The organism is Pseudoalteromonas sp. AS71, assembly GCF_038900275.1.
Taxonomy (GTDB): Bacteria; Pseudomonadota; Gammaproteobacteria; order Enterobacterales; family Alteromonadaceae; genus Pseudoalteromonas.
The window spans coordinates 57,672-115,342 of record NZ_JBBMQZ010000011.1 but is presented as its reverse complement, the minus strand read 5'-3'; the positions used below and the strand labels follow the sequence as shown (position 1 = coordinate 115,342).

The 57,671-nt window shown below is 40.5% G+C and carries 42 protein-coding genes (1 of these 42 only partly in view); 20 read left to right on the top strand and 22 right to left on the bottom strand.

Annotation, left to right across the window (positions count from 1 at the left end; all coding sequences use genetic code 11):
• Positions 1 to 107: 107 nt before the first annotated feature.
• Positions 108 to 857: a GntR family transcriptional regulator gene (locus tag WNY98_RS10325; protein ID WP_024600661.1), complete on the bottom strand. Its 750-nt coding sequence runs from the start codon at positions 855 to 857 to the stop codon at positions 108 to 110.
• A gap of 180 nt (positions 858 to 1,037) precedes the next feature.
• On the opposite strand from WNY98_RS10325, the gene WNY98_RS10320 reads away from it, so the two are divergent.
• From WNY98_RS10320 to WNY98_RS10285, 8 genes are all read left to right on the top strand, one after another.
• A complete protein-coding gene (locus tag WNY98_RS10320; protein ID WP_024595864.1) occupies positions 1,038 to 1,805 on the top strand; it encodes a sulfite exporter TauE/SafE family protein in 768 nt (255 codons plus the stop codon).
• Between the two features lie 107 nt (positions 1,806 to 1,912).
• Entirely contained in the window at positions 1,913 to 3,973 is a 2,061-nt protein-coding gene (locus WNY98_RS10315; protein ID WP_165723771.1) for an alpha-xylosidase, read from the top strand.
• Positions 3,974 to 4,084: 111 nt separating this feature from the next.
• Positions 4,085 to 5,824 carry a solute:sodium symporter family transporter gene (locus WNY98_RS10310; RefSeq protein WP_342877840.1) on the top strand — a complete coding sequence of 580 codons (1,740 nt, stop codon included), beginning with the start codon at positions 4,085 to 4,087 and terminating at the stop codon, positions 5,822 to 5,824.
• A gap of 208 nt (positions 5,825 to 6,032) precedes the next feature.
• On the top strand, positions 6,033 to 8,468 hold the full coding sequence (locus WNY98_RS10305; protein WP_182712503.1) for a TonB-dependent receptor: 2,436 nt from the start codon (positions 6,033 to 6,035) through the stop codon (positions 8,466 to 8,468).
• A 208-nt stretch (positions 8,469 to 8,676) separates the two neighbouring features.
• Entirely contained in the window at positions 8,677 to 10,266 is a 1,590-nt protein-coding gene (locus tag WNY98_RS10300; RefSeq protein WP_024595529.1) for an alkaline phosphatase, read from the top strand.
• Between the two features lie 11 nt (positions 10,267 to 10,277).
• Complete coding sequence (locus WNY98_RS10295) at positions 10,278 to 12,068, top strand: alkaline phosphatase (protein ID WP_342877839.1); 1,791 nt, start codon at positions 10,278 to 10,280, stop codon at positions 12,066 to 12,068.
• 139 nt (positions 12,069 to 12,207) lie between these two features.
• Positions 12,208 to 12,921: a hypothetical protein gene (locus tag WNY98_RS10290; protein WP_342877838.1), complete on the top strand. Its 714-nt coding sequence runs from the start codon at positions 12,208 to 12,210 to the stop codon at positions 12,919 to 12,921.
• Between the two features lie 756 nt (positions 12,922 to 13,677).
• Positions 13,678 to 13,956 (top strand): hypothetical protein, encoded by a 279-nt coding sequence (locus WNY98_RS10285; RefSeq protein WP_259398699.1) that lies wholly within the window; start codon positions 13,678 to 13,680, stop codon positions 13,954 to 13,956.
• Positions 13,957 to 14,082: 126 nt separating this feature from the next.
• Here the strand turns inward: WNY98_RS10285 and WNY98_RS10280 are convergent, their stop codons facing one another.
• From WNY98_RS10280 to WNY98_RS10235, 10 genes are all read right to left on the bottom strand, one after another.
• Complete coding sequence (locus tag WNY98_RS10280) at positions 14,083 to 15,972, bottom strand: monovalent cation:proton antiporter-2 (CPA2) family protein (RefSeq protein WP_335676663.1); 1,890 nt, start codon at positions 15,970 to 15,972, stop codon at positions 14,083 to 14,085.
• A 162-nt stretch (positions 15,973 to 16,134) separates the two neighbouring features.
• On the bottom strand, positions 16,135 to 18,531 hold the full coding sequence (locus tag WNY98_RS10275; protein ID WP_342877837.1) for a PKD domain-containing protein: 2,397 nt from the start codon (positions 18,529 to 18,531) through the stop codon (positions 16,135 to 16,137).
• A 220-nt stretch (positions 18,532 to 18,751) separates the two neighbouring features.
• Positions 18,752 to 19,645 carry a hypothetical protein gene (locus WNY98_RS10270; RefSeq protein ID WP_342877836.1) on the bottom strand — a complete coding sequence of 298 codons (894 nt, stop codon included), beginning with the start codon at positions 19,643 to 19,645 and terminating at the stop codon, positions 18,752 to 18,754.
• A 199-nt stretch (positions 19,646 to 19,844) separates the two neighbouring features.
• The gene (locus WNY98_RS10265) at positions 19,845 to 22,376 is read right to left on the bottom strand and encodes a TonB-dependent receptor (protein ID WP_342877857.1); all 2,532 of its coding nucleotides are present in this window, start codon (positions 22,374 to 22,376) and stop codon (positions 19,845 to 19,847) included.
• A gap of 277 nt (positions 22,377 to 22,653) precedes the next feature.
• Positions 22,654 to 23,499, bottom strand: coding sequence for a DUF4198 domain-containing protein (locus WNY98_RS10260; protein ID WP_170072720.1), 846 nt, complete (start codon positions 23,497 to 23,499; stop codon positions 22,654 to 22,656).
• Positions 23,500 to 23,533: 34 nt separating this feature from the next.
• Entirely contained in the window at positions 23,534 to 24,043 is a 510-nt protein-coding gene (locus WNY98_RS10255; protein ID WP_290193142.1) for a DUF2271 domain-containing protein, read from the bottom strand.
• Positions 24,043 to 24,675 carry a PepSY-associated TM helix domain-containing protein gene (locus WNY98_RS10250; RefSeq protein WP_076925535.1) on the bottom strand — a complete coding sequence of 211 codons (633 nt, stop codon included), beginning with the start codon at positions 24,673 to 24,675 and terminating at the stop codon, positions 24,043 to 24,045. The genes WNY98_RS10255 and WNY98_RS10250 overlap by 1 nt, the downstream gene beginning before the upstream one ends.
• A gap of 122 nt (positions 24,676 to 24,797) precedes the next feature.
• Positions 24,798 to 25,193, bottom strand: coding sequence for a YbaN family protein (locus WNY98_RS10245; RefSeq protein ID WP_342877835.1), 396 nt, complete (start codon positions 25,191 to 25,193; stop codon positions 24,798 to 24,800).
• Between the two features lie 128 nt (positions 25,194 to 25,321).
• Positions 25,322 to 26,647 (bottom strand): carbohydrate porin, encoded by a 1,326-nt coding sequence (locus WNY98_RS10240; RefSeq protein WP_342876006.1) that lies wholly within the window; start codon positions 26,645 to 26,647, stop codon positions 25,322 to 25,324.
• A 99-nt stretch (positions 26,648 to 26,746) separates the two neighbouring features.
• Complete coding sequence (locus WNY98_RS10235) at positions 26,747 to 27,229, bottom strand: MarR family transcriptional regulator (RefSeq protein ID WP_024598783.1); 483 nt, start codon at positions 27,227 to 27,229, stop codon at positions 26,747 to 26,749.
• Between the two features lie 427 nt (positions 27,230 to 27,656).
• Here WNY98_RS10235 and WNY98_RS10230 point away from each other — a divergent pair, with 427 nt between their 5' ends.
• From WNY98_RS10230 to WNY98_RS10215, 4 genes are all read left to right on the top strand, one after another.
• On the top strand, positions 27,657 to 28,505 hold the full coding sequence (locus WNY98_RS10230) for a D-hexose-6-phosphate mutarotase (RefSeq protein WP_076925537.1): 849 nt from the start codon (positions 27,657 to 27,659) through the stop codon (positions 28,503 to 28,505).
• A 29-nt stretch (positions 28,506 to 28,534) separates the two neighbouring features.
• A complete protein-coding gene (locus tag WNY98_RS10225) occupies positions 28,535 to 29,068 on the top strand; it encodes a PH domain-containing protein (RefSeq protein WP_342877834.1) in 534 nt (177 codons plus the stop codon).
• Entirely contained in the window at positions 29,061 to 30,608 is a 1,548-nt protein-coding gene (locus WNY98_RS10220; RefSeq protein ID WP_076925538.1) for a PH domain-containing protein, read from the top strand. Before WNY98_RS10225 ends, WNY98_RS10220 begins: the two co-directional genes overlap by 8 nt.
• A 122-nt stretch (positions 30,609 to 30,730) precedes the next feature.
• Positions 30,731 to 33,547, top strand: a complete 2,817-nt coding sequence (locus tag WNY98_RS10215) for a hypothetical protein (protein ID WP_342877833.1) — start codon at positions 30,731 to 30,733, stop codon at positions 33,545 to 33,547.
• A gap of 16 nt (positions 33,548 to 33,563) precedes the next feature.
• On the opposite strand, the gene WNY98_RS10210 is transcribed toward WNY98_RS10215, so the two are convergent.
• Together WNY98_RS10210 and WNY98_RS10205 are read right to left on the bottom strand one after the other, a co-directional pair.
• Positions 33,564 to 34,724, bottom strand: coding sequence for a tetratricopeptide repeat protein (locus tag WNY98_RS10210; protein ID WP_342877832.1), 1,161 nt, complete (start codon positions 34,722 to 34,724; stop codon positions 33,564 to 33,566).
• A gap of 49 nt (positions 34,725 to 34,773) precedes the next feature.
• On the bottom strand, positions 34,774 to 35,907 hold the full coding sequence (locus WNY98_RS10205) for a PepSY-associated TM helix domain-containing protein (RefSeq protein ID WP_039486942.1): 1,134 nt from the start codon (positions 35,905 to 35,907) through the stop codon (positions 34,774 to 34,776).
• Positions 35,908 to 36,197: 290 nt separating this feature from the next.
• Between WNY98_RS10205 and WNY98_RS10200 the strand changes: the two genes are divergently transcribed.
• The gene (locus WNY98_RS10200; protein ID WP_342877831.1) at positions 36,198 to 36,812 is read left to right on the top strand and encodes a PQ-loop repeat-containing protein; all 615 of its coding nucleotides are present in this window, start codon (positions 36,198 to 36,200) and stop codon (positions 36,810 to 36,812) included.
• A gap of 72 nt (positions 36,813 to 36,884) precedes the next feature.
• Complete coding sequence (locus WNY98_RS10195; protein ID WP_342877830.1) at positions 36,885 to 37,673, top strand: PhzF family phenazine biosynthesis protein; 789 nt, start codon at positions 36,885 to 36,887, stop codon at positions 37,671 to 37,673.
• A gap of 69 nt (positions 37,674 to 37,742) precedes the next feature.
• Here WNY98_RS10195 and WNY98_RS10190 read toward each other — a convergent pair whose 3' ends face one another.
• Positions 37,743 to 40,250, bottom strand: coding sequence for a zinc-dependent metalloprotease (locus WNY98_RS10190; protein ID WP_342877829.1), 2,508 nt, complete (start codon positions 40,248 to 40,250; stop codon positions 37,743 to 37,745).
• A 288-nt stretch (positions 40,251 to 40,538) separates the two neighbouring features.
• Between WNY98_RS10190 and WNY98_RS10185 the strand changes: the two genes are divergently transcribed.
• Both WNY98_RS10185 and WNY98_RS10180 read left to right on the top strand, forming a co-directional pair.
• Positions 40,539 to 41,717: an efflux RND transporter periplasmic adaptor subunit gene (locus WNY98_RS10185; protein WP_342877828.1), complete on the top strand. Its 1,179-nt coding sequence runs from the start codon at positions 40,539 to 40,541 to the stop codon at positions 41,715 to 41,717.
• Positions 41,718 to 41,729: 12 nt separating this feature from the next.
• Entirely contained in the window at positions 41,730 to 44,852 is a 3,123-nt protein-coding gene (locus WNY98_RS10180) for an efflux RND transporter permease subunit (RefSeq protein WP_342876016.1), read from the top strand.
• A gap of 90 nt (positions 44,853 to 44,942) precedes the next feature.
• Here WNY98_RS10180 and WNY98_RS10175 read toward each other — a convergent pair whose 3' ends face one another.
• On the bottom strand, positions 44,943 to 45,395 hold the full coding sequence (locus WNY98_RS10175; protein ID WP_024598794.1) for a cytochrome c: 453 nt from the start codon (positions 45,393 to 45,395) through the stop codon (positions 44,943 to 44,945).
• 90 nt (positions 45,396 to 45,485) lie between these two features.
• Complete coding sequence (locus WNY98_RS10170) at positions 45,486 to 45,956, bottom strand: DUF2721 domain-containing protein (RefSeq protein ID WP_121953461.1); 471 nt, start codon at positions 45,954 to 45,956, stop codon at positions 45,486 to 45,488.
• Between the two features lie 235 nt (positions 45,957 to 46,191).
• On the opposite strand from WNY98_RS10170, the gene WNY98_RS10165 reads away from it, so the two are divergent.
• Together WNY98_RS10165 and WNY98_RS10160 are read left to right on the top strand one after the other, a co-directional pair.
• Complete coding sequence (locus WNY98_RS10165; protein WP_342877827.1) at positions 46,192 to 49,665, top strand: S8 family serine peptidase; 3,474 nt, start codon at positions 46,192 to 46,194, stop codon at positions 49,663 to 49,665.
• Between the two features lie 155 nt (positions 49,666 to 49,820).
• On the top strand, positions 49,821 to 51,995 hold the full coding sequence (locus WNY98_RS10160) for a S9 family peptidase (protein ID WP_342877826.1): 2,175 nt from the start codon (positions 49,821 to 49,823) through the stop codon (positions 51,993 to 51,995).
• 43 nt (positions 51,996 to 52,038) lie between these two features.
• On the opposite strand, the gene WNY98_RS10155 is transcribed toward WNY98_RS10160, so the two are convergent.
• The 4 genes from WNY98_RS10155 to WNY98_RS10140 all read right to left on the bottom strand — a co-directional run bounded on the left by WNY98_RS10155 (position 52,039) and on the right by WNY98_RS10140 (position 55,771).
• Positions 52,039 to 53,526: a HAMP domain-containing sensor histidine kinase gene (locus WNY98_RS10155; protein ID WP_342877825.1), complete on the bottom strand. Its 1,488-nt coding sequence runs from the start codon at positions 53,524 to 53,526 to the stop codon at positions 52,039 to 52,041.
• Between the two features lie 10 nt (positions 53,527 to 53,536).
• Positions 53,537 to 54,262 (bottom strand): response regulator transcription factor, encoded by a 726-nt coding sequence (locus tag WNY98_RS10150; protein ID WP_007580488.1) that lies wholly within the window; start codon positions 54,260 to 54,262, stop codon positions 53,537 to 53,539.
• Between the two features lie 62 nt (positions 54,263 to 54,324).
• A complete protein-coding gene (locus tag WNY98_RS10145) occupies positions 54,325 to 55,059 on the bottom strand; it encodes a spondin domain-containing protein (RefSeq protein ID WP_024598799.1) in 735 nt (244 codons plus the stop codon).
• A 10-nt stretch (positions 55,060 to 55,069) separates the two neighbouring features.
• The gene (locus WNY98_RS10140; RefSeq protein ID WP_342877824.1) at positions 55,070 to 55,771 is read right to left on the bottom strand and encodes a spondin domain-containing protein; all 702 of its coding nucleotides are present in this window, start codon (positions 55,769 to 55,771) and stop codon (positions 55,070 to 55,072) included.
• 185 nt (positions 55,772 to 55,956) lie between these two features.
• Between WNY98_RS10140 and WNY98_RS10135 the strand changes: the two genes are divergently transcribed.
• Both WNY98_RS10135 and WNY98_RS10130 read left to right on the top strand, forming a co-directional pair.
• Positions 55,957 to 56,322, top strand: coding sequence for a DUF4870 domain-containing protein (locus tag WNY98_RS10135; protein WP_024598801.1), 366 nt, complete (start codon positions 55,957 to 55,959; stop codon positions 56,320 to 56,322).
• Between the two features lie 135 nt (positions 56,323 to 56,457).
• A complete protein-coding gene (locus WNY98_RS10130) occupies positions 56,458 to 56,892 on the top strand; it encodes a YqaA family protein (protein ID WP_010554546.1) in 435 nt (144 codons plus the stop codon).
• Between the two features lie 16 nt (positions 56,893 to 56,908).
• Here the strand turns inward: WNY98_RS10130 and folX are convergent, their stop codons facing one another.
• Complete coding sequence (folX, locus tag WNY98_RS10125; protein ID WP_002962340.1) at positions 56,909 to 57,265, bottom strand: dihydroneopterin triphosphate 2'-epimerase; 357 nt, start codon at positions 57,263 to 57,265, stop codon at positions 56,909 to 56,911.
• Positions 57,266 to 57,269: 4 nt separating this feature from the next.
• Positions 57,270 to 57,671, bottom strand: partial view of a GTP cyclohydrolase I FolE gene (folE, locus tag WNY98_RS10120; RefSeq protein WP_024598803.1) — the 3' portion only. Its footprint extends 153 nt past the window's final position; only the last 402 of its 555 coding nucleotides appear in the window; its start codon lies off the right edge, out of view; the stop codon is at positions 57,270 to 57,272.

Genomic DNA, 57,671 nt, shown 5'->3' with positions numbered 1-57,671 from the left:
GTGGGTTAAAAAACCTACAGGCAGCAAAAAGGCAGCGTTTGCTGCCTTTAAAAAATATTTAATTATTATGCGCTAAAGTGAGTTTTTAGCACTAAACACGCTTTTAATTAATCAAGTTCAATTTGATAGTGGTAATGATCGCTACGGCATTTGCTTTGGCGGTATTCAATTAGCTTACCTTCGATTGATTCGGTAATTCGTGATACCAACAGCAGTGGGTCGCCAGCTTTAATAGCAAGCATTTTGGCATCATCAGCTGTAGCAAGTACAGCTTTAATACTGTCTTGGGTTTTGTGTACAGTTTGGTTAAATTTGGTTTGATAGTAATGGTACAATGTATGCGGAATATCACTACTTTGATGTATATCAGGAAAGTAGCTTTGCGGTAGGTATATAGTTTCGCTCATGCAAAATTCGTTATCAAGAATACGTCTACGAACAAGCTTGGTAACTTTGTCTTTTTTATTGAGTTGTAACGCTTCTGTTACTTCAATTGGCGCAGCACAAAGCTCAACCGATAGCAGTTCAGCCTTTGGTAAATCAGCGCCTTTACCGTCGGCTTGTAACGGAAAAAACCTAAATAAGGCATCTTGCGCAGTATGCTCTGATACAAACGTACCAACGCCTTGGCGACGAGTCACTATTTTATTGTCGGTTAATAAATTAAGTGCTTTACGAACCGTACCTTGGCTTACGTTAAATTCTTCAGCAAGGCGAAACTCGCTTGGTAGTGCTTCGCCAGGTACCCAGCGTCTTTCAACAATGAGCTGTTTAATATAATCAGCCACTTGTAAGTAAAGCGGTTGAAAAGCCAAGCTTGGGCCACTTAATTTGTGATCAAACATAGAATTACTCATTATTATTTACCATTAAATTTAATCCACCTGTAGTTATATCATAGGTGAAACCTTTTACGCATATTTGCGCTAGCTCAATTAAACGTGAACTACTGCTGTAATGTTTTATAGGCGCAAAATATACATTATGCCTAAAAACAAATCGTTACACTACAATAGCTCACCCTTAGGAAATTAAAAGTGCTCAGTATTTCTTTTGAACTCATTTTGCTTATGGCGTTGTGCCTAAGCCTTGCCACTGTAATGCAAACTCTTAGCGGGTTTGGCTTTGGGTTGCTGGTGGTTGCAAGCTTTACGTTGCTTGATGTATTGCCACTTACGGCAACTACATTTTTAGTGAGTTTGCTAGGGTTAGTTAATTCAACAACCGTGGTCGTTAAAAACCGCAGTTCGGTAAAAGTACCCGAGCTAAAACTTATGTTGTATACCGGTATACCGTTAATGCTGATAGGTTTTGTGCTGCTTGAGTTTATGTCGTCGCATTTAACGCACTATTTAAACTTTATTTTAGGTGTAAGTATTCTGCTGTGCTGCGCTTTAATGCTGATTGGCCGCGATCGTGCTAATAAACAAAGCCGCCCTCGTTCGTTTTTAATAGCTGGAGGGGTGAGTGGATTACTTGGTGGGTTGTTTTCAACCTCAGGGCCGCCGCTTGTGTTTCAGTGTTATAAGCAAAGTTGGTCTATTGAAGCTATTCGCAGTACGTTATTAGCGGTATTTACTATTGGCGGGCTAGTACGTGTAGGTATCGCCTTATTTGGTACTTTGCCGGGGCTCGACATTATGTTTTTAATTGCAGCGGCTATTCCCTTAGTGTTGTTAGTTACGCATTTTGCTCGCAAATTAACGCCTTACGTTGACGCTAAATGGATACGCATTATAGCTATTACGTTACTAGGACTGAGCGGCGTATCGCTGGTGGCTACATCGGCACCTGGCATTTTTTAAAAATTGCGATGTAAATAATTCATCTTGAGTTTATTTACGTTGACATGGGGATTACAATTATTTAACTTGTGTCTTATACAAGACTAATAATTGGTTAAGGAACTCCCATGAATGCATTTGAATTACGTGAGCCAGACTGGAACGCAATAGAACCAGCACGCTTAACCGCACAGCCAAAGTTACAAGGTAATGTGTTGGTTTTGCCCACTCAGTTTGGTGATATTAGCGTAACGATAAGCCAGTTTGGTTTACGTTTAAATGCAGGCACCACGCATGACGAGCAGTTTAAAATATTAACCACAACCCCATCAGAATACCCCCTCACACTTAGCAAAAACAATAATGATTACAGTGTAAGTGGTGGCGAATACCGGCTAGAGTTTTACTGCGACCCTTTTCATTTCAAACTTTATAAAAACGATGAGCTAGTGCAGCAATCAGCAACCGATGGCCACTTTGTACGCCAGCATCGTTTACCGCCACTGGCTAAAACTGATAACGGCTGGATATTAAGCTTAGAGCTTAACTACGATGAGGCCGTGTATGGTCTTGGCGAAAAATGGGGAAAGCTTGATAAACGCGGCCAACTTATTCGTTCATACAACCACGATGCGTTAGGTGTTAACGCCGAAAAGTCTTATAAAAATACACCGTATGCATGGAGCCCAGAAGGCTGGAACTTATTTGTACATACACCTGCACCGGTAACTCATGGCGTAGGTTACGCACTGTGGTCGCAACGCGCATATGTATGTTTAGTTGAAGATGACGCGCTAGATGTATTTTTATATCAAGAACAAACACCTGCTCAAAGCATTAACCGTTACTGTGAACTAACAGGTTTTGCACCGGTGCCACCACAGTGGAGCTTTGGTGTTATTTTATCAAAAGCGTATTACAAAGATGCTGACGAATTACTGAGTGTTGCCCGCGAAGTGCGTGCTAAAAATATGCCGTGCGACGTAATTACTCTTGATGGCCGCGCATGGCAAGACACCGACACCCGCTTTGCATTTGAATGGGACCCAACACGTTACGCCGACCCAAAACCAGTGCTTGATGAACTAAAAGCCATGGATTTTAAAATTTGCGTATGGGAATACCCGATGATCTCGGTAAATAACCCATTATTTGCTAAAGCGGCCGAAAATGGCTGGCTTATAAAAGATAAACGCACCGGTAAAGCGTATCAATACGAGTGGGATTTAAGCCCATTTGGCGAAGTACTTACACCACTACCAGAGTCGGGTATTTTAGATTTTACGCACCCCGACGCTTATGAATATTGGCTTGAATCGCATAAGCCATTGTTTGAGCTGGGCGTAGATATGATAAAAGCAGACTTTGGCGAACAGCTAGAAGACGAAAATATGGTATCGCACAGTGGCGACAGCGGCATAAGATTACACAACGTTTACAGCATGTTGTATAACCGCTGCGTTTTTGAGGCCGCCGAAAAATACTGTAAAACAGGGCCATTTTTGTTTAGCCGCTCAGCGTGGACTGGCAGCCAACGTTTTCCTGCACAATGGGGCGGCGACCCACAGGCCGATTGGCAGGGTTTAGCGGCAAGCATTCGTGGCAGTTTAGCGTGGGGCATGTCGGGCGGGCCATTTTTTGCAACCGACATTGGTGGTTTTTACAAAGACACCCGCGACGCAGAACTTTACGTGCGCTGGGCACAAGCCTCGGTATTTAGCGCACATATGCGCTTACATGGTATTGGTCCTCGCGAACCTTGGTCTTACACAGAGCAAGCAAGTGATGCGGTATTTGCAGCACTTAAATTGCGCTACCAACTTATTCCTTATTTAGAGCAAAGTGCCATACAAGCACAGCAAACTGGCTTACCAATTCAGCGTGCAATGGTTTTAGCATTTCCTGATGATGTGCTAGCGCATAGTTTTGATCAGCAATTTATGTGCGGTGAAAAATTGTTAGTAGTGCCGTGTGTCGTGCCAAACGGTAAAGTGAAGTTTTATTTACCACAAGGCAACTGGATTCGCTTTCCTGATAAACAATCTTACGAAGGTGGTAAGTACTACGAACACACACTTGCACTTGAAGAAATGGCAGTATTTGTACGCGAAGGCGACAGCCTAATGCTTGGCCCAGAGGTTCAACACACAGAACAAGACATGAGCCAATTAACAGCATGGCCTAAATAAAACTCGGCTTAATAAAAAACACACACAACACACACAACACACATACAACACACAATAATAAAGATATTAGCTTACTTTTTACCGAGTAAAGTAAGCTAAAGGGGGCGCAAGATGGAAGGTATGAACATTACCATGACACTGCTATCGTGCTTGGCGTTTATGGCGCTGGTGGGATATATCTCGTACCAAAAAACCAAAGGGGAAGTTAACACCCAAGATGGCTACTTTTTAGCGGGTCGTGGGTTAACAGGTACATTTATAGCAGGGTCAATGATCCTCACTAACTTATCGGCCGAGCAACTAATTGGCCTTAATGGCTCAGCCTATGGTTACAACCTAAGCTCAATGGCGTGGGAAGTAACCGCAGGGATCTCAACCATTATTATGGCGTTGATCTTTTTGCCTCGTTATCTAGCGGGCGCGTTTTCTACCTTACCTGAATTTTTACGGGATCGTTTTGACGATACCGTACGACGCATGACGGTGATCTTATTTATGGTAGGGTATTGTTTTATAACGATCCCTTCTGTTTTGTACTCAGGATCAATAGCCGTACTTAGACTTTTTGATGTACCCACCTTATTAAATATGAGCTACCAATCAAGCCTAATTGTGACCATTATTACAGTGGGCTCAGTTGGGGCTATTTATGCTGTATTTGGTGGTTTAAAGGCGGTTGCGGTATCAGATACTATTAATGGTGTTGGGTTACTTATCATTGGTATTTTAGTACCAACACTGGGCTTAATTGCATTGGGTGATGGTAGTTTTTCAGAAGGGTTAAGCACCCTAGTAAACACCGACACAGAAAAGCTCAATGCTATTGGTAGTAGCGGTGATCCCGTGCCATTTGGCACTATTTTTACAGGGATGATCTTAGCTAATTTGTTTTATTGGGGCACTAATCAGTACGTGATCCAGCGTACGCTGGGCGCTAAAAACTTAGTAGAAGGGCAAAAAGGCGTGTTGTTTTCAGGGTACTTTAAAGTGTTAGTACCGTTTATGATGATGATCCCAGGCGTTATTGCTTACCATCTTTATAAACACGAAAGCCTGCCAACTATCGATTTAGCTTACCCACATTTGGTAAAAGAAGTGCTTCCACAGTATTTATCTGGGTTCTTTTTGGCCGTATTGCTAGGTGCTGTATTTAGCTCATTTAATTCACTGCTCAATAGCGCGGCAACCTTATTTTGCTTAGACGTTTATAAGCCAATGAAAAAAAATAAGGTAACAGACAGCCAACTTATAAAAGTAGCCAAAATTACTAGTATTGTTATTGCCATATTGTCGTTTATAACTGCGCCATTATTGATGTTCGCACCTGAAGGTTTATGGCACATAATTCGTGTGTTTACAGGCTTTTACAACATTCCGGTCATCACAATTGTATTGGTAGGTTTGTTTACTCGAAAAGTACCTGCACTGGGCGCTAAAGTCGCGATTATATTCCATATTATTGCCTACACCTTGCTTAAATTTGTATGGGATGTAGACATTAACTTTATTCATATTTACGCCATTTTGTTCTTAATTGAATTGGTGATAATGCTGGGTATTGGTTACTACAAACCACTTAAAACACCATGGCAATTTACACGCAAAGCTGAGGTAGACCTTAACCCTTGGAAATACGCATTACCTTGCGCAATTGTATTAGTAAGCTTGATTGTTAGCTTATATATATTATTTTCGCCACTCGGATTGGTTGGTGGAACCAGTGTGTACTTTGTACCAAGTTTAGCTGCTGTATGGTCTACAGCCTTAGTGCTTAGCTGGTGGAGTGTACGTCGTTGGCAGGTTAGTTACGAAAATAGCTTAGCGCGTATTGGTGCTAAAAACGCCGCATAACCTGCGGCTATATTCTGTATACCAAACTTAAATCACATTTAATTCACATAATGTTTGCATTAGTAAGATAGTTTGTTTAAATTTAAAGCTCTTATATAAGATATAAGAGCTTTAAGGAAAGTATCACACACTGACACCGCTTTATTAGCAACACACACAATTGCTAGCGCGGTACCACACAGCACACACGCACAATATGGAGAATGACATGAGAGCTAAAAAGTCCGTCTTAAGCTTGGCAGTCACGTTAGCAATGACAACCGGTTTAGCGCTTAGCGCGCAGGTACATGCGCAGCAAGAGCAAACCGAACAAGAACAACAAAAAACAGAAACAGCTAAAAACGATACGTTTGAAAAAATAGTCGTTACTTCACAAAAAAGAACGCAAAGTTTAAACGAAGTACCTGTTGCGGTATCGGTACTTAATAGCGATCAAATTAATTCAGCTTTTGCTAATAACATGGAAGGCTTACAGTCACTTGTCCCTTCAGTTAGCTTTAGAAAAGGCACCACAACCCGTAACTCAGCGCTAACAGTGCGCGGTATTGGTACTATTTCATTTAGTATTGCTGCCGAGCCAAGTGTAGCAACTGTTGTTGATGGCGTGGTGCTTGGCCGCTCGGGTCAAGCATTTGCCGATTTATACGACGTAGACCGCATTGAAGTATTACGCGGGCCACAAGGTACATTGTTTGGTAAAAACGCCTCAGCAGGTGTGGTAAACATAACAACAAAAGATCCCTCGTACGACACAACAGGCAGCGTAGAAACCTCGTTTTATCAAGATAACGAATACCGTTTTAAAGGCGTTATAAGCGGCGGTTTAACCGACGACCTAGCGGCAAGCCTAACGGTATTTAAAGGTAAATTTGACGGTTACATTGATAACGTTTACAACAACGAAAAAGTAAACGGTTACGACCGTGAAGGTGCACGTGCTGTATTTAAATACGAGCCAGAGGATGACTTAAGCGTAAAATTTATTGCAGAATTTTATAACGCTGACGATGATTGTTGTGCCGACTTAGAAGCACTACCAAGTGGCCGTAATCCAGATTCAAAATCAGTACCAAACAGTAACGGTATTGTTGATGGCGTAGCCGATATTGATTTAGACCAACGCAGCGTTGATCATGATTACGAGTCGCGGACAATTGACGAACATAGCGCGTTTTCGGTACAGGTTGATAAAACAATTGGCGACTATACATATACTTCAATTACTGCACAGCGTTCGTGGGATAACACAGAGTACCGTGAAGGCGACTTTACCTCTATTGCTGGCGACAGCAGCGAGCCGGTATTTGACGCGCCGTTTCAATTACACGATTTAGGTGCACAGCAATGGGATCAGTTTTCGCAAGAATTTAGAGTTACATCAAACCTAGCTGGGCCATTTAACTATGTTGCTGGCTTATTTTATTGGAACATGGATTCACAACGTAACTTTACTCGCGATGCTAGTTGTCAAAATAATGGTGGCCAGCTTGATAGCGCAATGGCTTTTTACGCGCAAAATAACTTATCGGGCGCTGAGCTTGATACAGCGCTTGCTGATTTAGAAGGTTACACACAAGGCCTAGGTGTTAGCTGTAACGCAAACGATATTGTATCGGCCACTGCTTTTATGAGCACAGAATTTAATAACTGGGCCGCTTTTGCCGATGGTACTTACGATTTATCTGAAGATTTACGCGTATTATTTGGTATTCGTTACACCGACGATGAAGTGTCGTACACGCATCGCCGTGTAAGTAATGATGTGTATGGCCGCACCGGTGTAGGCGTGCGCCCAGCAACACTAAATACAGATGATGAAGGCAAAGCCGAAGAAACCAACGTATCGGGTCGTTTAGGTATGCAATACGATTTAGGCGATGGTCAAATGGTATACGGTACTTACTCGCAAGGTTACAAAGGCCCTGGTTTTAATATTTATTATAACTTTAACCCAGACACCGATAGTCGCGAAATAGCACCTGAAGAGTCTGACGCTTATGAAATAGGCTACAAATACGCAAGCCGCGAATTTGTATTTAACATGGCGCTTTTCAGAACCGAAATTGAAGGCTTTCAAGCTAACAACTTTGACTGTTCAGACGGCACTTGTATTACGCGCTTAACCAATGCGGGAGATGTAAGTACGCAAGGTGTTGAAGTTGACTTTATGTGGGCTGCAACAGAGTCGCTAACGCTTACCGGTGGTGTTGCTTACATCAAAGCTGAAATTGACGAGTTTAATTGTCCGGCAGAGGTAGCCGCAGGTTCATGTACTGACCGCTCAGGTTTAGATGTACCATTTTCGCCAGATTTAAAATACTCACTAACGGCTGACTACTTTATTGAAACCGACCATGGCTTTAACGTACATATAAATGGCTCTTACATTTACACCGACGAACAATACTCAGACCTACCAGACAACGTAGGCGAATTTAACCCAGCCGCTTTGTTACCAGATTACGGTATTTTAAATGCAAGTGTGGGTTTATCGTTTAAAGATGACGCGTTTAGAGTGTCGCTTATTGCTAAAAACTTAACCGACGAAAGCTACGTAACTACCTACAGTGGCGATAACTTCCGTTACCAAATCCCACGTGATGCAGAGCGCTACTTTGGGGTATCGTTTAAAGCACGTTTTTAATATTTAAATAATTCTCTTAATAATTTCCCTACAAGCGCAACGTTTTGCACGTTGCGTTTTTTTGTGACTTATCTTTGTAATAGTTTAGTCATTTTACTTTCATCAAAATTACCTTTATCAGTCACATCTGTTTTCTATAGTGCAGCGGTTGATCTTTTTTGTGTTTACACATTTCAAAAAAATAACCACTAAACAATGGGAATTACGGATGAAAATTAAAAAAGTCGCTGCGGCAATCGCGCTAACGTTTACGTTTAGCGCAGTGAGCCATGCTGATGTACTACCGCAAAGCCAAACAGACAGCAGCTGGTATAGCGCTGCGCAAACTAAACTAACAACAAAAACAGCACAAGCGCAGGCTACACAAGCCACTAAAGCTAAAAACGTTATTTTATTTGTGGGCGATGGTATGGGTATATCTACTCTTACTGCCGCACGCATTTTGCAAGGGCAGCGTAATAACCAATCTGGCGAAGAAGGTTATTTAAGCTTTGAAGAGTTCCCATACTCTGCACAAGTTAAAACGTATAACGTAGATGCTCAAACGCCCGATTCAGCAGGCACGATGACGGCTATTATTTCGGGTGTAAAAACCGATGTGGGCGTTATTGGTGTAGATGAAGATATTGAACGCGGCGTGTGTTCAACAGTAGCAGGTAATGAGCTAATTACCGCGACCGAATTAGCTGAAATTAAAGGGCTATCTACCGGTATTATTTCTACAGCACGTATTACTCATGCAACTCCTGCTGCAACGTATGCTAAATCGGCTGACCGTAACTGGGAAGACGTATCAGATATGCCAGAAGATGCCGTAACGGGTGGCTGTGAAGACATTGCATCGCAACTGGTTAACTTTGAAAAAAACCTAGAAGCACGATTTGTAGGGACCGACGTAGACGGTCTTGATTTTGTAATGGGTGGCGGTCGTCGTCACTTTTTACCAAAAGACGAAACAGCTAACTCAACAGACGCAGTAAGCGCTATAGAAGGCGACCGTACTGACGAGCGCAACTTAGTAACTGAGTGGCAAACACAATACCCAGATGCTACGTACGTGATGGATCAAACAGGCTTTGATTCAATTGCAGATGACGCTACTAAAGTATTTGGTTTATTTAACGAATCCCACATGCAATACGAAGCTGACCGCGCAAACGATGTAGCGGGCGAGCCTTCGCTTACCGATATGACTACTAAAGCAATTGAAGTGCTTGGTAAAAACGATAACGGATTTTTCTTAACGGTTGAGTCGGGTCGAATTGACCACGCGCACCATGCGGGTAATGCATACAACGCGCTTAACGACACCATTGAGTTTGCTAAAGCCGTGCAAGCAGCGGTAGATAACACCAATCCAGAAGAAACCCTTATTTTAGTAACCGCCGATCACAGCCATGTATTTACTATTGCAGGCTACCCTAAGCGTGGTAATCCAATTTTGGGTCAAGTAGTTGCGGTAGGCGAAACTACACCAAGCCTAGCTGCCGACGATATGCCGTACACCACAGTAGGTTACGCAAATGGTTTAGGTTTTAGAAACTTGGGCAGTGAGACTGATGCGGATGCAAGTTACACAAGTGCTGCTGTTGCAGGGCGTGTTGAGCTAAATGGCGTTGATACAACGACCCCAGGTTTTCACCAAGAAGCAACTGTACCAATGGGCTCAGAAACACACGCGGGTGAAGATATTTCACTGCATGCAAAAGGTCCAGGTGCTCAGCTAGCACAAGGCGTAATTGAACAAAACGTAGTGTTTCATCTAATTAATCAAGCTCTTGAACTAACTCAGCAATAATGGCGGCTAACATGAACAAATTAACAGTACTTTCTTTAGCAGTAATGGTCGCGCTAGCAGGTTGCTCGAGTGACGATAACAAAAATGAAAATAATATTATCGCAGTAGATAACGCTATTGCAGTGGGCTCTGAGCAGTGCATTAATGGCGGTGTAGAGACTCAAGTAGGCGCAGATACCAATAATAACGACGTGCTAGACAGCGACGAAGTTAACTCAACTAATTTAGTGTGTAATGCACCTGCAACGTCGCTCACAAACGAGCAATTAGCCTCGCTTACTAGTAATGCATGGTTTAGTGAAGCACAAACAAAATTAGGTGCTGCACAAACAGCCAGTAGCAACATTGTTACTGAATCAGGCAAAGCTAAAAACGTTATTTTATTTGTGGGCGATGGTATGGGTATTTCTACCATAACCGCAGCACGTATTTTAGCGGGTCAGTTAGAGGGCGAAATGGGTGAAGAGCACCAGTTAAGCTTTGAAACTATGCCTTTTTCGGGCTTTGTAAAAACATACAACGTAGATGCGCAAACGCCAGATTCGGCAGGCACTATGACCGCAATGGCATCGGGTGTTAAAACCGACGCGGGCGTTTTAGGTATAGATGAAGCGGTTGAACGTGGTAATTGTGCATCAGGCAAAGGGCACGAACTTGTTACCTCGTTAGAGCTTGCTGAAATTGCAGGTAAAGCAACAGGGATTATTTCTACAGCGCGTATTACTCACGCAACCCCAGCTGCAACGTATGCTAAATCGGCAGAGCGTAACTGGGAAGATATCTCCGATATGCCAGAAAGTGCCGCTACGTGTGAAGATATTGCATCGCAACTGGTTAACTTTGAAGCCAACCTAGAAGCACGCTTTAGTGGTGTTGATGTAGACGGTATTGACGTAGTAATGGGCGGCGGTCGTCGTCACTTTTTACCAAAAGATGCCACGTTTAATTCAGCCGATGCAGTAAGTGCTGTTGAAGGGGATAGAACCGATAACCGCGACTTAACTGCAGAGTGGAAAACGCAATATCCAAACGGCACGTACGTAATGGATCAAACCGGTTTTGATGCAATAAGTGACGATGCCACTAAAGTGTTTGGCTTATTTAACGAGTCCCACATGCAATACGAAGCTGACCGTGCAAACGATGTTGCAGGCGAACCTTCGCTTTCACAAATGACCGAAAAAGCAATAAACGTGCTTGATAACAACGAGCAAGGTTTTTTCTTAACGGTTGAGTCGGGTCGAATTGACCACGCGCATCATGCGGGTAACGCTTATAACGCGTTAAACGACACTATTGAGCTTGCTAAAGCCGTTAAAGTGGCGATGGAAAACACCAACCCAGAAGAAACACTCATTGTTGTAACAGCCGATCACAGCCATGTATTTACCATTGCCGGTTACCCTAAACGCGGTAACCCAATTTTAGGTAAAGTGGTTGCCGTGGGCGAAACTGAGCCAAGCTTAGCCGCCGACGATATGCCTTATACAACGGTTGGTTACACCAATGGTGGTGGCTTTAGAAACCTAGGTAGCGAGACTGATGCCGATGCAGGTTATGCCTTTGCACCGGTTACAGGGCGTGTTGATTTAACAGATGTCGATACAACAACACCTGGTTTTCATCAAGAAGCACTGGTACCAATGGGCTCAGAAACACATGCCGGTGAAGATGTTGGCGTTTATGCAATGGGCCCAGGTGCACACTTGGTAACAGGCACAAACGAGCAAAGCTTTTTATTCCATGTAATGGACTTTGCAGCTGACTTTGTAAAAACAGCAGACGAAAAACTAGCGCAATAAATACCGGCTAGTTATAAATTTAGTTAAATATATCTAAATAAAAAACCCCGCATACTGTGCGGGGTTTTTGTCATTAAACTGACATTTATAATCGTTATGTTATTGCCATAAACTTGAAATATAAATAAGAGATAGCTAAATGAAAAAAGCGTTATTAATAATTGCCACGCTTGTAAGTACAAGTAGCTTTGCCTCGCAATGTGATATTGATGCCAAGCATTTAAAAGCGGATTATAAAATTACCAACAGCCATAAAGCGCAGCAAAGTAGCGAGTCACTTACCCTTTGGCGAAACAATCAGCAAGTAGCGCATCAAAGTGAAGTAATCACCGAGCTTTGGCAGCACTTAGCTAATAATCAAATACGACCAATACGTTACTTTAATGCCCAGCAACGCGGTATTGAATACCAACCATCTGAGGTACGCGGCGTACAAAACTGGAGTGCTAAAAACCAGCTGGTGGATAACCACCTAATCGAAAAAATGATCCTAGTAAGCACACAAGGCAGCGGCTGTGATGAAGTAAAAAACTATACACTGAGCGAAAATGGCAACGACTTTAACCTCGCCTTTTTTACGCATTCAAAATTAGTTAAAACATTTAGTATTAGTAACAAAAAAAGCCAAACAACTACCTTACTTAGCCTGAACAATGTAAGCACTGATGAGCCACTAATTACCGCTCAATTTGCACAGTGGGATCGCTTTCAAACCACCGATTACGCCGACATTGGCGATAACGAAGGTGACCCATTTTTAGCTAAAATGATAAACCTTGGTTTTATAGAGCACGGCGCAACTGGCTTTTATAACCAGCAGGGCGAGGCTATTCAAGGCGGGCATCACCACTAGGTTTTAGCGTTTTTAAATGTAGTAGCTCATAGCTGAAAGAATGACTGGCTATGAGCTACAAGTAGCACTGAAAGAGCTTCCCTAAATTCCTGCCACAGATATAACCTAATCAAATACCTTTTTTCGTATTTTCAAAGTTAACATATCGACGGAGGTTCTTTTTTGATAAAACAGACGTTACTTAATATCGGTACGCGACCAAGATTTACAGCCTCTTTGTAATAAAAATAAAGCTAGAGTCTCATTCATTAATGATATTAGCTTAAGTTAATGGCTCTTTGCTTCTTTAAAAGGACGATATAATGAAAACTAATCCTATATAAAGAGGCTAATTAGTTATGGAAAAGTTGATTATGAAACTACTAAGCGTAGTGAGAGTTGAGAATGTTTCAACGGTTACTGTTTGTATTTGTCTTGTTTTATTAGTGTTTAAATTAGGGTGAAGAAATGGATATTGATGAGTTGACTGAGTTAGTTCAAGGGAAAGTGTTTTTTGCAGGCGCTTATAAAAATACACCTTGAAGATGTAGTGGAAGTGAGAGAAATTTTAAAAGCTTCTTATAAACATAATGAGTTTCCATACTACGCAAAGCTTGAACATAGCTGGAATATGCTAGAGAAAACTCATTACATAATGTAATTGAGTGTGAACAAGTAGAAAGTAATCTATTAAATAGCTTTTTATACTTCATAGAATCTGGGCTTTATCCACCTCCTGAGTTATTAATTGTTATCGCAAGTTGTTTTAGAGCTCATATGATTAGCGGAGGGAAAACTAATTTATCTGAAGATTTCTTCGGAAAAGATAAGCAGTTCGATCATTGTATGAACGTGTCTAAGATTACTAAGTATATGGATTTTGAATTAAAATGGGTTATAGATAAAAAGGAATCATTGCAGGCCGTTGCGGAACAATACTTACTAGAATGCTCAGAAAAAAATAATAACACATTCGGTGAAAATACTGATTTTGAAAGCTTCTTAAAAGGTTATCGTCGTTGGAAAAATGATTCAAAAAAACAAAAATATTATTAAAAATTATTTAGGGATTGAATGTTCGTTGCAGTGCCAGCTACAGGCTTAATAGAGCGTTTAGCAATCATATCTCAAGTTTATGTGCTGCCAGCTATTGCCAACAGCACAAATATAAAAGCCTTAACACTACTCCAAATGAGCATCATCAGGCTTTTTGGGTCTATCAGCTAGCTCTGTTAGGCCGTCTTCGCAATCGCCGCTGTCGCAGGTATTTAAATCGCTTTGTGCTTGTTTATCTTGTTGCAGAACTTGTTTTAAATCTTCCATGCGTTGGCGCACGGCTACGCCGTAGCTGGCGTCGTCTCCCCATAATGCAGCAAGTTGCAGTACTGCAGCGCGGTCGTGGTCTCTAAATAGTTTACCAGCACGTTCTGCATCTTGCTTAGTGTTACCTAATAGCTCGAGTGCTTCTACGGCAAGGTTAATAGCTGAGTCGACGGTTTCGCGGTTAAACGCATCTACTTTTAAATTAAGTAACTGATACGCATGGCGGCGGTCGATTGCGCGAGCAACTATTTTAAGCTGCGGGTAGTTTTTATGCGCGAGCTTAATTATCTCAATGGTTTTATCGGGGTTATCAATTGCAATTACCAGCATTTGCGCAGTGTGCGCGCCTGCGGCTTCAAGGAGTTCTTGGCGTGCGGCATCGCCATAAAATACGGTATTGCCAAAACGGCGTAGTAATTCTATTTGGCTAGGGCTGTGATCAAGTACGGTTATTTCGTAGCCTTGCGCGTGCAGTAAACGCCCCATAATTTGGCCAAAACGTCCGTAGCCCGCAATAATTACGTGCTTAGCGGTGCTAATTTGCTCTGGCTTATCAAACTCAGGCAGAGCACTGCTGCTGCGTTTTTGTATTTGCTCATAAACCATAAGTAATAACGGCGCTATTAGCATTGATACCGCCACAACTAAGGTAACAAGGCTGGTTTGCTCGGGCGTTAAAATACTTAAGGTGGTGGTTACGCTTAAAAGTACAAAGGCAAACTCACCTCCTTGGGCAAGCGCTAAGGCAAATAATAACTGCTGTTTGCTGTTAATTTTAAAGGTAACGGCAAGGGCAAATAAAATGCAGGCTTTAACTACAATAAGTAAAACCACTAAGCCAATAACGGTACTAAACTCGTTAAATAGCAGTTCAAAGTTAATTGATGCGCCAACAGTTATAAAAAACAATCCTAACAGTAAGCCTTTAAAGGGCTCTATATCGGCTTCTAATTCGTGTCTAAATTCACTCTCGGCAAGTACAACGCCCGCTAAAAATGTGCCCAAAGCAGGCGATAAACCAATACTTTGCATAACCAGTGCAATAGCGACCACTAAAAACAGTGCAAAAATAGTAAATATTTCACGCATGTGTGTTTGGGCAATGTATCTAAATAACGGGGCCGATACATATTTACCGCCGGCAATAATAGCGGCAATAACCGCAACCGATACACATACTTGTTGCCATACAGGCCAGCTTGCAATAATTGAATCGCTGATTTCTTTTGTGTTAGTTTGCGGGGCAAATGCAAGCAGTGGCAATAGGGCTAAAATAGGAATAATTGCGATGTCTTGAAACAGCAATACCGAAAACGCGTTTTGTCCGGCTTCTTGCTTTAGCCAGCCTTTTTCTTCAAGGCTTTGCAGCACAATAGCCGTAGAGGAGAGCGCGAGCATTAAACCAATGGCGAGTGCGGTTTGCCAATGCATGGCAAAAAACCAATAACAAAATGCAAAAATTGCCGCTGCCGTTAACACAACTTGCAAGCCGCCAAGCCCTAAAATAGAGTGGCGTAATGTCCATAAACGCGAAGGTTGTAGTTCAAGACCAACTAAAAACAGCATCATTACTACGCCAAATTCAGCGAAGTGCATTACATCAGTTTGATCGCCCACAACACCCAGCGCATAAGGGCCAATGAGTATGCCGGCAATTAAATAACCTAACACTGAGCCCAGTCCGACTCGTTTTGCAATAGGGACAGCTACAATGGCTGCTGCTAAGTAAATTAAAGCAATTTCTAACACGCGTTTATCCTAATAACATCAAGGCTTTTAGAATGGCTTAGCTGCTTATAAAATACAATGGATTATATGGCTCAAAGTTGCTTATTTATCAGTAGTTATAACACTAATGGTTATAACTACTGGGCTAAAAATAGCACTTTGTGTTGAAGGGCTTGTTGGGGGCTAAATATTACAAATACTTATAATTGCTGAGCTTGGTTGGCCTGAATCAGAATGGTAAATAGTAATGTTTGAGCTGATTGTATTTTCAACGCTTGTTTCAATTGCTGTTACTTCAAACTCTGCTGATGCAGGTAGGTCGATATCCAATTCGCTATCTAGGTAAGTACTTCCGCTTTTTTGCAAAGTAAGTGGTTTGGTTTGATCAAAGCTAAATTGAAAGCTATCTGACGCTAAAAGTGTATCTACCAAGTTAAAGCGTAAGTTAACGGTGTCGGGGCCTGAAAACTCAGCACACACAAATACCGAAACCTCAACAGCTTGTAAAACGGGCATGCTATTTTGGCCTATATCCACAGTAAAGTTGCTTTGCGTAATTGCTACAGAGTTATATACCCCTGTTGCGAGTCTTTCGTCTGCGGTGGTTATCGTTATTTTTTCACCTTGTGCTAAATTAACCTCTTCATCAAAAAAGCCGTTTGTGTTGGTAGTGTACTGCAGTCCATTAATTGTTAGCTGTGCATTACTTATAGCCGCTTTTTGCACATTAGTGAGTAGCCCTTTAATGCGACCGGTAAGTTGTGCAGAGTTGGTTACTGTAATTGAAAATTGCACACTTTTTGAAAATCCATCAGCATCAGTTGCGACAACGGTTAACGTGTAATTGCCCGTCATATCGGCGATAAATTCGGTAATACTTTGGTTTGTATTGCTTAAGCTGGTGCTCGAGCCTGAAGGCGCTGATAGTGTCCAAGCGTAATCGAGAGTGGTTCCCTCAGGGTCGTAACTTTGGCTTACATCAAATTTAACTGCATTGCCCACTACATCGTAGCGTGATTGCTCCCCTGTGAAGCTAATTACTGGCAATGCGTTTTGTATTACATCAATTGTTAGGGTTTTTGTGTCGGAGTACTGCACGCCATCGTTAGTGCGTAACGAAATAACAACTTGCCCCTCTACTGATGCGCTAAACGTTGGTTTTGATATTGTATTACTGCTAAGCATTGCTTGGCCTTGCGACGAAATGATTTCCCATTGGTAGCTTAGTGGTTGGCCTTCTGGATCGTAACTATTGGAAGCATCAAGTAAAACTTGTTCATCAACCGTTATAGAGGTTTCATAAGTTACCAGAGTAACAGGCTTTTTATTACTACTGGCATGCAGTGCTGAGGTTGCTTGGTTTGAGCTTAATTGGCCATCAGACACTGTAAGTACTACAACGTAGTCGCCTTCTTTATCGGCAACAATAGAGGGTGTTGCTGATGTGCTGTTAGTCAGTTGTGATGCACTATTTACAGGCTTAGCTTGTAACTGCCAGTTATAGCTCAGTGTATCTCCGTCAGGGTCGCTACATTGTTGGCACTGCAAAGTGGTAGATTCGTTTAACGTAATATCACGCTCGGATTCAAGTGTTGCAACGGGGGCTTTATTACTTGTGGTAACAGTTAAAGTAACTGATGCGGTATCGCTTTCGTTTTGTTGGTCGGTAACAGTGAGTGAAAGCGTGTAATCTCCAGCTGTTGACGCTGAAAATCCAGCGGTATGATTTTGCATGTTTGAAAGAGCCGGCGTGCTGCCCTGGGGTTTTGCTGTAATTGCCCAGGCATAACTAAGCGTATCGTTTTTATCGGGATCAGTACTTTGGTTACCATAAAGCGTAACAACTTCATTTGGGGCAATTGTTTTATTTTCTACGTTAATAACCGCTTGTGGCGATGAGTTAGAATTAAGCGATTCACTTTTTATGAGTACGACAGTGCTTGCTGTATCACCTTGTGAATCAGTAACGGTAAGCTCAACTTTAAACTCGCCTATTTCGTCGGCAACAAACTGGCTTTTAACTTGAGTCGCATTTTCAAGCGTTGCATTACTTGCTACGGGCTTGGTAATAAATTGCCATTTGTATTGATTAATGGCGCCGCTGGTTGTGCTACTTTGCGCGGCGTTTAAAAGCACAACATCACCTTGCTTAACGGTTTGTGTGCTACCTGCGTTAGCAATTAATTGGGTATTTTCAGTAACGGTGAATTGTTTTTGTGCCGGTGTGCTTGAAAGCTTACCGTCACTCACGGTTAATACTAATTGGTACTCTTGTGCTTCAGATACTGAAAACTCAACGGTACTTTCGTTATTAACCGTAATCGGTATTTCTACTTGTTCGTTTTTGCTGGTTAATTGCCATTGATAGGTGAGTGCATCGCCATCGGGGTCGCTACTTTGTGCAGCGCTAAAAACGTGGGTGGTATTTACTTTAAACCCCGATTGTTCGGTGGTAATAACCGCAATAGGTTTTGTGTTAGTGCTGACCGGTTTAGCTACTGTTTTAGAGTCTGATCCTCCAGAGCCACATGCTACGAGGGTGAATAAAGCAGTAATTAAAATTAATAACTTCCATTTCATAATATCAATATCCTTTTAAAAAGTTGAATATTAATATGTACCCAAATTAGCTATTAAGCAAAAAAATAAATCAAATAAGTACTTTTGTATTGTTTTGGGAAATAGTTAATGCGAAACAGTGCTACTTTTGAATCATTTATACTTTGAGAGGAGTGTTTTATGCCCTGATTGATAGGGCATAAAGTATATTAAAGGGTAGTTGAATAACGGTTAAATAGAGTTAGTCAGCTACTTTTACTGAACCGCTAATATTATCGATACTTACATCGCCCGAGCCCGACTCAGTAATAGTCAGCCCCTTTGCATGGTTAACGCGAATATTACCCGAACCGTCTTCAATTGTTACGCTTGAGCCAATATGCTCAATAAGCAGGTCGCCAGAGTTATCATCAACATTAACTGCACCGCTTATATGGCTTATTACTATATCACCCGATCCATCTTCAACGTTTAGCGAACCGCTTATGTTGCTCACGTGCATTTCACCCGAACCATCGTCAATAGTTGCATTGCCGCTTACGTTGTTAATATGAATACTGCCAGAGCCGTCGGTTAATTCTAAATTACCCGCTATGTTTTCAAGGTTTACTTCACCTGAGCCATCGTCAACAGTTAGGTTTTTAGCACCGCTTATCGTTAAATCTCCTGAGCCGTCTTTTACATCAATATTGCTTTGCATAGCATTTATTAAAATGTCGCCAGAGCCATCATCAATATCTAAATTTAGATTACTTGGCACAGTAACAACTAAATCAATATGTGGAGATTGACCATTGTAAAAGCTAATACCATTACGGCTTTTATTTTGGGCAACAAGCTTTGCCTGTTTACCGCTTTGCTCGAGCGTTAGTTCGTATTCGTCTTCAATATCGGCTGTGTAAATGGTGGCGTTAACACTAATGCTGGTGGCTGTTTTTGAGCCTTTTATTTCAAGGCTACCTGCACCGCTTAATACGTTTAAATATTCAAGATTATTGCTTGGCAGTGATAGCTGTTGAGTTTGCTTTACTGAGGCAACGCTTGGCGATATATGAAATACACAGCCACTTAATAATAAAATGCCGCCAATAAGCGAAAGTGGTTTTGTAATGCTAGATACAGTTGATGAGCTCATGTTTAGTCCTTTGTATTTTTGTTTGTATTTATATAAACAATATAGAGCAAAAATGAGGCCGAAATGTAAGTTGTTGATTTTATTGATTTGATGGGTGTGTTTAAAAAGCTGGTTTACTAATGATTGGTTAAAAACACTAAAAGTTAGCAAGAAGGATGCACATGGCATCCTTTTTAAGTGTTTGCTTTTAGGTTATTTATTAAAAGCTGTAAGTAATGTTACCGTATAGGAAACGCCCGTCTAATCCGTACGGTGCATATGGCGTGTACGGGAATATTTGGCCAAAGTCAGAGTAACCAATGTTATCCACGGTTGCTTGTGGGTACTGATCGAATAAGTTGTTTGCACCAATAGCAAACTTCCAATATTCGTCTGGACGGTATGCCACTTCTAGGTCGGTGATCCACTTAGGGTCTAGGTATTCATCGCGATCGCTTGTAGTTGAAATATCAGCGACTTCACCATAACGTGTGGCACGCAGGGTAGTTTGCCATTCGTTAAAGTTCCACACTGCTGATAGGTTCCATTTGCTATCTGGCGTGCCTTCTTCAAAGCGACCTACTTCACGACGTGCAAACACTACGTAGTCGTCACCTAGTGAGTTTAGCTCGCTTGGGTTGTCGTTTACGTGCGTTACTTCGGTGTCGTTAAAGTTAGCTGCTACGTTTAAACGTAAATCACCTAAGTTGTCTAAATCTAGGTTATAAGTGGCAACTATATCTACACCTTGCGTGCGTGAATCGATAGCGTTGGTAAAGTAACGTACGCTTTCGGTATTTAGCTCACCTGCATTTTGTAGTATTTCTACTACGGCATCGCCCTCTAAGTTTTCAGACAATACAATACGGTCATCAATATCAATACGGTATGCATCAACCGTTAAGCTAAAGCTGCCTTGCGTGTACATAAAGCCCGCTGTAACGTTTACTGACTCTTCAGCATCTAACGGCTGAGCACCAAGTGCTTGCGCTGCGGCTGAATCGGTTGGGAATAAACCCACTTCAAATGGTTGGTTGTTTTCAAGTACTGTTGATATTTGGCGGTACGAGCTTTGTGCTAAAGATGGTGCACGGAAACCTGTGCTAATTGCTCCGCGCAGTGATAGGTTTTCAGTAATGCTGTAACGCGAGGCAAGTTTAGAGGTAAACGTGTCACCAAAGTCGCTGTAATCTTCATAACGACCCGCTAAAACTACGTTCCATTTTTCTGTTAAGTAGGTATCAAACTCAACAAATAAAGCGATGTTATGACGGCTTTCGTCAGTCGCACTTTCTGGTCCAAAGCCAGCAAGTACTTGCGCGCCACCGGCTGCAATTGGGTTACCATCGCTATCAAGGGCAGTGATGTAAGACGCTTCTTCGCCTTCTTCTATTTTGTAGCTTTCGTGGCGGTATTCAGTACCTACGGTAAAAAATACGTCATCAGGTAAGCCTAAATCGAGTGTGGTATTGGCTGTTGCGTTTACTAAAAACTGATCGTAAACCAATGCACCGTTGTCAAATTCGGTTGGGCTGTCGGCACCTAGTGATGTGTTAATACTATTTACAACACCGAAACCAAAGTCGTTGCGGCCGTAGTTGGTACTTACATCCCATGTCCAGTCGTTAGTTTCGCCTTGTAAGCCCAGTGCAAATGAGTAGTCTTGTACGTCTGTTTCAATTTGCGGCAAAAAGCCATCTGGATAAACTTCTAACACGTTACGGTCATCTTTTGCGCGGCGGTAAAAACCACCTGAATTACCTTCACGCTTTGAGTAGCTACCAAATGAATAAAGGTTTAAGCCGTTATCTAAATCGTAACCCATGTTGTAAAATAACGCGTAATCTTCAAGGTCTGCTTTACCAAAACGGTGATTGTAACGATCGATAGTAAATTCGCGTGGGTCTAGGCTGCCATCATCAAGACGGCTGTATTGTTCGCGTGGGTCAAAGCCTGAGCGCTGCGTTGAGTCGTTATCACGGTATTCAATTGATACGTTTACAAAGCCGTTATCAGATAACGCAAAACCAGAGTTTGCACTAACAGTGCGTGTTGCACCGTCGTTTACTTCTCTGTCGCCACCGGTATTAAACGCTAAGTCGCCGTTTGCATCTGCGTAGGTGCTTTCTAGCTGAGGTACGCCAGCCATTTGAGTATCATATTTACCGTACGTTACGCTTACGCTGCCGCCTTCTGAGGCATCTTTAAGTACAATGTTAATTACCCCAGCAATTGCATCAGAACCGTACTGTGCGGCTGCGCCATCACGTAGTACTTCAACGCGTTTAATTGCAGAGGTTGGGATCATGTTCAAATCAACAGCGGTAGAGCCTCGACCAACAACACCTGCTAAGTTTAATAGCGCACCGGCATGGCGGCGCTTACCGTTTATAAGTACTAATGTGTGATCGGGTGCTAATCCACGTAAAACAGCTGGCTTTGCATGGTCAGTACCATCACCCATAGTGGCACTTGGGTAGTTAAAGCTAGGTACTTGGTTTGCTAGTATTTGGCTTATTTCTAGCTGACCCGTGCTTTGCATATCACCGCTGGTAATAATATCTACAGGTACTGAGCTTTCGGCAATACTGCGTAAGCTTCTGCGAGTACCTGTTACTGAAATCACTTCAATACTTTTTTCGGCCTGAACATCTTGTTCTGCAGCAAATACAGAAGAATAGGGTGCACTAAGTGCAGAAGAAATGGCCAGACTAAGTGCTACTTTTTTGGCTGATAATGGCTTTAACATGATGTTGATTCCCTTGAGGGCTGCTGACTATTGATTTTAAAAAGGAGCGCATCATATAGAAGCGACTACCCTAGTGCAAAGATAAAAACTATCTAAGATATTCTAAGTTGTTAACAAGTAAGGTCACTGTCTACGCGCGATATAGGCGTTTGGATCGTTGTAGTTGCAATCTTGTGTCGAATGGTTGCGAATTCAAGGGAATTTTAGATAAAAGTTAGTAATACGTAAAAAGGCCAAGCAAATGCTTGGCCTTTCAATTTTTTAAATTTAGTAATTTAAATTATTCAGGGGCAACTTCAAGCGTTGTAAATAATGCATAACGTCCTGCATCTACGCCTTCTTCATTTACGGTAACCTTGTTAGAGGTTTCTATTAGGTATAGGCCTGGTTCTTTCCATGTAATTGTAAACATACCTTCTTTATCGGTCGTTACTTTTACTTCGCCACGGTTGTTACGGTAGCGTGTGTCGCCTTTTAAAATGCTTACTTCAATGCCTTCACCAGCAGATTTACCATCTTGTAGTAATTGAAAACGTGCTTGTTCACCTACAAATAAATCGTTTGGATGCGTTGGGCCACTAAGCTCTAAGCCTAAACCTAACTGTGCTGGCTTTGTGGTGCCATTTCGGCTTACAAATGTATCTACTGTTGAAACAACCTTCGTTGTGGTTACATCTTTAGCGTTACTAGGTAACTTAGCGTCTGTTTTTTTACCAAATACACGCTTACGCTTACCTTCTTCATTTTTGTAGAAGGTCATGTACATTGGCTTTTGGGTCATTGCAATGTGGTAAGTGCCTTGCTCTGTTAAGCTTACCGCAGCTGAGCTTTTACGTTTTAAGTAATAAGCACGGATCGTTTCAGATACTGGCTCACCATTAGGCGCAAGTGCCATTAATAACGTATCGTCGTACTCTGCGCCTTTTTCTTTAGGTTTAAAGGCTTTGTCTGGTGCAAAAATTTCGTTAGAGATACTAGCGTCAATCATTACGTAATGCGCTTTATCGCCTGATAAAGATGTATGCGAAGGTAGTAACCAACGTCCGTGTGCACTTGCTGAAGTTGACACTAAAGCAGATAAGCTCAATGCGCCGATTAATGCCGTTTTTAATAAATTAATTTTCATTATATTTCCTTAAATTCAAATGATTAAGTAGCAGCTACTTAGTGCTTACAGTGACGAAGCTTTTAGAAAACTCGTTTTTACCATCAATTGTTAGTTTGCCTGATTTAGTTAAATCGAGCTCAACGCGGGTGTAATCTCTGCCGCCTTCTTCGCGTACAACTTCAATATTTAGTAAGTATTTACCTGGTTTTACTGGGTTACCGTCTAAATCATTACCTTGCCAATTTATGGTGTAAGTACCCGCGCGCTTTGTTGCGCCGCTAATGCCGTCAAAGTTGGCATCGCTTTTACCGGCTTTACGCCACCATTGGCGTAAGTCTTTAAACCATTCTGCTTTTTGCACCCAAAGTGCAAGCGTAGTTACGTGTTTGCGCTCTGGTGTTTCAAGCCAAACTGCAACGTACGGACGGTGGTACGGTTGTATTTCTAAGTCGGGAAGCGTTAATTCAACCTCTAGCTGTGGTGTTTGCGCATGCGCTGATGTTTGAAAAAACGCAGCGATGAGCAGTAATGCGGCGCTTATAAATAATTTAAATTTAACCATTAAGACACTCCTTTTATTTGTGGAACCCAACATAAATAAATAACCAGTGGAGTTGCGACTCCCAGTACGGTTATCCATATTCCTGCTAAGCGTTTTTTTCTATTTTGAAACAAAATAATCATGCCGGTGATGGCAAATAAAATCATTAGTACGGCAGATATATCGATTACCCAGCTCCATACTTCACCGGTGTAGCGACCTTTATGTAAGTCGCCAATAAGGCTTAAAAAGCCGCCTGTTTGGTAATCTAGGTTTAACTCGCCGGTTGTAAAGTCGAGCTCTGCGTAGGCAAATCCTGCAGGCAATGGGTAGTCGAGCATGACGAGCGCGTCTTCTTTTTCCCACTCAATGCTTTTTACTTTTGTAAGTGCATATTGCTCGGCTAAGTAAGCTTCTATTTCTGGATAAAGCGTTGGTAGCGTATTTAGCTGTTCATTTGCTTTAGTAACTAGCTCTGCTGGAATTGTTGCAGTTACTTGGCCGTTATTTTTATCGTTTTTAAGCCAGTCAACATGGTTAAGCACAATGCCGCTAACGCAAAATAAAATAAGCAAAAAAAACAAAGCTGTAGAAATATAAATATGTAGAGCACGGCTTGTACTATACAAAGCCCGCTTATTAATAAACGACATAAAAACAGTTAATAAATTAAATTTACAACATGATAATGATTTGCATTAGCTATTACAAATTTACTTACTTATCTTTACATAAAAACTTTAAAACAAAGGTGTATGCAGGTAAAAATGAACATTTAATGCTTAGGAGGGCTGGAAGGTCTTAAAATAAGATAAATCATTACAGATACTTCTATTACTGCAACGAGGCAAATAACCCAAATAGGAGCGGCTGAGTACAGTAAAAATATAAATCCAATTAACATGCCAATGGCGGCGTAGCATTTGGCTTTTACAGGTACTACTTTATGGGCTTGCCATTGCTTTAGAGTTACACCGTAACGAGGGTGGTTTAACAGCCATTGTTCAAGCGCGGGTGATGAGCGAGTAAAGCAGGTGAGCGCTAAAATAAAAAATATAGTGGTAGGCATGACCGGTAACACAATGCCAATAATACCCAAGGCTACAAGTATTAAGCCAAGCGCTTTAAACCATAAGTTTTTATAACAAATAAACACCGCTTTTATATTCACTTAGGCTCTTTTTAGGCGTGTTATGGTATCTCTAATTGTAGGCTAAATAGCTATTAATTCGAAGCTTAAAATCAATAAAAAAGGGCAAACTTAGTTTGCCCTTTTAAAAAATAAATGCGGTTAACAGGTTAGAAGTAGTAACCGATGTTTATGTTGAAACGACGTTCTGTATCGCCATCCCCAATAACTGTTCCGCCAATAAACGGCTGGTTACGTGCTTGAATAAAGTCGAAGTAACTAAAGAAGCCACCTGCTGCAACACTCATACCCGTTACGTTCATCCATGTATCTGCACTATCGTCAGACTTGTCATAAATAATGCCGTAATCGTTGTAAAATTGAATGTCGGTAACAGGCCCCCAATCAAGCGAGTAATTATAAGCAACGTTAAAGTTAGTCATAGTAGCTTCGCTAGATACAGTGTCGTAATACGCATACGCACCAACAACAAAGCGGTCGCTGCTGTCGTCTAGGTCGTAGTCGTATTCACCGTGTTGAAATTGGATATTCCAGTTGTTAATTGTGCTATCAACATGAAATGCCCATGCACCGTAGTTACCTGCACGGTCGTTACCGTCATGTAAGCCACCACTTAATAGTGATACACCCACATCGGTAGTTATATTTTTGCTGTGCTCAATTTGATACGTCGCTCGCCCGGCAAACGTATTGTATTCGCCTATGCGAGAGCCCGGTGCATCGTATGTACCTTCTTCTGCAGAACGACTACCAATAATGTCGTAAGAGTAACGATGGTTAATATCTGAAGAGCCACCGTCCACACCGCCTAGCTCATCATTTTTGAAAAAGCCTAGGTCTAATTTCCAGTTATCTTTAAGTTTACGTTTTACTACTACACCTAAATCAAAATCGTCTTCTAGGCCTACGTAATAGTTAGTACTGAAAAAGTAGCTGTGTGAGTTGTATGGGCCATTACCAAAAGGCACGGGTGCAATACCTGCTTGTCCTTCCCAGCCATCTGCAAACTCGTAACCTAAGTAAGCATACTTAACAACGGTCATGTAATCGTAAAAACGTACTTCACCGTTAAGTGAAATGTCGTTAATTTCACCAGATACATTTATACGGAAAATATCAAAATCAAAATCGCCACCGCGATCTTGGGTATCTTCATCGTATGTGTTGGTGCTGTAGTTAAAGCGTATTGCTCCACCTACTTTAATGCCTTCATCTTTTTTCTCAGGCTCTGCTGCGGCAACTTCAACCACTTTTTGATCAGATTTTTTACTGATGTTTGCAACTTGTTGTTCGTGTTGCTTGTTAATTTGTTGCTGTTTTGTTTTTTCATCAGCTAGCTTATTCTCAAGCAACTGCATTTGTTGCTTAAGCTGTTTAAGTTGGCTTTGTAGTGTGTCTAGATCATCAGACGCATAAGAAGTGCTTGTAACACCACCTAAAACTAGTGCTAGTGTTAATTTTGAGAGTTTAGTCATAATAGCCGCTCTGCTTGTGATTAAAAAATAAAAAATTCAAGACGTCAAAAAACGCCTTACGTTTAGAGTAAGTACAAAACTATGTATTTTTTTTATTGTTTATTCTTTAGGAGCTTGAGTAAGTGCACCAACTTCTAGAAGGGGCGATGCATCTAATTTATCTGCATCCATCATCGCGGCTACACGCTGCATTGATGAGAGTAAAAGGCTCTGTTCCCACTCAGCAAGCGCAGAAAACTTTTCAATAAAGTGTTCTTGCAATGGCTGAGGTGCTTTATCAAGTAACTCTTTTCCTTTCTCGGTGAGGTATAAGCTCACTCTGCGTTTATCCATTTGACTGCGTACGCGTGTTACTAAGTTTCTGCTTTCTATTCTGTCGAGAATATTGGTGACCGTTGCTGGGCTTAAATTTACGTTTTGAGCAATACGGCTCGCCGTTATTCCATCGGTTTTTCTAACTTCTTGCATTATAAGCAATTGTGGGCCTGTTAAACCCGAAGTTTTATTTAGCTGCTTAGAATGTAAGTCAATCGCGCGGATCACTTTACGTAAAGAAACCAATAATTCGTCATATTTTTGCATTTGCTTATCTCGTCGATGGGGCGGTAGTTTGCCGTAATCGCGAAATGTTACACATCAAATAAATTGAATTCAAACAATATATTGCACATTAGGCCGCTTTTATTGGTTTTTAATAGTTAGAGCAGTAACTAATGTAAAATTATGTTGTTTAAATTATAGTAAATTTTCTTAGCATCTTGTGTGCATTAAGTTGCGCACAGTACGTATGTTGTGAATAATTGGCAAGTCTTATTGTATAGACTTTAGTATTATTCATTTACAGCTGTTAGTACAAAGTAATTGTTTGTGAGTTTACTGTATATGTATTAATCGGCAATGAACAAATTCAGCAATCAATATTTAATATCAATAGCGTATACTTTAAGCATGCATTATTGTTTCTGTACAAATATTAAAAATCTTTAGTATCAGTATTATAGGGGAAGGTATGAAATTATCGCCATCAGTTAGCATTGAGCAAAGCGAAACCGGTCTTGAGTTTATTAAAATAGCTAGTGCAAAGTGCGACGCAAAAATATTTTTGCAAGGTGGGCAAATTACCGAGTATATCCCTAAAAATAACAAGCCACTTATATGGGTATCACAAGACGAAACCTATCAGGAAGGGGCAAGTATTCGAGGTGGTATTCCTATTTGTTGGCCGTGGTTTGGCACACACGCTAATGATGGGTGGCCTGCCCATGGTTTTGCGCGCACAAGCGTGTGGCAAGCTGATGAAGTACACGAATCTGATGAGCAAATTACAGTTAGTTTAAAGCTACCCATGAAGCTTGTTAATACGACGTATTGGCCACATCAGTCAGCATTAAAAGTTGAGTTTGTATTAAGCGATAAATTACAGGTTCGCTTAACGACCACTAACTTAGGGAGTACGCCGTTTAGCTTTACTCAAGCGCTGCATACCTATTTTCCTACATCAGACATTACAAATACCCATGTTGATGGTTTGCAAGGCGCGCAATATATTGAGTTTGGTGAAGGGCCATTTGTACAAAATGATGTTGTAAGTTTTGAGCGCGAAACCGACATGGTTTATACACAAGCAAATACAATTCAAACTATTAATACGCCAGAGGGTGTTATTAATGTGAGCCGCGAAAATTCAAGTTCGTGTGTACTGTGGAACCCATGGATAGAAAAATCAAAACGCTTATCTAACTTTGCTGACGATGAGTATAAAACGATGCTCTGCTTAGAGGCTGCTAACGTATTGACAGATAAAGTAACGCTTGAGCCAAAACAAAGCCACACCTTAATAACCACCATTAGTTGGTAATTAATTAAAAGCAGTAATAGGGATAAATAGTGTTTAACAATCAACAAATAATGGATTTACCAAAGCATAGTGATATTAGCTTTAAGCCATTGGCTGATAAAGCCTTACTACATGCACAGCTTAGCTCGCTTCTGTTTTATATACCGCTAATTGGTGCGCTGATTGCGGTTTGTTATTTTAATGAAGCCTTTGCTAATAATGCACAAACGTATTTGCTAATTGGTATGCCTATTTTAGTGGCCGTATCTATGCTGTACAACATGATAAGTGTGAGGTTGCGAGGTTTCGCAGTGCGAAATCATGACATTGCTTTTAAAAAAGGTGTTATTTGGCAACAAGTGACAGTATTACCTTTAGCACGTGTACAGCATATGGAAATACACCAAGGACCAATAGAGCGAAAACTCAGCCTTGCGAGCATTAAATTATTTAGCGCTGGCGGTGTAAGTGCCGATTTACAAATTAGTGGATTAACCCATGATGATTGTAAAAATATGCGCCAATTTGTACAAAACTACCGCCAAGACGACACAACACCTCAGGCACCTTTAGTCGATGAGTAATACAACTATCGAAGATCAAGTCAGTCCTATTTACTGGCAAAAAGTATCGCCTTGGGCGCTTTTATATTTTGTTGTGCACTTTAGTGTGCGCTTTGTAAAAGATGGCCTTTTAAACTTACTACCTATGTTTGTAGTGTTTGTTACTCAAGTGGAAAATAAGTTGTTTTGGGCGCAGGTGGCAGGCGGTATTGCACTAGTTTTATTATTTGTTTACTCATTTTTATATTATTTAAATTTTAAGTTTTGTATTAGTAGCGACAACGAAATATTGCTTAACAAAGGTGTATTTAAAAAAGAGCGACTTACGCTGAAATTTGGCCGTGTGCAAAACGTTAATATTGCCGAGCCATTTTATTTTACCCCTGTAAACTTAGTTAATTGTATTTTTGATGCTGCTGGCAGTGTGTCACAAGAAGTTGTTTTACCAGGCGTCACCAAAGATTACGCACAGCAAATGCGTAAACAAATATTTGATTTTAAAGCGCAGCAACAAGAAGAAATACAAAATACTGAACAAAGCGAAACAGACACTATCGAAAACAAGCTAAGCATTAGCAATAAAGAAATAGCTAAATTTGGTTTAATGTCGAATATGGCTATTTTAGCAATCGCTGCTCTTGCCCCTTTTATAAACCTGATTGTTGATTTTTTAGAGAAGCAAATTATTACCAAAGTAGAAGGCTTTTATCAGCAAGAGCTGGGTATGCTGGCCAGTGCTGCTACCTTTGCAATGATCACCTTAATTATTTTGTTAGTTTTGGCTGCTGTGATGCTATCGGTGACTATGTCGCTTATTCGTTTTTACAACTTTGAGCTTTATTTTAAAGGTCAAAAGTTTAAACGTATTGCTGGCTTGTTAGAGCGCCATCAGCTTTCGATGAGCATGGATAAAGTGCAATCTATTGTTATTAAGCAAAATCTAATGGGGCGATTATTAAAGCGATTTACCGTTGAGTGTTTACAAGCAAGTAGCGGCGGAATAGCAGCCGGTGCTGCGGCTAAAAAAAATAAACAAACCTTAGTATTACCTGTATTAAATAGCGAACAAGTTGATAGTGTATGCCAATGGATTTACCCTTGGTTTAATAGTAAAAAACTCGCTTTTAAGCGCGCAGAGCGAGCGCTTTTGTATAAAAATTTAGGCTTTTATTCACTGTTACCCAGTGCATTAGTGTTTGGCTTTTGTTTTATTGCTGATATTAATACTTTGATAAGCCTTGGTGTTTTGGTGGTATTTTCTGGCTTGGTAACTTTATCGTATCAGCGTTATGGTTATTACATGCATGAGGATAATGGCCGATTTTACATGGTTGTACGCAAAGGTATGATTGGGGTTCATTACCGTGTTTTTGAGCTTTATAAAGCGCAAAGTGCACGCAGTATAAGTACCTACTTAATGAGAAAATCAGGCTTAAAAAGCCTGTATATACAACTTGCTTCAGGCTTTGCATTTATGCCCTACATAAAGCAGCAAGATGCTGACTTTATTATTGATTTTACAATCAAACAGATTGAGTCAGATACCCGCAGCTGGATGTAAACTCCCCTAATAAAACATGTGTAAATACACATTTGCACATGCTTTATTACACTTTCTTACTGCCCATGAAAGACATTTAATAATACCCTAGATGGTATTAAGGAATTCTTTTAGGGACGCTCATGAAAAAAACACTCATCGCATCAGCTTTATTACTAGCAGCACCAAGCTTTGCAGCCGATTGGCAAACTATTCATACTGAACATTTCAACATTCACTACAGTGTTGAGCATGCTGATTTTGCTAAATCAACTGCAGCAGAGCTTGAAATAGTTCGCACCAAAGTGTTTGAGCAGCAAAACCGAGCACTTGATAAAACAGTTGATGTAGTGGTGTTTGATCCCCTAAATGCAGCAAATGGCTTTGCGCTACCTACCTCAAGTAACCCTGTGATGGCACTTTTTACTACGCCACCACAATCTGACACAGTTATATCAAACAGCTCTGGCTGGCAGCAGTTACTTGTACTGCATGAATATATTCACTTAGTGCATTTAGCACAGCCTACACGCAATGACTGGCAGCAAAAAGTACGTGGCATATGGGATCTATACGACTTAACTTACAGTGATACACCGCGCTGGGTAGCCGAAGGTTATGCCACATTGATTGAGTCTAAAATGACGGGCCGTGGGCGTTTGTTTGATAACTACTCAGAGTCAATACTGCGAGAATTTGCTCAGCAAGGTGCTTTGCCAACCTATGGGCAATTAAATGGCGAGCAGGGCTTTATGGGCGGCTCAATGGCGTATTTAATGGGTAGTCGCTTTTTAAATTGGCTAGAGCAAAACTATTCAGAGCAAACACTCGATAGTGTTTGGACGCGAATGCAAGGCGTAAAAACGCGTGATTTTGATGAGGCATTTAGCGGTGTGTTTGGGCAAAGTGCAGCCAAGCTATATCGCCGATTTATAGCTGAATATACCTATAAAGCAATGCAAATAGAGCAAGGGGAGCCGTTACTTAATAGTGAACTTTGGCTTGAGCTTAACTTATATGCAAGTAACCCAGCACTTTCAAAAGATGGTAGTAAGATTGCGATTGTTGAGCGAGATATAGAGAGTAATACCAAGCTTATAATTTATAGCACGGATGACAACATTAAAGCGCAAGAAGAGTTTACTAAAGCGCAAAAAGAGCTACTCGAAAACGATGCACAAGATATTCCAGATACATCGCCCAGTGTGTTTAAGCGCGAACAAAAACAAGTGCTTAATCAAATTAACCGAGCCGGTATTGCAAATCCTCAATGGGTAAATAGCACAACGTTGTATTTCAATGCGTACAGCAATGAAGAGTCGGGTATTTATAACAAAGTGTCTGACATATTTAGCTATAACACTGACACTGGGAATATTACACAGCTTACAGAACTTGCTGGTATACGACGATTTAGCGTAACCAGTAACGGTGAAACCTTGTATGGCGAGCAAATAAGAGATGGTTACTCTGAATTAGTGAGGGTTGATCTTAATACGCAAACCATCACACCATTATTTACAAAAAGCCTTGAGACAACTTACGATTACCCAATTCTCAGTCCTGATGAAACTAAATTGGCTTATTTATCAACGTCATTAAATGAAAATTGGCAATTGTATATACAAGGCATAAACGGCGAGCAACAGCTATCAGTACCTATGCCAAACGGGTATCAATATTTAAGTCAGCCAAGCTTTAGCCATAATGGCGAGTCACTTTACTTTGTTGCAGGTTTAAATAGCGCCACCGATATTTATAACTACAACATAGAGAGTAAAACACTCACCAAGTTAACCCAAGGGCAAGAGGCCGTTGCCCACCCAATTGAAATGACTGATGGCTCGTTACTCTATTTTTCGATAACCGCAGATGGGCCAAATGTAAAAACACTGCCAAAAGCTATAAAAAGCACTGTAGTTACTGAGTTTGCAGCTAACAAAAAAGCACCGCTGCTAATAGTAAACGACCATACACTTCCAAAAGCTAAAATATATAAGCACGAAACTACAGAGCAAACAAATTACAACGTGCTCGACCAGCACGCTACTTTCGCGATTGGCTCTCAGTATTATTCAGCTTCTACCAGTTTGTTAGATTTAAGCATTAAAAGTAGCGACTTATTAAAGCAGCTCGACTTACAGGCGGGGTATAGCACTGATTTACACGATGGGGCATTGCACGGTGGTTATGTGCAGGCAAAATATAATGCGCTTGATGTAAAACTGAAACTTGCACTGTTTGACTATGATTTAGATACATCGCGCCAGTATGAGCAAAGTCTAAGTGCAGACATGGATGCCCGTGGTGGTTTTGCCGCAATAAGTTACCCCGTTAAATTTGGGCAGTTAAGTTTAACGCCAGAGCTTGCCTACAATTACACTGATTATAGGCAAAGCCATAAAAATTGGACGCGTTTAGGCATTGCTCAAAATTGGCAATATGATCGTCAAGATTTTGCAATAGGGCAAAGTCTTTATGCCAGTTGGTACGATGGCAGTAGTAAGAGCAATAGTTGGCAAGGTTACGATTTAGCCGCCAAACTTTTTGGTAAAGCGTTTGGTATTCCTCTTTATGCAAACTTTGATCAAAAACAACGTGATGACAGGAGCCTTGCATTAGGTGGCTTTAGCTCAAATCTTATTAATCAGCAGCAAAATAGTGAATATGTACTTTCATCTGAGCTGCCTTTTTACAGTGCAACTGCAAAGCGCTATCAAGGCTACGGTGGCGGCTTTAGCTTTAAAGAAGGCATGCCGTGGCTTTATTATAAGCAACATCAACTCGACGACACCGTATACGCACAAAGCTACGGCTTAAAATACCAAGGTGATTTTAGTTTTGGAATGGGGCCTGCAGGCGTAAATGATTTAACATTTAATATGGGACTGTCGCGAGTAGAAGGCGACAGTTTTGAAGATGAAATGCGTGCTTGGCTGAGCTTTTATTATTCGTTATAAATATTAATTGGCTAAGTTACTTATCCATTTGCAAGGATAGTAACTTAGCTTGATATACATCGAGTTTTTGATTATCACGTTCTAGTTCAATTGCTTTCTCAAGTAAGGTTTGTGTTTGTTTAATATTACCTTGTTGATAGCGAACTTTTGCGAGTTCCAAGTATAGCTCAGCAATGTAAGGCGCTTTAGTAATCGCTTGCTCAAGGTGTGCTTTAGCCTGATGAGCGTGGCCAGCTTGTAAGTTGTTTTTAGCGATCACTAGTAATTCGTATGGGTCTTTTTCTTTATTAACTAATTGTGAGGTGAGCTCTTTAACAAGCTCTTTGTCGCCTAACTTTTTAGCTAAAAGCTGATAGTTGCTGATTAAATTAATGCTTATTTCGTTATTACTAAGTGCTGTTTGATAGATGTTTTTAGCGCTTTGTAAATCACCAGCTCGGCGATGCAAAATGCCCGCTATATTAAATAATTCAGGATCATTGGGGGTGTATTTGTTTGCTTGTAAAATAAGTGAGTAAGCAATATCCAGCTGTTTGTCTGCTAGTGCTGTTGCAGCTAAGTTACTGTAAAACTTAGAAACTAAATCGTTATAGTCTGCGCTGCTTGAATAAAAACTGCGACGGGTAGGGAAGTAGTCGATTAATGTGCCCGCTCTGAAAAACTCAATAATATTATCATCTTTTTTCTCTACTTTTGGGGCGTATACTCTTGTTCTAAAGTGGCTTGCTATATAAACAACATTATTTTCTTTTGCGTATACAGGCTGACTTGTTACTTCTTGAAAGCTCGTTTCTAATCCGAGAGCTTGTGCATAGCTTTGTGTTAAAACAGCTAAGCTAATACAGTTGCCTTGCGAAAGTTTTAAGGCTTGGGCTGAAGTAAGTGTATCGCCGTGGTATTTAAAGTTAGCTAAGTTGCTTTCGAGGTAGTTGTAAATAATGCGGTCATGACGGATTTCAGACTGTTTTTGTTTTTCTGCATAGGCTAAAAATTTTTCTTTTTCAGCATTTGGCAGCTCGAAAATACTGTACTCAGAAGGAGTGTCGAGTTTATTAAACAAAGAATGGTTTAATAGTTGTTCAAGCTCTATTTGTTGTTCTACTTGGTGAACCTTGGTTGTGTTACATCCAACTAAATATAAAAAAGTAATACAGACTGCTATTTTATAAAACATCATAAACCCACTCCATTGTTAAATTTTACATTACAATGGGGTGGGTTTTTAATCAAGCACTTGCTGTACTGCGTTTACTTGAGCGATTTTTTTGTGATTGTTTTTTACGTTTACGGCGGGTAAACCACAAGTAAAAACCAGTACCTGCTAGCCACACTGGGCTCAAACCAATTACGCACCACAGTATTTTACTTATTAGCCCTGCAAAGTAGCCAAAATGAAGTTTTCTAAAGCTATCAATTACTTGCCAGCCAACGCCTACTTCGCGAATATCCCAGTTAGTTAAATGTTCGCCTGTTTGCTTATCGTAGCTAACCGTATTGGCATATTCGCTCGCAAGTGGGTTATTTGTATCGACTTCGCCGAATAAGGTGATATTTTCGTCAGGCTCGAGTGGCATAACTAAAAACGTACCATTAAAAGTGGGTATTTGCTTTTTACTGTCATCGAGTATGTGTTGAAACGAAATATCGCTACTGTGCAAGTTTTTGGTTAGTACAAAGTGCTCTTCCTCAGCGTGTTCAATAACTTCGTGATACCACACCGCCCAGTTAAAGTAGCCACCTGTAATAGCTAAAATAATAATGATGGGCGACCCTATCACCCCAGTCATTTTATGAATGTCGCTAAGTACAATTTGCAGTGTTGCACGCCAGCGCACACTAAATAGGCGCTGCCAAAATTTACGATAAATAATAAGTCCTGTAATACCTAATACCAATAAAAACAGAGCAAAAAAGAAGCCTAGTACTGTGCCTGTTTGCCCTGGCAGGTTTTTAAAGTCGTTAAGTAAAAAGGTGTAATGCAGTTCTAAAAACCAATCAGTAAAATAATGGCTGGTACCAACAGGCTCTGACAAAATGTCACCCGTATACTGGTTTAAATGAAACTTATACCATTGCTCTGTCCCGCGTTTAACTAAGTAAACCCGATCAGCAGTATCATCGTTAAATATCTCCCAACTACCTACTACATACTCAGGGTAAGCAAGCTCTGTTTTTGCGATTAATTTGTCGATTGGCATGCGCTCTGGCAGTGCTTTTACAACATAGTGACTGCTTGGCATAAGTAAGCCATCTATTTCACTTTTAAAAACTAATACGCTCCCTGTAATACTAATAACAATCAAGGGAATGAGAGCTATAAGAGCGATCCAACTGTGAATTTTAAAAAGAGTTTTTCTCATAGATAGTTTTATATATTGCAGTTAATGACTTGCGTATGATAACAACTATCATTTTCATTTGATAGCTTGTGAGTAGGTTTTCTATTAAATAGGTAAACCGTGAACTTAATTCTACGGTTTTTGTATACCTAGCTTTCCAGTACCTAAAATAAGAATATCTTATTTAGTTGAGTTAAATTTACGCGGCTCTACAATGCCGCGCTCATAGTAAAAGCCTTTTAAAAACAGATGTTTATTAAATGTTTTTATTTCTGTTTTTAATTAACATTTATATAACGAGCGAGGTTGCTTTGGCGCATTATTTGCCTATATTGTCTTCTTTTATTTTGGTTTTTAGTTTTTTACCATTACTAAACAAAATTCGAAAAAATCGTAGTGTCTCTGGTTTGTCACTATTAATGATGACATTTGGATTAGCACAAAGCCTTTATTTTATAACCTACAATATTTATTTTGAGCGCTATTATATTGCGTTACCATTTATTGTAACCGGTGCGTTAAGCGGGCTTATTTTATATTTTTTTGCACGTTTCAATGCAGCTAAACGAGAACGTGTACAGCTGGTTACTATGCTAGGTTTTTCGTTACTGCCTTTTTCACTGCTTTTAAATTCAAGCCTTGATACTGCAACGGTATTAAGCGCTTTAACGTATGTTGGTCTTGTGATGAGTTCGGTACGTGTTATGCCGCAAACTTATAAAACATTGCGTACGGGTAATGTGAGTAATTTAAGCGCGCGCTACTTTAGCTTGCAGTTTATTGCTGGTATTTGCGGCTTAGTTGTTGAGCTTACAACAGCGGCTCCAAGCACGGCGCACTTACTTATGTTTATTATGCTATTGCTTACCAATGCTGTGCAATTTGGTTGTATGCAATATTATAGAATGCGACCTGTAATGGCTTAAAGCAAAAATAAAAGTGCTAATTTAGTTTAGGTATGGCAGTTTTAAGCTATTAATCATTACAAAGTTTAAACAATGCAATTAACTATTCATCAAATTGATGCATTTACGAGTGAGTTATTTAAAGGTAATTACGCGGCAGTGATCCCACTAGAATCGTGGTTAAGCGACGATTTAATGCTAAAGATTGGCGCTGAAAATAACGTATCTGAAACTGCTTTTACCTGCCTGCAAAACGATGGAAGTTTTGTTATTCGCTGGTTTTCGCCGTTAATGGAAATCGATTTTTGTGGTCACGCCACACTTGCGGCTGCCTATGTTTTATGTGAAGAGCATAATATATCGCAAATTCGCTTTATTGCTGATGCGGTGGGCGAGCTAATCGTTAATAAAAACGCTGATGGCAGCTTTGCAATGACCTTTCCAAAACAAGCACCGGTTGAAGTGCAAAATGTGCCGCAGCAACTGCTTGACGGCCTGTCTATACAACCGAGTAAAGTGCTTAAAAATCGCCAAGCCTACTTTGTTATTTATGAAAGCGGTGACCAAATACTTGAATTAAAAACTAGCTCAGAGCTTTTAAAAACGCTTTATCCACTTGATGTAGTGGCCACTGCTCCAAGTGCTGAATATGATTTTATATCTCGTTATTTTTGGCCTGCAAGCGGTGGCGATGAGGATTACGTAACAGGTTCTATTCATACTGGCTTGGCACCTTACTGGGCGCAGCAGTTGGATAAAACTACGTTAAGTGCTTATCAAGCTTCAAGCAGAGGCGGGCATTTACTATGTGAAGTGGGTGATACAACCGTTACCTTAACGGGGCATGCTGTAAGGTATTTAAAAGGCACTATTTATATTTGATCTGTGAATTAGGTTATAAAAAAGGCCACGTTAAACGTGGCCTTGGTTTACTCAATTAGTAGAGTTATTTTACGCTTCTAGCGCTTTTGCTATTAAGCGGTCAATATATTTTTTATGCGCTTTAGTTGCTGTATCTGCACCCCAAGCAACACTGGTATCGGCTATTTGAGTTAGCTGATATAACGCAGCTGTTTTAGCTAAGTTATCGTATTTACTTGCTTTGCCAAGACCTGCAATTGCGATTAGCTGATTAACATACTCAATTTGTAAGTTGTGACTAATAGAATTTGCGTCTTTGCTTTTCACAAAAATATTAGCGGTTAAATCTTGCATAAACTGAGTTAGGCTATATTCATTACCGTACAACGCAGTATCAGAAATACGCAGTAATACGGCTGGGTGTAATAGCTGTGCAAGTACAGATTTTTGCATCCCTAAAATCATTTGGTGTGCTTTAGGGTCTTCATTTTTGCCATAGTGATTAAAGCCACGACGTTGCAGCTGTAAGTAGCTATAAAGAGGTTGCATGTTTTGTAGTACGTCTGGTGCAAATACAAACTTTGCGAGTATATCCATCGCTTGTGTTTGGCGCTCAAGCGATACAGGTGTAAATGGTTTATCTGCGTTTGCATCACCCACTACAGCACGCTCAACGTACACACCACCAATCTGGCGAGAAACAACACCCGCTTGAGCTCGGTACTGACCAAATAAGCTGTTAGCAGAGGTAACAAGCTGTTGGTAAGACTCACCTTTAACTGTTGCTTTATCTTTTAGCTCAGTAAATAATTTATTAATTAGCGCCATACGATCTGCGCCATAGGCCGCAGGGTTTGATGACAAATCACCAATCATTACACGTGGATCGATATGGCGACCTGGTGCGCGCATATCGTCTGCGTCGTTACCAAAGGCAAGGGCATGTTCACTTGAACGAGCAAGTATTTTTTCAAGTCTAGCTTGTTCAGCAGCTTCATCTTCAAGCGCTACGCTGTAGCCATAGTTAATTGCCCAATCATCGTAAGGACCTGGTTTTGTTTGAAAAATATCACCTTGCTGCACACCAATTGGGGCAATGTTAGCCGGTGCATAATCCATAACAGAGCCGGTTACTATGCCTTGGGTTTTGTTTTTGTCGTGTACTTCTTTTTCATCCCACAAAATAGATGATTTCATATTGTGGTTAAGACCTAAAGTATGGCCTACTTCGTGAAGTACCAATTGTGTTAGACCTTGGCGAAGCATTTCTTTATCTTCAATTTTTCCGCCGCTAGCAAGGCCTTTGGCAAGCATTAGATTTTGTTGAATTTCATGCCCTAGTGAACAATTTAACTCGCCGGTATGTGTTGTATCACCATGGCTCATTGTTCCTTGAGTGAAAAGTGTGTCGTAAATCCAACGGTTTTTCATAAATACAAACTCAAGCATAATGTCTGAGCCCAGTATTTCGCCAGTTAATGGGTTAGCAAGTGCAGGTCCGTATCCGCCAAATGGAGGTTTAGGTGACGAAGTCCAACGCAGTACGTTGTAATTAATATCGCCCGCATCCCAATCTGCATCATCTGGTTGTACTTTTACCTCTAAGGCATTTTTAAAACCGGCTTTTTCAAAAGAAGTATTCCATGTTAAAACTGCATCACGAATAGTATCGCGCCATTGGATAGGTGTGGTGTTTTCTATCCACCAAGTAATTGGTTTTACTGGCTCTGAAAGTGCTGCACTAGGGTCTTTCTTTTGTAGATCCCAGCGTTTTATAACATCTTCATAAGGTGCCCAATCGGTAGATGTCATTTGATCAAATTGATTAGTAAAATAACCAATACGGGCGTCGTCCATGCGCGGCTGGTAATCGTTTTTAGGTAGGGCAACAAACGAGTGCTGTACTTTTAACGATACACTACGTGGGTCGCTTACTGCATTTGAGCCGCGTACCGTTGGGCTTGGGTTAGTAAATACATAATCAACAACCACGTCTAAGTTATTAGGGTATGGGCGCTGTTTAATAATGCGTGATTTTTTATCGTCTAGCTTGCCTATTTTAAAGCGCTTTTTAGCGTTTTTATCAGCTGGATTTGGCGTAGGTGATACTTTATGAAGTGCTTCGCTTAAAAATAACTTATTTACGTTGAATGCTATTTTACCGTCTTCTTCTTTTTCTATTTTAATGCTCGCAAGTACCGCTTCACTAATATTGGCATCACTCGCTTTTGAAATTGCACTGTTTTCGTCAAATTTGTAGCGAGGTGTTTTGCTAATGATATCGATACGATCAAAGTATTTTCTAAATTCAATTAACTTAGTTTCGCGGTACGAACCACGATAATGGCCTGCATCTGTAACGCCATCAACGGTATGCGCAAAATATACAAACGGCGTATTAAGTTGGGACTCGTTAATCACCATAAGGTGCTTACCGGTTTTTTCGTCTTGATAAAGGTTAAATATACCGGCAAATTCGGTTTGTCCTTTGATCATTTCGCTAAGTGTTTTTGGCTCTTTTTCGTCTTTTTTATCGGCTGCAAATGCATGGCTGCCAAACGCTAAGCTAAGCGCAAGGGTGATGGTCGTTAATTTCATTTTGAGACTTTTAATATTTGTTAATTTAATTGGACTGTACGTAAATTAATTTGATTTCGCACATCTTCGCGACGAAATTTAAGTGTACAACGCTAATTAACTGATATTAATAAATAAAAGTTTGTAACAAAATATAACGAATGAGATGAACTGCATACAAAGTTATTTTTTATAACCCGGAAAATCGGTGTTTCATATGCATTTGCAACAGTTGCTTACAAATGTCACCTTAATGTTTCATATGGCTCTGGTATTATGACGTTAATAGAATTTTGGGGATAATCGGATATGCAAACAAATTCACTTAGATGGGTTTTTCCATTTGTAGCACTAGTTGTTGGTGTTGTTGGCTTTATGGGAATAAATGCCATTGCACAAGAGCCAGAAAAAAAAGAAGTAATTGATACTCGTCCAACAGTGCAAGTTGAGCCAGTGGCTGCAAACGATCATCAAGTTATTATTAATAGCTACGGTGAAGTAAAGCCACTTGAAAATACACAACTCTCGGCGCAGGTGTCGGGTGAAGTGCTAAGTTGGCATCCTAATTTTGTAGCCGGTGGAATCGTTGCTCGCGGTGAAACGTTATTCACTATCGAAAAAGATAACTATCAAGCAGCAGTACTTGTTGCTGAGGCCGAAATCGCTCGCGCACAGGCAGGCTTAATTGAAGAACAAGCCCAAGCCCAAGTAGCCGAAGACGAAGCAAAGCGTTTTCCTGGTAAAGCGCGTACCGACTTATTTTTACGTAAGCCTCAAGTGTTAAGTGCGCAGGCATCTGTAAAGTCGGCGCAAGCTGCATTAAAACGTGCACAACGTGACTTAGATAATTGTGAAGTAACAGCCCCTTACGATGCATTGGTTATTAGCCGAAATGTAGGTGTGGGTCAATTTGTAACTATGGGTTCGCAAGTTGCTGAACTCAATAATATTGAAACTGCTGAAGTGATTATTCCTATAGCAGGGTTCGATAGCGTTTTTTTGCCAGAGCGTATTAAAGGTATTACCGCAACGATTATTCAAAAGGGCCTAAACAGCTTCACCCGTGAAGGTATAATTGACCGTGACTTAGGGATTGTTGATAACGCTACACGTATGAGCAGTTTAGTAGTACGTATAGAAGACCCATACGGTCTTAAAAACATACAACCAGCCATTAAGTTTGGCAGCTACGTACAGGTAAATTTTGCAGGTGCAATGCTTAATAATATTTACCGTTTACCGCAAGCTTTGGTTAACAATCAAACTGTGTGGGTAGTAAACGAAAATCAAGAACTAGAGCCTCGCAAAGTAACGGTTATTCGTGAAGAGGGTGAGTATTTTTATATTAGCAGTGGTTTAAATGCCGATGACAAACTCGTTATTACTTTACCTGAATACCCGCAAAAAGGAATGCAGGTTAAAATTGCAGGTGTAGCTGCAAAACCTGAAAGCTCAGAAACGAGCACTTCAAACACGCAACAGCTGTAGGGTCTAATAATTATGAGCGAGTCAATACAACAAAAACAAACAGGACTAATTGCCTACTTTGCTAATAATTCAGTAGCCGCTAATTTAATGATGTTTTTTATCATTATTATGGGGGCTATAAGTTACTTTACGATTCAGCGTCAAATGTTTCCTAATGTAGAGATTAACTACATTAATATTGAGGCTAATTACCCCGGTGCCTCTCCTCAGGAAATAGAAGAAAGTATTCTTATAAAAGTTGAAGAGTCACTTAAAGATATAACCGAAATTAAAAAAGGCGTGTATCGCGCATTTAGAAATGGCGGTACAGCCAGCCTAGAAATAAACACCGATGCAGAACTTACCGATGTACTTGATAAGGTAAAGCTACGCGTTGATGGCATTGCGACTTTTCCGGCTGGTATGGAACCGGTCACCATAAGTCAGGTTGAGTTTAGGCAAGATGTAATAGGCATGACACTGGTTGCTGACTTACCGCTTACGGAGCTTAAGCCGATAGCAAACCAAATAGAGGATGAGTTACTACAGTTATCTAACGTGTCGTTAGTGGTAAACGATGTACCGCTTGATGAAATTGCTATTGAAATAGAGCCCGATACGCTTCGCCAATATAATTTAACCCTTAGTGATGTGATGAATGCGGTACGCCGTTACTCAGCTAACTTCTCTGCTGGGCAGCTAAAAACAGACGCAGGCGTTATTTCTGTTCGCGTCGAAAATCAGTTTTACTCAGGTGATGAGTTTAGGCAAATTCCGGTAAAAATTGGTGAGTATGGTGCTAAAGTTTTACTGCAAGATATTGCCGTAATTAAAGATCAGTTTACTGAAGGTGAGCGCTACTTTAAGTTTAATGGCGAAAACGCGGTGTATTTATCGGTTAAAGCAACGCAAGAACAAAACATGATTCCCGTTGCGGATTCGGTTAAAGCGTTTATTGATCAAAAAAATAAGCAGTTGCCGCCGGGTATTCGGTTAGAGCCATTAATGGACATGACATACTACCTAAATGCTCGCCTTGATATGATGAAAGCTAACCTGTTTCAAGGTGCCATTTTGGTGGCAATTATGTTGTCGTTATTCTTGCGTTTTAAACTAGCGCTTTGGGTAATGATTGGCTTACCTGTTTGTTTTTTAGGGGCTATGATGATGATGCCACTATTTGGCATTAGCATTAATATTATTTCGTTATTCGCTTTTATAATGGTGCTCGGCATCGTGGTGGATGATGCCATCGTGATAGGGGAAGCTGCCTACACCGAAGTTGAAAAAAGCGGCGGTGGTGTAGAAAATGTTGTGCGTGGCGCTAACCGAGTCGCGACCCCTGCAACCTTTGGTGTGTTAACAACGATTGCTGTATTTGCACCATTCACAATGTCGAGCGGGCCAGAAAGTGCCTTCTTTTATGGTATAGCCGTTGTAGTAATGCTGTGTTTAGTATTTAGTTTGATTGAATCAAAGCTGATACTGCCAGCTCACATTGCTCATACGCACTTTTCGCCGATCAAAAAAGGTGGTTGGCGCGATCGCTTCAATACACGCTTTTTTGGTTTCGTAAATGGTCCATATAAACGTTTTATTGCTAAGTGTGTTGATTGGCGTTGGACTGTTTTGTTTGCTTTTATTGCAATGTTTATAATCAGTATTGCACTTATTACGTCTAATAAAGTACGTACAGTTCCAACTCCTAAAGTGCCGCATGACTTTCCACAAATACAAGTTGAAATGAACGACAACGTTTCTGATTTACAAACCATTGCCGCTATTCGCGAAATAGAAGCTATGGTACTTAGAGTCGATGAAGAAACAGAACGTGAATTTGGCCAAAAAATTATTCGTGATGTATTGGTATTTAACCAAGGCAGAACTGAGTCGCAGTTATTAGCTCCATTAGTTGACGAAGATTCACGTCCATACAATGCATTTGAGCTTTCTCGCCGATGGCGTGAGGCTATGCCGACTATTGCTGGTATTAAGTCGTTAACTATTCAAGACGATGTTGGTGGCGGCGGTGGTAATGGTGGCGGCGAGTTTGGCTATTTACTGTATGGCTCAGATATAGATACTTTAAATCAAGCGGGTCGTCGTTTTATTCAATTACTTCAACAGCAAAAAGGGTTGTTTGATATTAGCTCAACCATAGATCCTGCGAGCAAAGAAGTGCAAATGAGCCTTAAACCTGTTGCTTATGATTTAGGCTTAGATTTAGCAGGTATTGCAAATCAAGTGGGAGCCAGTTTTTATGGTGGCGAAGCGCAGCGCGTAATCCGAAACGGCGAAGAAGTACGCGTAATGGTACGCTACCCTAAACTGACTCGTGAGGCATTTTCATCACTTAAACACACCGTGGTTACCACCCCACAAGGGCGAGAAGTACTTCTTGGTGATGTAGTAGAATTAACAGAAACGCCAGGTATTAGCTATATACGCCGCGAAGGTGGCTACCGTACCGTGTATGTTTATGGCAATATTGATGAAGAGCAAATTGAGCCGGGTGAAGTGGTTAAGCAAGTAAAAGAAAACTTACTGCCACAGCTAATAGAAGAATTCCCAAGTGTTAAATCAGAGCTTGGTGGCGCAATAGAAGAGCAGCAAGCTCAAGCTAATGAGCAAATAATGTTTTTTATTGGCGGAATGATTTTAGTATACATACTGCTAGCTGTGCCGCTTAAAAGCTATTCACAACCGCTTATTGTAATGTCGGTTATTCCATTTAGTTTAACCGGGGCTATTTGGGGTCATTACTGGTTTGATTTAGATATGAGCTTAATGTCGGGATTTGGCTTAATTGCCGCAGCAGGTGTTGTTATAAATGATTCACTTGTAATGACCGATTATGTAAACCAAGTTCGCCGCGAAGGTGTTAGCGTTAAAAATGCGGTAATAGAAGCTGGTTGTGCTCGCTTTAGAGCAATACTATTAACGTCTATAACAACCTTTGCTGGTGTATTACCTATTATGTTTGAAACAAGCCTGCAGGCTAAGTTTGTAATACCTATGGCGGTAGCACTTGGCTTTGCTGTTATGTTTGCAACGTTAATAACGCTTATATTAGTACCGTGTTTATATATTATTTTGGGTGATATTGGTGCGATGTTTAAGCGCCCATTTAAAGGCCGAGCTGCTAAAGTCTCGTAGATAAAAAGCATAATAAAAAGCACTGACCGTTATTAACGCTCAGTGCTTTTTATTATCTATTTATTGTTGTTAAACTGGCTACAACAATAATTAATCTTTAAATTGCTTATGACAATCTTTACAGCCTTTAGCCCATGCGCCAAAAGCTTTACCAATTACGGCTTTATCGCCCGATTGAGCAGCTAACGCTAGCTTATCTGCATTTGCTGCAAAAGCATTCGCTTTTTCAACAAAGGTTGCATTTTCGGCCCAAACAGCAGCAAGTGCAGCTGTGTCGCCTTTATCTGTCCCTTCGTAAAACGCTTCCCATGGCATTTTTGAAAGTGCAGCAGCGTTGTTAGCACGCATTTTAAATTGCTCTGCGTCAAAAGGTACTTTACCTTTTAACATTGCGCCCATGTCACCAATTTGTACTGAGATCATTGAAAACGCTGCTTGGCGGTATTCAATCGCGTCACTTGGTTCTTTAAATGCAGAATTTGCCGATACGCTAAGTGCACATGTAGCTAATGCTATACCTGCTAATACTTTTTTCAATTTCATAGTTTGCCCCTGTTGAATATTATTCCTAATTTAATATCTTGTATGTAACGTCATTTTTATTCAAGCGAATACGACGGATTTCATGAAAAGTTAATCATTAATGCCTATATCGGCAAATATCATGCCTCGTCGCATGCTGCGGGTTGCTAAAAATACTTCACCTAATAACGAAATAAATGCACAAATGAGTAATGCCATTGCTGCTACAAAACAACAGGCAATGGTCACGCTTAAGTTAATTGATTGAATGTGCGACAAGAATAAAAACATAACCACAGCACATACAAGTAAGGCACTTAATACGCTTAAGCTGAAAGCAATATGTATACATCGAGATCTTTTTAATAAGGCGCGCAGCTCTGTTGCTAGCGACTTATTAAAATCGTCATCTGTATTTACTTTTAATCTTCGCTCTAGCAAACGCGCCCTGTCGGTAATTCGTGCTAAGCGATTAGACAAAACACCTAAAGTTGCAGCAATACCCGTGATTAAGAATACAGGGGCAACGGCCGTTTGAATCACTTTAGCCATGGTTAAAATGTTAATTACTTCGCTATTCATTTAATTCTCAAGAAAAAGTTAGGATTGTTTACATTAGTTCACAAATATGATTTTTTTGTTTTATTGTTTTAAATCAATTTGTTGAAGTGTTTTTTTTGTGTTTATACGTTTTGCTGTCATGTGTTTGTAACCAAGGTGTTGCTTGGGTTGCCCCGAAAGTTTTATATTCAGCGGAGCATATAATCATTTTGATTAATACAAATACAATAATACATAACCTATCCAAGGGGAACTCATGGCTAATAATATAATAAAAAAAACTGCTATAGCTACGGCTGTATCAAGTGCATTTCTTGCTACTTTTGTTAACGCCGCAACTTTACCTAATGCAACAATAGCACCTCAAGCCGCAGAGCCGATGAAAGAATTAGCATCTGAGCAAAAACAACCTTCGGCACATATGATTGTTTTACGTGCAGCAACTTCTGTTGATGCCGTTGCTGCAGGTACTTATGAAGCATCAAGTAGTCGTGAAATGATTGCTAACGTTGAATTGCTTCAAAACACGATGGCCAGTGAGCTTAATAGTTTAGACTTTGATGCAAAAATAATTGGTCGAACAAAAATATTAGCACCAACATTAATTGTGCAAGCTACACCAGAAGCACTGGCTAAAATTGCTAAAGACTCACGAGTAGCTAAAGTGCTACCGATGTTTGACTATGAATTACATGTAGCTGCAACGTCTGATTATATTAACGCTAAACCTTTAATTACGGAGGGCATTGTAAGTGGTAAAGGGCAGCGTGTAGCTGTTTTAGATACTGGTATTGATTATACCCACAAAGCATTTGGTGGTGAGGGTACAGTTGAGGCATACGATGCTGCTCAAGCTGATCCTACAACGGTTAATTGGCCACAAGGTATTGTACAAGGCGGTTACGATTTTATTCATGAAGATGCAGACCCGATCGAGAATGATCCTGAAGTTGTAATTCCTGATGTGGATGAACCAACAAACCATGGTACGTCTTCTTCAAATTCAGTGAATGGTATTGCACCAGATGTTGAATTATATGTTTACTCTGTTTGTGGTGGCGGTTGTCCAAGTGCCGCTCAAGCTGCGGCACTAGAAGCTGCAATGGATCCAAATGGCGATGGTGATATTTCAGACCGCGTAGATGTTATGAACATGTCGTTAGGTGGCGAATTTGGTGACACGTACACAGGTGGTGGTGCGCAGTACTTAATTCAACGTGCTGTTGATTTAGGTGTAAATATGGTTATTTCTGCTGGTAATGATGGTGATCATCCATTCCGTATCGGTGGTCCAAGTACAACACCAAATGCGTTATCAGTAGGTGCAATGACTCACCCTACAACTGAAGTTTTAGTAGCAACGGGCACTGTCGCAGGTATTGAAGGTAATATTCAAGCATCAGGCTTTGGTCCGCAAACTGACTTTGTAATTACAGATGCAGATATTGATTTAGTGTACCCTGACACAAACCAAGATGGTTGTGTTGATTTTGCTGATGATGTTGATTTTACTGGAAAAGCGGTTTTAATTGACCGTGGCGCATGTTCATTTACAGCTAAAGTGCTTAATGCACAAAAGAAAGGTGCTGAGTTTGTACTTATAGCTAATAATACGAATGATGGCACACCGGCTCCTATGGGTGGTTTTGACGCTGATGTAACTATTAAAAGCGTAGGCATAAACTTTGTAAGCGGCTCCGCTTTAAAAGCGCAGTTAACTTCGGGTAATAAAGCAACATTTGATATTACAGTTACTGTGAGCACAACAGCAGGCGCTGTAGCTACATTCTCATCGCGTGGCCCTTCAATGGATGGCTTATTAAAACCAGAAATTACAGCACCAGGAACAAGTATTGAAGTTGCAGCAGCAGGTACGCAAGATCAACTAGCTCCTGTATCTGGAACATCTTTTTCAGGCCCTATTACAGCCGGTGCTGTTGCAATGGTACGTGAAGCTCACCCTGAGCGTAATGCATTTGAAATTAAAGCTACAATAATGAATGCAGCTGACTTAAATGTAACAAATGAGCCTTTAGCGAGTAGCCCTGACTCAGAATTAGCTCCAATTAGTATGATTGGTTCAGGCTTAGTTGACGTAACTAAAGCAGTCAACTTACCAGTAGCTGCATGGGTTAATAATACACAGTTTAATACTAAACAAGCGGCTCTTTCATTCGGCCTTGTGTCAATGGCTGGAACAGAGTCTCTAACTAAAACAGTGACCGTTAAGAACTTCTCATCTGATGCTAAAACGTATGCGCTACGCACTGAAGCTCGCTATCAAAATGATGACGATACAGCTGCAATTAGCTGGGATTTCCCTGAGTCGGTAACAATCCCTGCAGGTCAGTCAATTAACTTTGATGTGACGCTAACTGTTGATCCAACAAAACTACCAGCATGGGAATTAGAAAACCCATTTAGTGCAGACGACATTGCTGCAAGAAGCGCTGCTCTTACTTCAGTAGAGTTTGATGGTGCGCTAATATTTAATGATGCAAGCACAGATACAGACCACGATTTGCACGTTGTGTATCATGCAATGCCAAAAGCTGCGACAGAATTAAGCGTTTCGTCTCAAATCATTGATAACGAAATGGCACTTATTGTTGAAAATAGCGGCCTAACAGACATTACTCCTTTCGCAGAAAGCATTGTTGCAACAGGTACAGAGAAAACACGAGAAGAAGCTGAGTTTAATATTTTAGCGACTACTTTCTCTGCATTTGCAGATAGCTCTTGTGACTCTGGTATTTTTGTAACATCGTCTATCCAATTACGCGACCCATTAACGCATGTATTCCAAGCAGGCTACAGATTAGAAGTTGATACTGATAACGACGGTGTTTATGATCAAGTTATGCAAAATTATAACGACCGTGGTCGTCAAACTGCATTCCCTGGTCGTAGCCGTACAGTAATTGGTGAAACTGATGGCGCTGGTAACGATTCGTTAGCATGGGTTACTCCGCTTTATCACTCAGCCGGTGAAGATACTATTACCTTCTCAACTTGTAGTGAGTTACTAAATGTTGATGGTTCATTACTTGGTGAAAACATGAACTTTAAAGCATCTGTAGGTTACCCTTCATATGTTACAGGTGTATTCACTCAGACAGATAGTATTGAAGGTTCAACTACATTTGGAGCCTCTCCAAATGTAACTCTTACTTCTATGGAAACTGGCGAAGCAGTTACTTCACTTAAACCGGGTGAAAAAGCAATTGTTGAAGCAAGCGGTCCATTTGCATTATCACAAACATCTGGTTTGGATATTGTTAAAGTGATGAGTAGTACTGAGTTAGAGCTTCCTGAAATCGACGCTCCAATGCTAGTTGGTGGTGAATTTAGTGTTTCAGAAGATGCTGCTAACGGAACAGTTGTTGGTGCACTAACTATCACTGAGTCTGATCAAGACTTAGATGTGTCAGAATACTATGTGCAATCAAGTACCCACCAAGGTTTTGGTGTTGATGCCGATGGACAAGTAGTTGTAACTAACACTGAATTATTAACAGGTGATTCATCAGCTGAAATTCAAGTTGTTGCCATTGATATACGCGGTGATGTATCTGCTCCTGCTGTAGTTACTATAAGTATTACAAAAGTAGTACCGCCAGTAGTAGAGACCGTAGTACCAGAAAGCAAAAAGAGCTCATCTGGCTCACTTGCATGGTTAACATTACTAGTAGCGCCATTTGCATTTATACGCCGTCGTAAACAAAAGTAACTTTATAACTTTATAACTTTATAACTTAATAGTTATACAAAGGGAGCTTCGGCTCCCTTTTTACATAGCTTCACAAACTAAATCACAACACAGGTTATTTTTAGGTATATTTAATTACTTAATAAAAAATAAAAATATAACAAGGACTTTGACTGATGAAACGTACCCCATTCGCACTCGCTGCACTATCACTCGCTATTTTAAGTGGCTGTAACCAAGCCCCAGAAGAAACTCAAAAAAATAATACACAAGTTAAAACAGTTCAAGTAGTCCAAGCTGTTGCACCGATCGCTAAAAAAGTGCCACATGAAATGACTATTCATGGTGATACACGTATAGATGATTACTATTGGCTGCGTGATGATGAACGTAAAGCGCCAGAGGTAATTAACTATTTAGAAGCTGAAAATACATACACTGATGCAATGCTTGCACATACTAAAACGCTACAAAGCGAATTGTTTGAAGAGCTAAAAGGGCGTATTCAAAAAGACGATGATTCAGTCCCAGTTAAAAACGGTGATTATTTTTACTCAACGCAAACACGTGGCGATAACGAATACACTACTTACTTACGCAGCAGCGATTTTGCAGGTACCGATCAGCAAGTTATTTTAGATGTAAATGAGCTTGCTAAAGACCATGATTATTATGCGGTAAGTGGCTTAGATGTAAGCCCGAATGGCAATTTAATGGCTTATGGCGAAGATACTGTTAGCCGTCGTATTTATAGCATAAAAATAAAAGACTTAACTACCGGTAAATTACTCGAAGACACACTTGAAGGCACTAACGGTGGCATTGTGTGGGCAAACGATAATAAAACGGTTTACTACATTAAAAAAGATTTACAAACTCTACTAGGTTACCAAGTTTATCGTCATACATTAGGTACACCGCAAGCTGATGACGAGCTAATATACGAAGAGACTGATACCAGTTACTACATGGGTATGAGTAAAAGCAAAGATGAGTCAGAAATTTATATTTGGCACAGCAGTACGGACGCATCAGGCGTATCGGTATTAAGTGCTGATGATACCAAAGCAATGCCTAAACGCTTAATTGAACGCGAAGCAGGGCTTGAATATGGGATTTCTAAACTAGGGAATACTTACTACATTGTAACTAACTTAGATGCTGTAAATTTTCAGCTGATGAAAGTTGATATTGATAAAGCAAGCGACAAAGCAAATTGGCAAAGTGTGATCCCAGCGCGCGATGATATTAAACTAGAAGGCATTGATTTATTTAATGACTACTTAGTTTATCAAGAACGTGAAATGGGCCAATCAAAGTTGATTGCGCGTAATTTAAAAACGGGTAAAGAGTTACCACTGAGCTTTAACGACAGCGCTTATACAATTGGTACTTATGGCAATAACGATATAGATAGCAGCACGCTACGTGTTTACTACACAAGCATGACCACTCCAAGCTCATCGTACGATGTAGATTTAACGACTGGCGATAAAACGCTTCTTAAGCAACAGGTTGTATTAGGTGATTTTGATGCTGACAATTACGCTTCAGAGCGTATTTTTGTAACAGCACGCGATGGCATTAAAGTACCGGTAAGCTTAGTTTACCGTAAAGATACGTTTAAAAAAGATGGCGCTAACCCGCTACTGCAATATGGTTATGGGTCGTACGGTGCAACCATGGATCCAACGTTCTCAAGCTCACGTTTGAGCTTATTAGACCGTGGCTTTGTATTTGCAATTGCTCATGTTCGTGGCTCGCAAATGCTCGGTCGTCCTTGGTACGAAGATGGTAAGCTACTCACTAAAAAGAATACGTTTAACGACTTTGTTGACGTAACTAAAGCATTGGTTTCTCAAAAGTATGGCGCAAAAGATGAAATATTTGCGTTAGGCGGCAGTGCTGGTGGCTTACTAATGGGCGCAGTGGCAAACCAAGCGCCTGAGCTTTATAAAGGCATGGTTGCTGCGGTACCGTTTGTAGATGTAGTTACAACGATGCTTGATGCAAGTATTCCGCTTACAACAAATGAATACGGTGAATGGGGTAACCCGAACGAAAAGGCGTATTACGATTACATGCTGTCTTATTCGCCATATGACCAAGTATCTAAGCAAGCGTATCCTAATATGCTAGTAACGACGGGCCTGCACGACTCACAAGTTCAATACTTTGAACCTGCAAAATGGGTTGCTAAGCTGCGTGACTATAAAACTGATGACAATAAGTTATTGTTTAAAATAGATATGGAAGCAGGGCATGGCGGCGCATCGGGTCGCTTTAAACGCTTAGAAGATACCGCGCTAAACTATGCATTTATGCTTGATTTAGCGGGTATTAAAAAGTAATTAATTTATATATTTAAAATAAATAAAAAATGTAAGGTGCTTTTTAAGAAAGCACCTTTTTTTGTGGCAAGTTAAAGCTAAACATAGTGCCTTTACCAATTTCACTTTGTACGTAAATTTCGCTATCCATCAGTTTTAATAGCCCTCTGCAAATAGCCAATCCTAAACCACCTTGCTGGCGCCCTTCTTTATTTGAGTTGCTTGCTTGGTAGTGCGGGTCAAAAATAGCATTCAGCTCATCTTCTTTTATGCCTACACCAGTATCGGATACATGCACAAATAGTTGATTATCGTCACTGCGTTTTACATGTACGGCAATGCTGCCGCCGCGAGGGGTATGCCTAATTGCATTATCAATTAAGTTACTTAGCACACGCTCTAATTTAGCTATATCGGCAACCACAGGAAAATCACAAATTGCGGGCTCTACCGATAAACTAATACCTTTTTTATCAACGGCTAAACTAAATTTTGCGATGCAATCGTAAATTAGCTCACCTAAATTAAAGGTTTCTTTGTTTATGCTTATTTCGCCATTTTCTAAGTGAGCAAGCTCAAATATTTGCTCTATGAGTAGCTTTAATTGCCCGCAATTATTAAGTGAAACTTGTAAGTACTCTTGCTGCTCTTTTTTACTTAATTGTTCGCCCGACTGATTTAATACTTCTAAAAACCCCTGCAAGGAGGCAAGTGGTGTACGTAGGTCGTGCGAGAGATGAGTTAGCAACTCTTTGCGTTGTTTATCGCCTTGTTCAAGCGCTTTAAACTGCTCGTTAATGCGCGTTAGCATGGCTTGAATACTTCGCCCTAAACTATGCACTTCGTTACTTTTTTGCGTTGAGTAGTTACTTAGCTTGGTGTCGGTAAGGCTGTAGTTTGCGGCTTCAATATTACTAACATCGCGTGCTAAGCGCTGAATTGGGTTGGTAAAAAAGCGTAGCAAAATTAGCATCGCAATAAATAAAAATGCGAGTGCAGAGCCAAGCCATAAAGCGGCTAGCCATAACTTATCATTATTTCTTACAGTGCTTAGTGAGGTGTCGTAAGCCTCACCACCAATAATTACATATAAATAACCTTGTAACTTATCGTGATTAAATACTGGCGCGGCTGAAAATATTTTTTGTTGCTCTTTATTACGAGGATTATCACCATAAATAGGTGCAGCGCTTGGGTCGTTAATCAGTCTTTTTAAAGGCGTTAAACTAATATGTGTGCGTTTAACTTTACCCGGCTTTGCTGAGTAAGTAAGAATTTTTCCGGTTTCGTCTACAAAATAAAATTCAAACGCCGGGCCTAATAACATTAAGGTATGAAAAAGATTTTCAAGCGCTTTATAGTCGTAAACACCTTCTTTTATTAATGGATTATCTTGTACTAAATGCTCAGCTAACGCTAAGTGCAGGTTTTGTTCTGCATGGTGCTTTGAAGTCAGTTCTAATTGCTTGCTCCAACCGTAAACTAGGGCACAAATAAAACAAAAAATTACGACGAGCGATATAGCTAATTTTTGATACAAAGATAATTTCATAATAGGTGTCTTAATTGAGTTGGCTAGGGTTTAGTTTGTAACCAACACCCCAAACGGTTTCGATGATAGGCGCTTGTTGGTGTTCTTCTAGCTTGGCACGTAAGCGGTTTATATGTGAATTAACCGTGTGCTCGTAACCACTGTGTTGATATCCCCATACTTTATCGAGTAATTGTTGGCGACTAAAAACATGATTAGGATGGCGTGCAAAGTAAACGAGTAAATCAAATTCGGTGGCTGTAAGGTTAAGGGCTTGTTTGCCTAAATACACTTGGTGCGAACTAAATTCTATATTGAGTGAGCCTACATTTAGTGTTTGTTCGCTATCAACGGGAGAGTTGTCGTTATTTTGGCTAGCGAGTAGCTGTGCTCTGTGGCGTAATTGGGTTTTTACTCTGGCTTGTAATTCGCGTGCAAAAAATGGCTTACAAATATAATCATCAGCGCCCATTTCAAGGCCAATAACTCTGTCCATATCGCTACTAAGCGCGGTGAGTAAAATAACGGAGGTAGTAGGGTAATGCTCTTTTATTTTTCGGCACAAACTCAAACCATCCATTTGCGGTAAGTTTATATCGAGTAAAATAAGTCCGTAGGGATGCTTGGCTATTTTTTTTAAGGCAAGCTCTGCGCTTACAACATGATCAACATGTAAGTTAAGCGACGTTAGCTGCGTGGTAATTAACTTACCTATTTCTCTGTCATCTTCTACTACTAATATTTTTTCGTGACGCATGTATTACCTCGTAAAAAGGGGGGCATCCGTGCTCCCTTACTTCCCCATTACAAGCTGGAACGTTACTGCGTGCGCGTAATTACTATTTTCGATACCGGGTTATCAAACTTATGTTCAACACCGAGTGCTGATGTTGATAATCCATCTTGATTTGAAACAATGCCTGGGTGCATTGTTATTATATCGGCAGTATCGTCACGAATTTCGTTAAATCCTTCGCCGCTAGCGGCAGGACCTGGCACAGTTTCAGCTGTTTCTGTATTTGCTTCCGTACCAGCATCATAAGCAACGGTTGTACTCATTAGCGAGTCACCTACTTCTAATGAAGATACATCTACAAGACTAAGACCGGTAAATGTGTCATTTGTATTCCCAAGCATTGCAGCAAATGACAAATTAAGCGTTTCTTGGTCTTCAACAGAGATGATTACTGTGGTTGTCTCACCAGGACCAATGCCTCCTTCAGCTGAAACAGCAGCAAGTGCACTTTCGTAACTTAGGTATTCTTCATTTGCGCCGCTTTCTGCAAGCATTTCTAAACCAACAGAGGCTGTTGTACCGAATGTCCAAGGTGCTTCATCTTCAAAAGCAATGACAGAGAGTGGTGACAAAGGCTGTCCTGCAGTTAAGTTACTAAAAGTAATAGTAAACTCATTGATTACAGGTTCTACAACAATAGGTTCAACAACGACCGGCTCTTCAACCACTGGGTCGTTATCATTATCGCTACACGCTGCAAGTGTGGTTGCAAGTGCAAGCACTAGTAGACTTTTTTTAAGGTTGTTAGCAGATAACATAGTCATGCTCCTACTTAACTGTAACGGTTAATTGTGCCACTGGGTTTAACCATCTGTGTACTGTATTACTTAAATCGCTATTGCCCGCTTCTAAATCATCATCACCTAAGCTACCAGGGTGAATATGGATACTTGTATTTGTATCACCACTTAATATACCTGTACCGCCAGTGCCAGCGTCGCCACCTGGAGCCGCAGGAATACCCGGAGTACCTGGAGCCCCAGAGCCCTCAACTACAAGCTCATTGTTTTGTTCTGTGCCTGCATCGTAAGCATTTAAATTAATTGTGTAAGTGCCTGCTTCTGTTGGAATTTTCCAGCTGTTTAAACCTACAAAGCCATCATTAGTTGGCAGCATCATTGCAGTTAAAGATAAGTACTCGTTACCGTCGGTTGTTGTCAGTGTTGCCGTTGTAGATGCGGCTGGTGCAAGTAAACCTTCAGCTGGATTTGCAGCCATGTCACTACCTGCAGCAGTAGCTTGTGCAACTAGCTCTGCAATATTGCCGCCTTCAGCCATTGTTTGTAATGCTGTAGAAGCTTCTGTTGCTACTTCAAATAGTGTGTCTTCGTTGTTGTGTGCTGTAATTAATAACGGGGTAAAGTGAATACCCTTGGTTAGGTTAGTAACTTTTAAGTCTAATTCTGCGGCCACAGTCGATTGGCTAGCTGCCGCTAAAAGAATTGCGATTGTTAATGTAGAAGCTTTCATTATTATTTCCTGTAAGTGATGATTCGAGCTAAGTATTGAATAATCGTCTCCAGAAACTCTCACAAACTTATCACTTTTTTATCACAAGATTTCACGCTGTGATTTTTAAAGGTAAATACGTTGGTTGATTAGTAGACATTTGTTTAGTTAAGAGGCAACATACATAAAACAAAAAGGAGCGTGTTATGGAAGAAAATCAACAGGTTGAACCAGTTAATAAAGATGAGCGCATGTGGGCTATGTTATGTCATTTAAGTGCACTGGCAGGTTTTGTTATGCCGTTCGGCTCAATTATTGGGCCATTAATTGTGTGGTTAATTAAAAGAGATGAAATGCCAGTTGTTGACGTACACGGTAAAAAGGCGCTTAACTTTCAAATAACGATGGCAATTGCATATGTAGTTTGTTTTTTACTGATGTTTGTAGCGATAGGCTTAATATTACTACCTATAGTGGCAATATTTTCGTTTGTGATGGTAGTGCTAGCAAGTATTAAAGCTAACGAAGGTAAAGAGTTTAATTACCCGCTGAGCTTAAATTTGATAAAATAAACATACAGTTTATTTTTATACCAATTGAATAAATTAGTGAGTTATTTAATACGCTAGAATGATTATGTTTTTAATAAAATTGGTATTATAAACCCAGCTATAGGCTGGGTTTTTACGTTTAGCCATAAGGGCATTATGCTTTATCTCACGTTATTTATTAGCGCATTTATATCTGCCACATTATTGCCCAGCTCTTCTGAGGTGATAATGGTGGGAATGATTGCCCAAGGTAAAGTTAACTTATGGCTTATGTGGTGCGTCGCAACGCTTGGAAATGTATTGGGAAGCTGCGTTAATTACTGGTTAGGCACGCAGGTATTACGTTTTAAAGATAAAAAATGGTTTCCGGTATCGCAAAAAGGGCTTGATAGCGCACAAAAGCAATTTAATAAATACGGTGTGTATAGTTTGTTGTTTGCTTGGTTACCCGTTGTGGGAGACCCATTAACGGTGATTGGGGGAATATTTAAAGTACGCTTTAGTATGTTTTTATTACTAGTAACACTAGGCAAAGGCGCGCGCTATTTAGCGGTTATCGCCCTTGCCGTAGGATTCGAAAAGCTTTTTTAAATAAGTTTTTAAGTGCTTATTTAGCCCAATCAAGCGTTAACGACACTGAGTCGGCAAAACGCAGTGCATGTGGTTTATCAACACGTGCTTTAGCGTAATGAACGCTTGGGTGTGCGTGACAAACGGCAAGAATTTCAGCCACTAATTTTTCGAGCAGTAAAAAGTGGCCTTGCTCTACTAAGCTAATTACTTCTTTCGTGATCACTTTATAATTAAGTGCTTGGTCTACTTCATCTGTTTTACACGCGTCATCAGCAGGGTAGTGAATCTCTAGATTGATCACTACATCTTGCTTTTTCTCACGCTCATCGGGGTTAAAGCCAATAAATGTACGCAGGCGCAAATTAGTAACGTTAATAATTGCATTAGCCATAGGGTTAACCTTTTATAAGCTGCAAAAATTCGTTACGTGTTTTAGGATCGCTTCTAAAGTTACCTAACATTACTGATGTACGCATGCTTGAATTTTGCTTTTCTACACCACGCATCATCATACACATGTGTTTTGCCTCAACAATAACGCCAACGCCTTTAGCGCCAGTAACTTCTTCGACTGCTTTAGCGATTTGATGCGTTAACTGCTCTTGAATTTGAAAGCGACGTGAAAACATATCAACAATACGTGCAAATTTAGACAAGCCTAATACTTTACCGTTTGGAATATAAGCAATATGGCAACGACCAATAAAAGGCAGTAAATGATGTTCACACATAGAGTAAAGCTCTATGTCTTGCACTAAAACCATATCGTCAGCATCAGACGTAAATACTGCTTTATT

Coding starts and splice junctions, on each gene's coding strand:
- WNY98_RS10325 (WP_024600661.1), bottom strand. CDS start 857: ATGAGTAATTCTATGTTTGATCACAAATTAAGTGGCCCAAGCTTGGCT.
- WNY98_RS10315 (WP_165723771.1), top strand. CDS start 1,913: ATGAATGCATTTGAATTACGTGAGCCAGACTGGAACGCAATAGAACCA.
- WNY98_RS10310 (WP_342877840.1), top strand. CDS start 4,085: ATGGAAGGTATGAACATTACCATGACACTGCTATCGTGCTTGGCGTTT.
- WNY98_RS10305 (WP_182712503.1), top strand. CDS start 6,033: ATGAGAGCTAAAAAGTCCGTCTTAAGCTTGGCAGTCACGTTAGCAATG.
- WNY98_RS10300 (WP_024595529.1), top strand. CDS start 8,677: ATGAAAATTAAAAAAGTCGCTGCGGCAATCGCGCTAACGTTTACGTTT.
- WNY98_RS10295 (WP_342877839.1), top strand. CDS start 10,278: ATGAACAAATTAACAGTACTTTCTTTAGCAGTAATGGTCGCGCTAGCA.
- WNY98_RS10290 (WP_342877838.1), top strand. CDS start 12,208: ATGAAAAAAGCGTTATTAATAATTGCCACGCTTGTAAGTACAAGTAGC.
- WNY98_RS10285 (WP_259398699.1), top strand. CDS start 13,678: ATGATTAGCGGAGGGAAAACTAATTTATCTGAAGATTTCTTCGGAAAA.
- WNY98_RS10275 (WP_342877837.1), bottom strand. CDS start 18,531: ATGAAATGGAAGTTATTAATTTTAATTACTGCTTTATTCACCCTCGTA.
- WNY98_RS10270 (WP_342877836.1), bottom strand. CDS start 19,645: ATGAGCTCATCAACTGTATCTAGCATTACAAAACCACTTTCGCTTATT.
- WNY98_RS10260 (WP_170072720.1), bottom strand. CDS start 23,499: ATGAAAATTAATTTATTAAAAACGGCATTAATCGGCGCATTGAGCTTA.
- WNY98_RS10255 (WP_290193142.1), bottom strand. CDS start 24,043: ATGGTTAAATTTAAATTATTTATAAGCGCCGCATTACTGCTCATCGCT.
- WNY98_RS10250 (WP_076925535.1), bottom strand. CDS start 24,675: ATGTCGTTTATTAATAAGCGGGCTTTGTATAGTACAAGCCGTGCTCTA.
- WNY98_RS10240 (WP_342876006.1), bottom strand. CDS start 26,647: ATGACTAAACTCTCAAAATTAACACTAGCACTAGTTTTAGGTGGTGTT.
- WNY98_RS10235 (WP_024598783.1), bottom strand. CDS start 27,229: ATGCAAAAATATGACGAATTATTGGTTTCTTTACGTAAAGTGATCCGC.
- WNY98_RS10230 (WP_076925537.1), top strand. CDS start 27,657: ATGAAATTATCGCCATCAGTTAGCATTGAGCAAAGCGAAACCGGTCTT.
- WNY98_RS10220 (WP_076925538.1), top strand. CDS start 29,061: ATGAGTAATACAACTATCGAAGATCAAGTCAGTCCTATTTACTGGCAA.
- WNY98_RS10215 (WP_342877833.1), top strand. CDS start 30,731: ATGAAAAAAACACTCATCGCATCAGCTTTATTACTAGCAGCACCAAGC.
- WNY98_RS10210 (WP_342877832.1), bottom strand. CDS start 34,724: ATGATGTTTTATAAAATAGCAGTCTGTATTACTTTTTTATATTTAGTT.
- WNY98_RS10205 (WP_039486942.1), bottom strand. CDS start 35,907: ATGAGAAAAACTCTTTTTAAAATTCACAGTTGGATCGCTCTTATAGCT.
- WNY98_RS10195 (WP_342877830.1), top strand. CDS start 36,885: ATGCAATTAACTATTCATCAAATTGATGCATTTACGAGTGAGTTATTT.
- WNY98_RS10190 (WP_342877829.1), bottom strand. CDS start 40,250: ATGAAATTAACGACCATCACCCTTGCGCTTAGCTTAGCGTTTGGCAGC.
- WNY98_RS10185 (WP_342877828.1), top strand. CDS start 40,539: ATGCAAACAAATTCACTTAGATGGGTTTTTCCATTTGTAGCACTAGTT.
- WNY98_RS10180 (WP_342876016.1), top strand. CDS start 41,730: ATGAGCGAGTCAATACAACAAAAACAAACAGGACTAATTGCCTACTTT.
- WNY98_RS10175 (WP_024598794.1), bottom strand. CDS start 45,395: ATGAAATTGAAAAAAGTATTAGCAGGTATAGCATTAGCTACATGTGCA.
- WNY98_RS10170 (WP_121953461.1), bottom strand. CDS start 45,956: ATGAATAGCGAAGTAATTAACATTTTAACCATGGCTAAAGTGATTCAA.
- WNY98_RS10165 (WP_342877827.1), top strand. CDS start 46,192: ATGGCTAATAATATAATAAAAAAAACTGCTATAGCTACGGCTGTATCA.
- WNY98_RS10160 (WP_342877826.1), top strand. CDS start 49,821: ATGAAACGTACCCCATTCGCACTCGCTGCACTATCACTCGCTATTTTA.
- WNY98_RS10155 (WP_342877825.1), bottom strand. CDS start 53,526: ATGAAATTATCTTTGTATCAAAAATTAGCTATATCGCTCGTCGTAATT.
- WNY98_RS10150 (WP_007580488.1), bottom strand. CDS start 54,262: ATGCGTCACGAAAAAATATTAGTAGTAGAAGATGACAGAGAAATAGGT.
- WNY98_RS10145 (WP_024598799.1), bottom strand. CDS start 55,059: ATGTTATCTGCTAACAACCTTAAAAAAAGTCTACTAGTGCTTGCACTT.
- WNY98_RS10140 (WP_342877824.1), bottom strand. CDS start 55,771: ATGAAAGCTTCTACATTAACAATCGCAATTCTTTTAGCGGCAGCTAGC.
- WNY98_RS10135 (WP_024598801.1), top strand. CDS start 55,957: ATGGAAGAAAATCAACAGGTTGAACCAGTTAATAAAGATGAGCGCATG.
- WNY98_RS10130 (WP_010554546.1), top strand. CDS start 56,458: ATGCTTTATCTCACGTTATTTATTAGCGCATTTATATCTGCCACATTA.
- folX (WP_002962340.1), bottom strand. CDS start 57,265: ATGGCTAATGCAATTATTAACGTTACTAATTTGCGCCTGCGTACATTT.